Raw genomic sequence first — 57,307 nt, forward strand, 5'->3', positions numbered from 1 at the left:
TTCAGCTATGAAGACTTCGCGCGCTCCGTGCGAGAAGGCGTGTCGCCAGGCAATAAGCGCCTCTATCCCGCGATGCCGTATGCGTCGTTCGCGAAAATGTCCGACGACGACATGCGCGCGCTTTACGCGTATTTCATGCATGGCGTGAAGCCAGTCCCCGAACCCGCGCCGCCGACGAAAGTCCCGTTCCCCTTCAATCAGCGCTGGGTGCTGTACTTCTGGCAACAGCTTTTCGCTCCGAAAGAGCCGTATCGGCCGAAGCCGGGACGCGACGCGCAATGGAATCGCGGCGCGTTTCTCGTGCAAGGCCCTGGCCATTGCGGCGCATGTCACACGCCTCGCGGCCTGGGCTTCCAGGAACGCGGCTATGACGAAACCTCGCCTAGCTATTTGACCGGTGGTATCAACGACAACTGGTTTGCGCCGAATCTCACTGGCGATCCCGGCTCGGGGCTCGGGCGCATCGGCGAAAAAGATCTCGCCGCGTTTCTGAAGACGGGCCACGGTGCGGGCCTCGCGGCATTCGGCTCGATGGTCGAGCAGGTCGAAGACAGCACGCAGTATCTGACGGACGACGACGCGCTCGCGATGGCGCACTATCTGAAATCGCTGCCCGCGCAAAAACCTTCCGGACGCTACGATCCGCATGCTCAGCCCGACTTGCCGACGCGCAACGGCAATCGCGTCGATGCGCCGCAATCGGTGGGCGCACGCGTCTATGTTTCGTTCTGCGCACAATGTCACGGCGCGGAAGGCACCGGCGTGCCGAATGTGTTTCCGCGCCTCGCGGGCAATCCGTCGGTGATCACCGAAGACACGACCTCGCTGATCCGCTTGATGGTGGAAGGCGGCAACAGTCCCGCGACGATCGGCGGGCCGCCGCGCCAGGCCATGCCCGGCTTCGCTCAAACGCTCACGAACGCACAAATGGCAAGCGTGCTTTCATGGATTCGCAGTTCATGGGGCAACGACGCGCGGCCCGTCACCGCGAACGACATTCAATCGCTACGCAAAAAATTGCATAAGTAGCGCGGCGTGTGTCGTGCCGCGCGATGCCGTCGAGTTTCTGACGCGTCACGCGTCGCGCATCGTTTCCTTGCGCTGATTGTCGGGCGCCTGCCCGCCGAGGCGCTTTTCGTAGCAGCATGCGTCGGCCTTGCCCACATACGGTCCATACGGCGCAATGCGCTGGAAACCATGCTTTTCGTAGAAGTCGATCGCGCGGCGATTGTTCAGGTGCGTGCCGAGCCACAGCGCCTGATAACCGAGTTGCGCCGCTTCTTTCTCGAGTCGCGCGAGGATTGCACTGCCCACGCCATCGGCGCCCGGACGCGCATACAGGCGCTTGATTTCGGCGATATGCTCGCCCAGCGGACGAAATGCGCCGCAGCCGAGCGGAGTCGCCGAATCACTTCGCGCCACCAGAAAGCGCGAGCAATCGAGCGTGACGTCGCGAATGGAAAAGCGGTTCTGTCCGCTGTCGCCGGTGAACACGGCGAGCGTCGCACTCAGTTCGTCGAGCAGCGTCTGTGCGTCCATCGAGGCGGGGTCCTCGCGATTGATAACGATTGTGGGAAACATCATGGGCGTCGCCTCCTTTACCGTCGCGTGTGGTTGCGCCCAACAGAAACAGCAATCGCTGTACCGATCTGCGAAGCGACGCGCCGATGCTTCGGCGGCCTCGGCAAAAAAATGGCCCGCCAACCGGCGGGCCGAACCGAACAAACAACCATGGCGTCCCGGTGAAGGGACCATCGTGTGGAGCAATCCGCGTGCCGCTTCGAGTACCTGCACGCGCAACGGGTATCGCACTTGCTTGCACAGAAGTGATCGGTCCATGCCCTGAATGAGAGAGGAAAAAAATGAATATTCCCCGCAGCGTGGTTGGATTTCTGTCGTCGCGCGGTCTCGTGATCGCGACCGCCGAATCGTGTACCGGCGGTCTGATTGCATCGCTGATCGCAGACGTGCCGGGCAGCGGCGCGTGCCTCGACATGGGATTCGTCGTCTATTCGCCATCGGGCAAATGCGGTGTGCTCAACGTGCAGGCGCAAACGATCGAAGAGCACGGCCTGACGAGCGAGGAAGTCGCCCGCGAGATGGCCACCGGCGTGCTTGCGCTCGAAGCGTGCTCGGCGCATATTGCCGTTGCCAATACGGGAATTGCAGGCCCGCCGCCGAAAGGCACGGATCTCGCGCCGGGCACGCAATGCTTCGCGTGGCGCTACAAGCGCCGCGACGGCGAATACATGTTCAGCGAGACTCGCGTGTTCGACGGCGACCGTACGACCATCAGGCAGAACGCCGCGCTTTATGCACTGTCGCGGATCGAGCATTATTTCAATCAGTTGCCGAACGCGAGGCGCCGCGCACCATGACGCGATCATTTTTCAATCTTTACAGTCACGATTTCGCGCGTGTCGCGGTCGCGGTTCCAGTGTGCCGCGTCGCCGACCCGCAATTCAACGCCCAGGAAACGCTGCGGCTCGCGCGGGAAGCCGCGCAAAAGGGTGCGTTGCTCGTGGTGTTTCCCGAGTTGGGCATCTCCGCTTATACATGCGACGACCTCTTCCATCAGCGCGCGTTGCTCGATGCATGCGAAGCGGCAATTGGCGACATCGTTGCGGCGTCCACCAACATTCCCGCGGTACTCGTGATCGGCGCACCGCTGAAGATCGAGCATAAGCTCTTTAATTGCGCACTGGTCATTTCAAGCGGGAAGCTATGCGGCGTCGTGCCGAAGAGTTATTTGCCGAACTATGGCGAGTTTTACGAGGCAAGGCAGTTCAGCGCGGCGGAGAATGCATCGTCTACCGAAGTAACGCTGTGCGGACATCAGGCGCCGTTTAGCGCATCGCTGCTATTCGACGTTCCCGGCGCGCCGCTCTTTCGCTTTCACATTGAAATATGCGAGGACGTGTGGGTTCCCGTGCCGCCTTCGTCGTTTGCCGCGCTGGCGGGCGCGACCGTGCTCGTGAACCTGTCTGCGTCGAACATCGTGATCGGCAAGTCGGGCTATCGTCATCAACTGGTTGGGCAGCAATCCGCGCGATGCCTGTCCGCGTATCTGTATTCGTCGGCGGGGCGCGGCGAATCCACCACCGACCTTGCATGGGACGGCCAGGCGCTGATCTACGAAAACGGCGAACTGCTGGCGGAGTCCGATCGTTTTCTCGATACGTCGCACATCATTTTCGGCGACGTCGATCTCGAACGGCTGTCGCGCGAACGAATGCGGCAGACGACCTTCGGCCAATCGACGCGCCGCCATGCAGACGAAGTCCGCAAATTCCAGGTGGTCAGCGTGCCGGCTTCGCTGCCGGACGCAGAGCATCTTCCGCTCATGCGCGCGATCAACCGCTTCCCTTATGTGCCGTCCAATCCCGCGACGCGCGATGAACGCTGCGCCGAGGTGTACAACATACAGGTGCAGGGACTGCTTCAGCGGCTCGGCGCGGCCAACATTTCGAAAGTCGTGATCGGCGTTTCGGGCGGGCTCGATTCGACTCAGGCACTGCTCGTCTGCGCGAAAGCGATGGACAGGTTGAAACTGCCGCGTTCGCATATCCTCGGCTATACGATGCCGGGCTTTGCGACCAGCAGCCGCACGCTCCAGCAGGCGAAAGATTTGATGCAGGCCGTGGGCTGCTCGATGCAGGAAATCGACATACGTCCAAGCTGCATGCAAATGCTGAAGGACCTGAATCATCCATTCGCGACCGGCGAAGAACAGTACGACGTCACATTCGAAAACGTTCAGGCCGGCGAGCGCACGAGCCATCTTTTCAGGCTCGCCAATTTTCATCACGCCATTGTGATCGGCACCGGCGATCTCAGCGAACTGGCGCTCGGATGGTGTACATATGGCGTCGGCGATCACATGTCGCACTACAGCGTGAATGCGAGCGTGCCGAAGACGCTCATCACACATCTTGTCCGTTGGGTCGCGGAATCGGGTCAGGTAGGCGACGCGGGTTCGCGCGTGCTCGAACAGATTCTCGCGACAGAGATCAGCCCGGAACTGGTGCCCGGCAAAGTCGAGAAAGTTATCGATCAAAAAACCGAAAGCATCATCGGTCCATACGAATTGCAGGACTTCAACTTGTACTACTTGCTGCGTTTCGGCTTTGCTCCGTCGAAAGTGGCGTTTCTCTCGCATAGCGCGTGGGCCGACCGGGAGCATGGCGTCTGGCCTGCGGGCCGGAATGTTGCGCGCAATCAGTACACGCTGGCCGACATTAAACGCAATCTGGCGATTTTCGCCGAGCGCTTTTTTCACACGAGTCAGTTCAAGCGCTCGTGCATTCCCAATGCACCCAAAGTCGGCTCCGGCGGTTCACTGTCGCCGCGCGGCGATTGGCGCGCGCCGAGCGATAGCGAGGCAACCGTCTGGCTGCGCGACATAGAAAAAATTCCTGACTGACGTAAGTAACGTGACTATTGCAGCGTTGCAGGTACGGAGAATGCGGTATGTCGCGCATCCGCGAGCGCCCGCATGCCGATGTTGCGCATGCCGACAATCCCCAATACCGACGCCTGGCGCCGCGTCATTCTGGAGAACTGCCATGCCCGATAGCAATTCGTCGGTGTCGCCCACCATCACCTCAATGATCCGGCTGGATCATATGCATGTACTCACCGCGTTCCATCGCTATCATCCGGACACCGCGTGGTGGCGTAAGCGCGCAATTGTGAATTCAGTGTGTGCCGCGCTTGAAATTCACGCGCAGTTGGAAGAAGAGATTTTTTACCCGGCGCTGGGCGGCGTACTCAGCGAAGATCAGACGCTCGAAAAGAGCCGCCCCGAACACGACGAAATGCGCGCGACGATTGCGAAGCTGCGCGCGACCGGTCCCGAGGACGCAGCCTACGACGGCCTCTTTCAGCAACTGATGCGCGAAGTCATGCACCATGTGGCCGATGAGGAAACGGTACTGCTGCCCACCGCCGAACGCGCGTTGAAGGACGAGCTGCGTTCGCTTGGCGCGAAGATGACGCGGCGCAGACTCCAGCTTCTCGGCGAACGTCCGCGCGAAATCGCGGTGAATACGGCGGGCACGTTCCCGGTCGCCACGTTTCTGCTCGGCTCTCTGCTTGTGATCGGCGCGACGCATTGCCTGCCGAAATCGCGCAGAACTCGGTACGCGGATTAAGTGCCAATTAAGCGCTGATTACGCACTTACGATCAGCCGGACTGTAGGAAGCCCGGCTGATTTGTCACGCCGAAGCCTGCGCGCCCGGTTTATCCACAATCCTCACCGGAATAGACTTCGCCCCTGGCACCTTGCTCTCCTCCGCGTAATGCCACAGCGGTAATAGCGGATTGCACTCGGGGTAATAGCCGGCGATACAGCCGCGCGGAATGTCATACGCCTTCACGGTAAAGCCGCTCACACGCCGGTCAAAGCCGTCATCGGCGATGGTCTGCAAGCCGATCTTGTCGCCTTCGGAAAGACCGCTCGCCGCCATATCGTCCGGATTCATCAGCACAACCATGCGGCTGCCTTGCACGCCGCGAAAGCGGTCGTCGAGACCGTAGATCGTCGTATTGAACTGGCTGTCGGAGCGCAGCGTCATGAGCCGCAGCGCGTCCGGTTCACGCTCGGGCATGTCGGGGTCTTCGCCCAGCGCCTTGGGCACGAGGAACTCCGCCTTGCCGCTCTTCGTTTTCCATTGCCGCTGGCTGGCCGGCAAAGGTTTGTGAAATCCGCCGGGCGTCCACATGCGCTGATTGAAATCGTGGAAAATCTCCGGGTACGTCTTCGCTATTTCGTCGCGCACTACGGAGTAATCGTCTCGCCACGCATCCCAATCGACGTTAAAGCGCGTGCCCAGCGTCGCTTTTGCGATGCCGGCGACAATGTACGGCTCCGAGCGAATGTTCTCACTTGCTGGCTCGGCCACGCCATGCGAGCCATGCATGCAGGCGGTGCTGTCTTCCATCGAAACAGCTTGCTCGCCGCTCGCCTGGCGGTCGATTTCAATGCGGCTCAGGCACGGCAGAATGTACGAAATCTCGCCGTGCACGAGATGGCTGCGGTTGAGCTTCGTCGCAACGTTCACGTTCAGCCGCAAACCGCGCCATGCGGGTTCAATGCGCAAACGGTCGGGTACTGAACGCACGAGATTGCCGCCGAGATTGAACACGCCTTTAACCTCGCCTTTAAGCATTGCCTCGAATGCCTCGACGGTATTCAAGCCTTTTTTGCGCGGCGGTTCGAACGAGAACTGACTGGCCAGTTTGTCGAGCGGCGCGAGTTCCGGTTTCTCCGTGATGCCAACGGTGCGCTGCCCCTGCACGTTCGAATGCCCGCGCACCGGAGAAGGCCCGGCTCCCGGCTTGCCGATATTGCCGCGCAGAAAGAGCAGGTTGCATACCATGCGCACGTTCTGCACGCCGAGTCGGTGTTGCGTGAGTCCCATGCCGTAGTGAATCATCACGGCGTTGGCTTTCATGTATTCGTTCGCCGCAGCTTCTATCGCCTCGCGCGGCAAGCCGCTCACTTTCTCGATGTCCGCCCACGACGCCTCGCGCGCATAGTTCGCGAATGCTTCATAGCCGGTTGTGTGCTCGCGAATGAAATCGACGTCGATGACGCGCGGTCGCGCCTGTTCGATGGCGAGATCGTCGGCGGCAATCACCGCCTTGCAGATGCCGAGAATCGCCGCGGTATCGCCGCCCGTCTTAAGCTGATGATATTGCGTGCTGATCTGCGTGTTGTCGGGCGTCAGCATCTGCACCGGCGATTGCGGATTGGCAAAGCGCACGAGGCCCGGCTCACGAAGCGGATTGAACGTGATGATAGGCACGCCGCGTTTGCGCGCGTCCTGCAACTGGTGAAGCATGCGCGGACTATTGGTGCCGACATTCTGGCCGAAGAAGAACATCAGATCGGTCTTCTCGAAGTCCTCGAGCGTAATCGTGCCGACGCCCACGCCGATCGCTTCCTTCAAGCCGACGCTGGTGCTCTCGTGACACATGTTCGAGCTGTCCGGCAGATTGTTAGTGCCATACATGCGCGCGAAAAGCTGGTACATGTATGAGGTTTCGAGCGATGCACGGCCCGACGCGTAAAAGACCACGCTGTCCGGATCGAGCTGATTCAGTTCGCGGCCAATTTCGTCGAATGCCTGTTGCCATTCGACCTGCACGTACTTGTCGGTGGCCGGATCGTAGCGCAACGGCGCGGTGAGGCGCCCTGCTTCTTCCAGATCATGATCGTGCCATGACAACAGTTCAGTTACGGTGTGAAGCTGAAAGAACTCGGGCGTCATCCGCTTCGATGTGAGGTCCCACGCCGTCGCCTTTGCACCGCTTTCGCAAAACTCAAACACGTGCGGGTCGGCCGGTTTCGCCCACGAACAGCTTACGCACATGAAGCCGTCCGGTTTGTTCTGCTTGCGCAGCGCTGCGCTGTCTTTGACGCTCACATGCTCCTGCGCCAGGATCGTCGTGACCGCTTTCAACGACCCCCAGCCGCCGGATGCATACGGGTAGTCTCGTGTGGTATCGCTCTCTTTCATCATCGTCTCCGCGCGATCGTCAATGTACAGGCGGTGAGCAAAGCATGTACCCGTGCCGCGCAATGAGCACTGCTGCTGACAATAGGGTTACAAGGCGGGTTACAAGGCGGGTTACACGGCGAGTTACAAGGCACTACCGCGTGCCCGTTCGCACTGCCGCATCCATTCAAGCAATCGGGTCACGTATTTGCTACCCTGCATGAGCGCTTGCCGGGCGATTGCCCGTTCGTCGATGTCCGCTCACGTCCCTTACTCGAGGTTCCGCGATGCCACCCTCGGTTGACGCTCTCTTTCTCGCCCGCGCGCAATTCGGCTTCACCATCGCCTTTCACATCATTTTTCCGGCGATGTCCATTGGGCTCGCCAGCTATCTCGCGGTTCTCGAAGGTGCGTGGCTCGTCACCGGCAAGCCGGTCTATCTGGCCGTATTTCGCTACTGGCTGACGATTTTCGCCGTGGTGTTCGGCGTGGGTGTGGTGTCGGGCCTCGTCATGTCGTATGAGTTCGGCACCAATTGGGCGGGCTTTGCGTACCGTGCCGGTCCTGTAGTAGGCCCGCTGATGGGCTACGAAGTACTCACCGCATTCTTTCTCGAATCGGGCTTTCTCGGCGTGATGCTGTTCGGCATGAAGCGCGTCGGACCCAGACTGCATTTTCTCGCCACGGCGCTCGTGGCGATCGGCACGTTGATGAGCGCGTTCTGGATTCTGGCCGTCAATTCATGGATGCAAACGCCGCAGGGCTTCACGATGGTGGACGGCCGCTTTTTTCCCGCGGACTGGCTCAGCATCATCTTTAATCCGTCGTTCCCCTATCGGCTCGTGCATATGGTGCTTGCCGCGTATTTGAGCGTGGCATTCATCGTGGGCGCGGTGGGTGCGTGGCACCTGCTGCGCGATTCGAGCAACGAGCCGGCGCGGCTGATGGCTTCGATGGCGTTGTGGATGGCGTGCATCGTCGCGCCGATCCAGATCCTTGCCGGCGACCAGCACGGCGTCAATACGCTCAAGCATCAACCCGCGAAGATCGCCGCACTCGAAGGCGACTGGGAATCGAAACCGGGCCAGCCGCTCATATTGTTCGGCATGCCAAACATGAAGACGGAAACGACCGATTACGCCGTCGAGATTCCGCACCTCGGCGCACTGATTCTTACGCATACATGGAACGGCTCGATTAAGGGGCTGAAGGAATTCCCGCCGGCCGATCGTCCGTTTTCACCTCTTATTTTCTGGACCTTTCGCATCATGGTCGGACTTGGCGTGCTGATGGCGCTGACCGGCTTTGCGAGCCTCGCATTGCGGGCGCGGCATTCGCTTTATCGCGCGCGCTGGCTGCACCGGCTCATGGTCGCGATGGGACCTTCCGGGCTGATCGCGCTGCTGTGCGGCTGGACTGTGACCGAAGTCGGCCGTCAGCCTTACACCGTGTATGGCCACTTGCGTACCGTCGACAGCGTATCGCCCATCGCCGCGCCCGGCGTTGCAACATCGCTCGCGGCTTTCGGCGTGGTCTATCTGATCGTATTCGGCGCGGCAATGGTGTTCCTGTTGCGGCTCATGGCGAGGCCGCCGTCGCTCGCCACCGAAGGGCCCGCGAAGGACAAGCCGCATCGCAGCGCGGGCATCACGCCGGGCCCCGCGCAACGGCAACCAGCATCGGCCTCTAGCGATAACGCTCTTTCACAGGACCCACGCCATGACAGCCGCCACGATTGATCTGCCGCTCATATGGGCCGCGATTCTCGCGTTTGCCGTGCTTGCGTACGTGCTGCTCGACGGCTTCGATCTGGGCGTGGGCATTCTGTTCGCCGTTGAGCGCAATCGGGAAGACCGCGACCTGATGGTCAATTCCATTGCGCCGGTATGGGACGGCAACGAGACATGGCTCGTACTCGGCGGCGGCGGACTCTTTGCCGTTTTTCCGCTCGCCTATTCGATCATTCTGCCCGCGCTCTATCCGCCGATCATCGCAATGCTGCTCGCACTCGTCTTTCGCGGCGTGGCTTTCGAATTCCGTTTTCGCGCGACAGGCCCGGGGCGCATGTGGTGGGACGTCGCCTTCTTTTCCGGCTCCGTCATGGCTGCTTTATGCCAGGGCCTCGTGCTCGGCGGATTGCTTCAGGGCATCCACGTCGAAGGGGTTTCGTATTCCGGCGGCTGGTGGGACTGGCTCACGGGCTTCACCGTGTTGTGCGGACTCGCGGTGATCGTCGGCTATGCGTTGCTGGGTTCTTGCTGGCTCATTTGGCGCACCGAAGGTCCACTGCATGAACGCTGCCGGCGCTACGCGCGCAGCATGGCCGTGGCGGTACTCGCGCTCATCGTGGTGGTCACGCTATGGACGCCGATGCTGCAAGGCTCACTCGCCGAGCGCTGGTTCCGCTGGCCCGCGATTGCATTCACGGCGCCAGTGCCGATCTTGCTGGTTCTTCTCGCGGCCGGCTTCTGGCGCAGTCTGTCGGCGCGCAGGCATGTACTGCCCTTGCTGTTTGCCTATGGCATTTTCATTCTTTGCTATGCGGGACTTCTCATCAGCCTCTATCCGAACCTGGTGCCGCCCGCCATTTCTTTCCGCGATGCCGCTGCGCCGCACTCGAGCCTGCTATTTCTTCTGGTAGGCGCTGCGATTACCGTACCGATGATTCTCGGCTATACCGTCTACGCGTATTCCGTCTTCAAAGGCAAAATGCGCCCCGGCGAGGGATACCACTGACATGTGGCGACGATTCGCATGGTTCGTCGGTTTATGGATGCTGGGCGTGGCCACGGTAGGCCTAATAGCAGGCGTATTGAAAGTTATATTACGCGCGGCTGCGCATTAACTCTTTTGTGGAACGGGTTCTTCAATTGTGCCCGGTGAAATGTTTGCTCGCCGACGCGTAACGTTTTCAAGTTTTTGTCGATAGTCGCGCGTTGCGAATGCGTATTGCGTACTGCGTATTGCGCCGGCGAATACGAGGGAGTTCTTCCTCGTACTCGCCGGCGCTCTGGTCTTCAATGCAAACCCTTGATTACGGCAGCGTGTACGCGATCACATAGTCGCCCTGCTTCGTGCCGAGCGAGCCGTGGCCGCCCGCCGTGACGAGTACATACTGCTTGCCATTGCTGTCCGCGTAGGTCATCGGCGTAGCCTGGCCGCCTGCGGGCAAGCGCGCCTCCCACAAGCGCTCGCCGTTACGCACGTCATACGCGCGCAAATAGTAGTCGAGCGTACCCGAGAGGAACGCGACGCCGCCGGCGGTCGTCACCATGCCGCCGAGACTCGGCACGCCGAGCGGCATCGGAATCGGCAAAGGCGCGCTATCGCGGATCGTACCGTTCTTGTGCTCCCACACAATGTTGTTGGTGCGCAGATCGACGCCCGCGACATAACCCCACGGCGGCGCCTGGCACGGAATGCCGAGCGGCGAAAGAAATGCGTTGATCTCGAATCCATACGGCGTGCCGCGAGCGAGCTTGATGCCGCTCGTTTCGCTGCCCTTCTTCTCGCCGTTGTCCGACGGAATCTGCGAACGCGGTATCAGCTTCGAAGTAAAGGCCATGTAACTCGGATTCGCGATGAGTATTTGCCGCACCGGGTCCACCGCGACACCGCCCCAATCGAATACACCGAAATTGCCCGGAAATACGAGCGATCCCTGTTCCGAAGGCGGCGTAAACATGCCGTCGTAACGCAACGATTTGAATTTGACGCGGCACCACAACTGATCGAAAGGATTAGTGCCCCACATGTCGCGTTCGCGCACTTTCGGCGGCTTGAAGTTAAGTGCGGAGAACGGCTGCGTCGGCGATGTGTGGTCGCCCGACGCGGCGCCTTGCGGCACGGGTTCTTCTGTAATAGGCACGATAGGCTTGCCGGTCTCGCGGTTCAGCACATAAATGCTGCCCTGTTTCGTCGATGCAATTAGCGCAGGCTGCACGCCGCCTGCCGTCTGCAAATCGATTAGCGAAGGTTGGCCGCCGACGTCCATATCCCACAGATCGTGATGCGTGAATTGATAATTCCAGCGCATCTTGCCGGTTGCGAGGTCGAGTGCAACCACGCCTGCTGCCACTTTCTCGGAAGCCGGCGTGCGCAATCCGCCCCATTGGTCCGGCGTCTGATTGCCGAGCGGCAGATAGACCATGCCGAGCTTCTCGTCGACGCTGAACACCGACCACATATTCGGCGAATTGCGAACATATGTCTGGTTGGGGCCAACGGGCTGCGTCGCGTCCGGATTGCCCGCGTCCCAGTTCCACACGAGATGGCCGTCATGCACGTCGAATGCACGCGTGACGCCGGAGGGTTCGTTGGTCGATTCGTTATCGGTGACGTGACCGCTGATAATCACGAGATCGCGCGTGACCGCCGGCGGCGATGTCGAGTAATAACCGCCCGGTGTGAACGGGCCGATGTTCGTGCGCAGGTCGATCTGACCGTTATTGCCGAAGTGCGTGCACGGTTGTCCCGTGTCCGCATTGAGCGCGATGAGGCGCGCGTCGGCGGTCGGCAGGAAGATGCGGCGCGGGCATTCGGCGCTGGCTGCAGCGTTGGTGCTGGCGTTGGCTGTCTGCTGCGTGGCGGCGGCAGTATCGCTCGCAGTAGTCGCAGCCGATGCGGATTGCGTAGTGTCAGCCGCCGCGGAAGCCGCGTTCGCCGATTCGGTGCTTGCCGATGCGGCGTCGGCCGCAGGCGTCGATGCAGCCGCGCCGGAAGATGCATCCGCAGTCACGCTTGCAGTCGCGCCCGAAGCCGCAGCCGCATTCGAGGCCGCATTTGAAGCCACATTCTCACCAGTGCTCGTGCCCGGCGCAGAAGCCCCCGCTGCATTTTCCGCGGCCCCGGTCGTCGCATTCGCCGAATACATCGCGTCGTCGTGATACGACACGCCGCGGCATGTCATATGTTCCCAGTGCTTGAAACCGACGGGACTCTGGATATGCGGATCGTAGCGCCACAGTTCTTTGCCCGACGCGGGATCGAGTGCAATCACGATACTGTGCGGCGTGCAGAGGAACAATTTGTTGCCTACCTTGATGGGTGTATTTTCATCGGTCGTTTCAGTCGGGTCGCCCGGACCCGGCTTGTCGCCGGTCTGGAATTGCCAGGCGACCTTCAATTGCCGCGCATTTTCAGGGGTGATCTGCGTAAGCGGCGAATAGCGCTGACCGAACGGCGAGCCGCCATAGTCGGTCCAGTCGCCGGCCTGGCGGTTCGCATCGCCGGCAAGCGTCGCGCTCGGCGCCGCGGCGGTGGAAGCCAGCGTGCCGGGGCGATCGTACGGATGATTGAATGCGGTGCCGATGCCAAGCAGCACCGTCACGATCACGGCCGCAGCCAACGGCACCACGCCCTCGCGATGCGCGGCCGGCGGCCCGAACACCAGTTTGCCCGCGACGGGCGGCAACAGCAGCCACAATGCGAGCACCAGCCACACCCACAAACGCGGCAGCAATTGCCAGAAATCGAAGCGTGCTTCCGTGACCGCCCAAATGGTCGAACCGAATAGAACGAGCGCGAACAACCAGAGCGCCGACCGCCGGCGAATGAACAGCAGCACACCGGTCAGCGCGATCGCAATGCCCGTTATGACGTAATACCAGGAGCCGCCAAGCGTGACCAGCGGGACTCCGCCCGCGGCTAACGCCAAACCGATAATGATAAATACGATACCAGGGACCGCGAGCGCGGGGGGAAACCGATGCGGCTTCGACATGTTCGCCACCTCTACAGACAATGATTCAAATTGAATTGCAACAATAGCCCACCCATGCAGGCTCGGAAGACGCTGCCCTGCGAGTAGCATTTGTGGTTCCCGGACGCTTGCCGGGAAGGCATAGTGCATGCTTTGTAAGGTCGCCCTTTCTTGCCCGATATCCGATGAAGCAGCGAGCCACCATACTCTGTCTACGCGCCAATAGCATCCTCCTCGTCGCGAGATCGAATGGAAGATGGGCGCTGCCCGGCGGCCGATGCAAGCCTGGCGAATCGGTCGCGGCAGCGGCCATTCGCGAACTTCTGGAAGAAACGCAATTGACCGATCTCGCGCTTCACTACATCTTCGAATTCTGGGGCGCGCGCACTCGCCACTATGTATTCGCCGCGCGTATTCCCGATGACATCGAGCCTGTTCCGGGCCGAGAGATCAGCCGGTGCCGCTGGGTTCGCGCGAAAGACATCCATTCCGCATGGGTCAGCGTATCGACGCGCGGAATCGTTCAGGTACTGCTTGGCGAAGGCAGTCCTGTGGGCCCCGCGCGAAGGTCGAGCCCGTTGCGTGTTTTCTGAGCGCCGCATTTGACGCGCGTGGCACAAGCGTTGCATCGCGAAGCTTGTCGCCTACTCACTCACGGAGTTTCAAATGGCAGGAGATAACTCGTTCAAGCCCGGCGAAATCGTCAAGACGTCCGGCATCTATGCAGTCGTTCATGACGACGGCAAGGAAACATTCGAAGTGACCTGCGTAGAAGGAGAACATTTTCCGCCGACGCGCAGCGGCAAAGGCGCCCACTTCGAACTCAAATACGCGGCCACTCATGCGCATCGTCATGGCGAGCTGAAAGGCAGCGAAGCGCGACAGGCTGTTTAAAGAACTCAAGCCACTGAACTCGCGCGCGCTCTATCGGCCAGGAGGCGAGACCGGTGCCCAAAGCTTCCGCCACACCATTCGCTCTCGCCGAGCGCGCGATCATCAGTCTGTATGACGGCGGCGTACTGTCGCCCGCCGTCCTCGAACGGCTTATCGCATCGTTCGCCACGGCGAATCCCGACTGGGACACCGAGCCGACAGAGCGCTCCGTCGACGGACGCTCGCTTCACGAAGTCGTCGCTCTGACCATGCTGCCGGGCGAATCGCTGCGGGCGGAGCGCAAGTCGTTCATGTCCATCGTTGAACATATTGCGGGCGCGCCGAAAACGAAAAAGACAAGCCGTGCAGCGAGCAAAGTCAAAGAAGAAGTCGAGGAAGAAGAGCCGGCAGAAGAAGACGACGAAGACAGCGCCGAACTCGCGAGGCAATTATCCGGCGGCACACGCGGTACGCGCGGTACATCGTCTAACGGGCGACGCGGCTCCGCGAAGAGCGAAGACGCCGACACGTCCGCACGCAAGCCTGCTGGAAGGGCCGCATTCAATCCGCTCGTGAATGCCGCGGCGCCGCGCAAGAGCAAAAGCTGACTGTTGGCAGAGAGCCGCCCGCCAACGGGCACAATGCTTGCGATGCTTCGCTCAGACATGCCGCCACGCGGCGGCGTCCAACATGGAGAGCGACATGCCGGAACAACAACCAACCCCCAACACCGACGACGCACTGGAATTACTGATCGCGGACCATCGCGCGGTCGAAAAGCTTTTCACCGCATTCAAGCAGGCCAAAGAGGACGATCTCGAAGCGAAAGCCACCCTCGCCCAACGCGCGTGTGAAGAACTGACTATTCACACCATCATCGAGGAAGAACTTCTTTATCCGGCCGCGGGTAAAGCGCTTCCGTCAAGCGATGTCGTCGATGTCGAGGAAGCCTACGTCGAGCACTTCCTCGTGAAGACGCTAATCAGCAAATTCGAAACGCTGAAGGCGGGCGATAAGGGCTTCGACGCGACTTTCAAGGTGATGAGCGAAATGGTGCAACATCACGTCGAGGAAGAAGAGAACGAGCTATTCCCCGAATTGCGCAAGGCCAATCTCGACGTCAAAGGGCTCGGCCAGAAGATCGCGAAGCGCAAGACGGAGTTGCAAGGCAAACTCGACCAGGTAGGAAGCCGCGCTGTGGGCGATAAAACCTGATACAGGTTCCGCGCCGCGCGGTGCGTCGCCGCGTATTGCCATAAAAAATCCCGCCCTGAAACGGGCGGGATTTCGCTCGTCATTCGACGGGAACCGCGCTGCTTACCGCTGCTTACTTCTGCTGCTTTGCCTTCTCGTTGCCGGCGCGCTCCGCGAATTCGGTGAGCTTCAGATCCGTAGCCTTTTCTTCTTCCAACGTTTCCTTCAGCAGATTAACCGCCTCGGTAAAGCCCAACTGCTTGCCGATCGCGCAGAGACTGCCGTACGACGCGATTTCGTAGTGCTCCACCTTCTGCGCGGCCGCGACGAGACCCGCGTCGAGCACCGGTCCTCTTTCGATTTCGTCGATGAGTTCCTGGCCTTCTTCGATCAGCCCTTCCATCGCGACGCACTTCATTCTTTTCAACTTCACGCCACAACTTTCTACAACCTTGTCGATTCTTTCCACCTGTCCCTGCGTTTCCTCCAGGTGAACCTTGAATGCCTCGCTCAATTGCGGATCGGACGCAGCGCGCGAGAGCTTCGCCAGTGCTTTGGTCAGTTGCTTCTCGGCGCTGTAGATATCCGACAGCATGTGAACGAACAGATCATCGACAGTCTTTCGCTGTGTCATATGCAACTCCCAAGGTAGTGGTTAGGAGCCCTGCATCGCGCAACGGGTGTGCCTGGCGAAGCGGACGGGCATGTGATTGACCGTAGCGCGTCGCATTCGCACCAGGTACGGCGCATGCGCAGGCAAGCGTGCAGTCCAACGTTTCCCAACCATACTCAACGGAGAAGCCAATGTTCGTTCACAACAAGCGACTTCAATACACCGTGCGTGTCGCCGCCCCTAATCCGGGCCTCGCCAACCTGATGCTCGAGCAATTCGGCGGGCCCCAGGGCGAGTTGGCAGCCGCGTGCCGGTACTTCACCCAGGCCGTCGCTGAAGACGATCCGGGCCGCAAGGATTTGCTGTTCGACATCGCCACGGAAGAGTTGAGCCACCTCGAAGTGATCGGCTCGATCGTCGCCATGTTGAACAAGGGTGCGAAAGGCCAACTGGCCGAAGGCGTCGAGCAGGAAGCGGAGTTGTATCGTTCGCTGACGGGCGGGGGCAACGACTCGCACACGACCGCGCTGCTGTACGGCGGCGGGCCTCCGCTGACGAACTCCGCGGGCGTGCCGTGGACGGCCGCGTATATCGACACGATCGGCGAGCCGACCGCCGATCTGCGCTCGAACATCGCCGCGGAAGCGCGCGCCAAGATCGTCTATGAGCGGCTGCTGAATATCACGGACGATCCGGGCATCAAGGACGCACTCGGCTTTCTGATGACGCGCGAAATCGCTCACCAGAAGTCGTTCGAAAAAGCGCTGCATTCTATCCAGCCGAACTTCCCGCAGGGCAAGCTGCCGGGCGTTCCAGAATTTACAAACGTGTACTACAACATGTCCTCGGGCGAAGGCGACGCACGCGGTCCATGGAACGAAGGGCCGGAATGGGAATTCGTGGAAGCGCCGCAACCGGCGGTGGACGGCGGCGACGGTTTGCCGTCGGTGAACGTGACGCAAGCGGACGTCGAAGTACTCGGCGCGCTGGCTTCGCGAACCGCTTCGAACACTGCGACCGATCCGGTGACGGGAGCAGATCTTGGATCGGGTAAGCAGCCGGGTTGAGTTCCGATCCGCTATTTGAGAAGTCGCTTGTAATAAGAAAATGCCGCGGAGCGAGTCGCGCTTCGCGGCATTTGAACGTCACTAACGAACCAACGCTTCGTTTCGCTAGCGCGCCGTCGCAACGTGCGTTTTCACCTTGATTGACGATGCGTTGTCGAATGGGGGCTGCGGAACGAAACTGCTGATCACGTCCCGCTCGAATACGAGGCAGCACGTCGAACCGCCGTACTGGAAAAAGCCTATTTCGTCGCCCTTTGAAACCCGCTGACCCGGCAGTGCTTCGATGATGCACGACGATACATCGGCCATACCGACAAATACGCAGCCCACCTGGCCAATGGCTGGATCGTCGCTTTCGATCACGATGATTGCCCGTGCCGCCAGCGCGGTAATGTACCCCTGCGAGTCGTTAAGACCGCCGGGATCGCGGCCTTCCGCATCGGCGTCCGAGTAATAGGTGCCGTCCAGTGCATAAGCTTTTTTAATGACGCCCGCGATCGGCGCATGCCAGCGGTGGTAATCGAATGCACTGAGAAAGCACTGGTAAATGGAACCGCCGACAAAACGCTGCGCAAGCTCCCGCTGGCCGGCCGAAAAGATGTCCAGCAGTGAATAAGGCTGCGCCTTGATCCAGAAACTGTCGGTGAGTTTGACGTCTCTCTGGATGTTATACGGAGCCGCCTCGCAGGGACTGACAATGATCTTGTCGTTATCCGGCTGATCCACTGGCCGCTCGCCCTCGCGAAAGCGGCGCGTGAAGAAGTCGTTCCATGAAGAGAAGCCCCAATACGGCTTGTCCGGATCACACACGAACTGCGAAAGGTTGATCTTCTCGTCGGCCTCGGGCGAGAACCATCCGTTCGGGGGCGACGTATTCAGATGCTCGCGCGAATGCGGTCCGCTCAGGAATCCGCACCAGCAATCAAGCACACGCTTGATCTGCTGATTGAACGCAGGGTCGCGAAACAGCGCATAACCGGAGGGCATGCACATCGGCCAATCGAGTACCGCATTCAACGGGCAGTGAATCAGGCTCTTTTCGCTGAACGGCGGCGCATAAGTCATCAGATAGTCGATGATGACCATCAACTCTTCTATCGACGAATAGCCGAGTACATAGCCCTTATCGCGCGCCTGATTGATAGCCCGCGTCATATCCATGCGAAGAACCGGATCGCCGTCGAGGAGCGCGGCGAGCTGTTCGACCGCTGCCGTGCGCGGCGCATGCGCCGCACGGGCGCGAGCTTTTTCCGCGAGGTCGGTGCGGTATTGCGCGAGTTGCTCCTCATTGCTCGGCAGCCACCCACCGAGCCGGCGCCGTTCGTCCGCTTCCTTGTCTGTCATGCTTACCCTTCCCTATTGCGTTAAACGTTGATGAAACACTGCGACGACGGGCGCCTATTTCGCGCGCGGCGTTTGCAACGCGTCGTCGGGCTGCTTATATCCGTTGCGAATCTGCTCGACGCGCTCGGCGACCGCCTGCGCCACATTCACGACTTCCTGCTGCATAGCCTCGTCGCGATCGAGGGCCGCGTGGCTCGTCGCATAAGGCTCGTAATAGCCGATAAAGCGGTCGAGCCGCGACTTCGGACCGGCTTCTATCAGTCCCATCCAGTCGAGCCAATCGCTCAGCGCACGGCGCGATCCTTCGATACCGGCAACATCGCCATGTACTACGAGGCCATAAGCCCTGCCCGCCAGATGCTTGGGATAGTCCCAGCCGGCAAGCTCGATTTTCTTCGCCTCCTCGGGCGTCTTGCCGTGCGTCGAGGTGGGATCGGGATTGCCGCCGTCCGCGCAAACGAGGCGATCCATTAGCAGCTTGAGCGGGCTCGCGACCTGATACCAATAGACAGGGGTGACGAAAATCACACCATGCGCGGCCGCAAAGCGCTCGTAAATCTCGTTCATCCAGTCGTTCACGAGACCGAGCGAGTGATTCGGATAGCAACTGCATGGCCAGTGGCAAAGCGGCATCGCCGTCGAGACACAGCCTTTGCAGGGATGAATATGCAGATCGCGATCGGAATTCAGGCGCGACAGATCGAGGAAGTCGACGTCGAACGCTCGCCGCTCGAGCGCGCCTTGCGCGATTTTCCCGAGGCGGAAGCTCTTCGACATTTCGCTGGGGCACGTATAGTCGTTTCGCGACGAGGCATTCACGATGAGCACGCGCGAACGGCCAGCCGGGTCGCGCTGCCGGACTTGCGCGGCCTTGATGCGCTCGCTCGCCGCGCGCCATTCGACGGACAGTTCGTAGTCGGGATCGGCATAGCCCGCGCCGGCCTTCGCCGTTATCGGCGATTTACGCGCGTGCGAATAGGCGTCCCACGCTATCGCTTCGAGCCGCGCGAGCGCCTCGTCTTCCGCGCGGAATGCGGGGTCGTAGAAGCGCGCCATAAAACGTTCGCGAAAGACTTCGCGCGGCAGCTTCTCCGTGATCTGCCCGCGGCGGACTTCGACGGGCACCACCGCTATCGACGGGTTCTTTGCTTCGCTCACGTGGTCTCATGCAAAAAACGGTACGACGACCAAGCGAGCAACTAGCATTCCCGGATGCGATCGCGGCCACGACGTAGCGGAGCCAGGCCTGGCATTTGCTTCGGAATGCGCTGCCCCGCTCCTGACAACTTACATCAAAGAATGATGCAATCACGCGCCCGCCTACTCGTCGTTTCTCCGCATCTGGACGATGCCGTATTGAGCTGTGGACTGCTGCTGACAGCGAGCCCGTCCGCCATTGTCTGCACCGTTTTCACTGCGCCGCCAGGCGAGAACATGTCGACCGACTGGGATCGGCAATCGGGATTCAAAGACGCGTTCGAAGCAATGCAAGCGCGCAAACAGGAAGACGCCCATGCTCTGGAAATGCTGGGCGCCCGGCCCGTCCATCTTCCGTTTTGCGACGCGCAATACCTTCACACTCCGTCGCGCGATGAATTGGCCGAAGCACTGCGCCACACGCTCCATGCGTATCAACCCGAAAACGTCATGGTCCCGCTCGGCCTCTTTCACTCCGATCACACACTGGTATCGGATGCCTGTCTTTCGTTAATCGCCGGGATGGGCGACGCGGTACTCCACGCCTACGAAGAGATTCCGTATCGACGAATGGAACACGCGGTTCCCGATCGCATTGAAGAACTGACGAAGCGCGGTTACCTGCTGAGTCCCGCCGACGACCTCGCCGCGGCCGCGCGCCAATCCGTTTCGCATGAACAGATGAAGCGCGAAGCGATTGCTGCTTATGCGAGCCAACTACGCGCATTCGGCCCTGATGCCGAAACCACGCTCTGTTGCGAGGAAAAGTACTGGCGGCTACAACGAGCGTGAAGAAAAACCGCAGGCCAAACCTGAAGCCAGTTGAAAGCGAACGGCACATCGTTTGCTTGAAGCGGGAATCGCCCCGTCAAGAACAAAGAACAGCATGGATAAAAAACCGCTTTCCCGGCGCATTTCGGTAGTCGTTCTGACACACAACCGCGCCGCCGAGCTTGTGGCCACCCTCGAGCGCTTACTCGCCCTTCCAGAAAATCCGCCCATCTTTGTGGCGGATAACGGCTCGAATGACAATACCGTCGCGCTGGTGAGGACGCTCTTTCCGACCGTATGCATCATTGAATGCGGAGGAAATCTCGGCGCAGCCGGGCGTAATCGCGCCGCCGAGTGCGTCGGCACCGACTATGTCGCGTTCTGCGACGACGACACCTGGTGGGAGTCGGGCTCGCTCGAACGCGCGGTGCAACTGCTCGACGCGTGGCCCAACGTGGGTGTTTTGAGCGGGCGCGTCGTGGTGGGCGAAGACAGGATCACGGACCCCATGTGCTCGGTGATGCGCGCGAGTCCGCTCGGCAGCGAGGGACTGCCGGGGCCCGCGTTAATCGGCTACATGGCGGGCGCGTGCGTATTTCGCACGTCGCTTTTCCGCGAGTTGGGCGGCTACGAGCCGCGTCTTTTCATCGGCGGAGAAGAAGAACTTGTCGCGCTCGATGTGCTCGCGTCCGGGCACGCGATTGTCTATTGCGATCAGCTGACGGTGCATCATCATCCGTCGCCGGCGCGCGATAGTACTTTGCGGCGGCGCACACTCGCGCGTAATGCTGCATGGGTCGCGTGGCTGCGCCTGCCGTGGCCGGAAGCGTGCCGCGCAACAGCGCAGGCGCTCGCCACGTTCTCGCGCGAAGGCACGCTTGCGCGCGATGGCCTCGCACTGCTGCGCGGTCTCGCGTGGGCATTGAAAAACCGCAGGCCCGTACCGCCTCAAGTACTCAACCTGCGCGAACGCGTGCACATCGGCGAACGCCAGATGGCCGCGCCTGCGCCAAGCACTCGCGCGAAGGCTACGGTTGGCAAAGCCGACGCAAGCACGTGATCTGAATCGCTTGATCCAAGCGAGCGCACCGAAAAGTTGCTACGCGCCAGTGCGCGCGGTCGCCATCGCAAGGTTGCGAATCTCGCCGATCAACTTTTGCGGTGCGACGGGTTTCGTCAAATGTGCCTGAAAACCAGCCATTTTCGCGCGCATGCGGTCTTCGGCCTGCGCGTAGCCGGTCAGTGCGATGGCCGGCACGCGGTCCTGCAACGGCAACTGGCGATCCGCTTCCAGCCGCCGCAAACGGCGCAGCACGTCATAGCCGTCTTCATCGGCGAGCACGATGTCGCATAGCAACGCATGCGGCCATTGCGTGGTCGCGGTCTGCGCGAACCAGTCCAATGCCTCCTTGCCCGACGACGCCGTGCGCACGCGTGCGCCGCTCGCCGTGAGCACCGCTTCGAGCGCGTCGAGCGCATCTTCCTGATCGTCGATCGCCATCACGAAGAGACCTTCGAGCGGCGCTGCGCCGTCGGCATCGGCAATGGGCGCCGCCGCTTGAGTGCCCGCACTCGCATCGGCCACGGGACGCAGCGGCAGCATCGCCACATACGCGAGCCGCCCGTTGAGCGGCATCAGCGTGAAGCTGCCGCCGGCAGCGGACAGCGCTTCTTCCATATGACGCGCCGCTGCCTGCGACAATTCGGCGGGCTTCTCGCTCATGCCGAGCACCGTCACCCAGACCTGATTGTTATGCCGCTCGACGCGCAACTCGATGCGCTGCCCGGGCCTCGCGTGCTCGATCTCGTTGCGGCACAAGTCGGCGATCAGCGGTTGCAGCACGCTCGGGTCGCCCGTCACGCGCAGATCGTTGTCGCTGATCTGCGGGTACAAGGTCACACGCCGCGCCGCGATTTCGTCGTGCAGCGCATCGATCACGCCGGCCATCAGCGCGGCGAGACTGACCGATTGCGCGGTGAGCTTGCGCTGCGCGTGCTCGAGTTCGCCCTGCTGCCATTGCAGCGACCACATCTTCGCGTAGACGCCGTCGCGCGCGAGCAGTTCGCGATGCGTGCCCTGCTCGACCACGCGGCCATGCTCCATCACGAGAATCCAGTCGGCGTCGACCACGGTCGAGAGCCGGTGCGCGATCACAATCGACGTGCGGCCTTGCGCGAGCCGCGTCAACTCGGTTTGTATCGCGCGCTCCGAACGCGTGTCGAGCGCTGACGTCGCTTCATCGAACACGATGATGCGCGGGTCCTTCAGAATCGCGCGCGCAATCGCAATGCGCTGCCGCTCGCCGCCGGAGAGCCGCACACCGCGCTCGCCGACGCGCGTGTCGTAATGATCCGGCAATCGTTCGATGAATTCGTCGAGTTGCGCCGCGCGCGCCGCCCGCACCACGTCCGCACGCGTGGCGGAAGGCCGCCCATACGCGATGTTGTATGCGATCGTCTCGTTGAACAGCACCGTGTCCTGGGGCACGATGCCGATCGCCTCGCGCAGACTCTTCTGCGTGACCTGGCCGATGTCCTGTCCGTCGATGCGTATCGTGCCGCTCGTCGGCTGATAAAGGCGAAACAGCAGCTTCACGAGCGTCGATTTTCCGGAGCCGCTTCCGCCCACTATCGCGAGCGTCTTGCCAGGATACGCATGAAAGTCGACGTCGCGCAGAATCTGCCGCGCCGCGTCGTAGCCAAAGTCCACATGCTCGAACGAGATCTGTCCGGCGCTCACGATCAGCGGTTTCGCGGCCGGCTCGTCAATATCCTCGCCGACACGCCCACGCGCGGCGAGTATCTCGAACATGCGCTCGACATTCACCATCGCGTCGTTGGTCTCGCGAAACACGAAGCCGAGCGTGTTGAGCGGCATGCAGATCTGGATGATGTACGCATTCACCAGAATCAGATCGCCGACGCTCATGCTCCCCGCCACCACATGCTGCGCCGCGAGCAGCATGATCGCGCCGATACCGAACGCGATCACCGCGCTCTGACCGACATGCAACGCGGTCAGCGCACGCTGATTCGCGGTTCTCGCGTGCACCCACTTGTCGAGCACGGCGGAAAGGCGCTGCGTTTCGGTGTCTTCGGTGGCGAAATATTTGACGGTGTCGTAATTGAGCAGACTGTCCACAAGCCGGCCATCGGACTGCGCCTCGAGCGCATTCACCGCGCGCTGGAACGCGACGCGCCGCCGCGTGAAGATGAATGTATAGACCGCATAGCAGACGAAGGTCGCGGCAATCGCGATCATGAACTCGCGCGCGTAGTTGTGAACCATGATCGCGACAATCGTGACGATTTCGAACGCGGTCGGCACGATCGTAAAGAGCGCTACGCCAAGCAGAAAACCGATGCCGTCAGCGCCCTTCTGCACATCGCGCACGATTGCGCCCGTCTCGCGCTTCGTGTGAAAACGCGCACTCATGCGGTGCAGATGCGCGAAGGTGCGCTCGGTGAATGCGGCGACCGTGCGCTGCGTCACGATGCTGAACACCACGTCGCGCGCTTCGTTCAACGCGTCGCCGAGAAAACGCAGCAACGCATACGTCAATACGAGAAACACCGGAAAGAACGCCTGCGCGACCGGGTGCCCCAATTCGTCGACGACATGCTTGAGCACGAGCGGTATCAGCACGGTCGCGAGCTTTGCCGAGATCATCAGCAGCAACGCGGCGAGCGTCTGGTTGCGGTAGCGCCAGACCGCGCGCGTCAGGTCGGCGGCAATACGGCGGGTCAACTGGGAACGGGGCAGCGTGGCGGGGTTCGGCATGAGGTCCCTGAGAGAGCCGCCGCAGCAATGACGCTGCAACGGGCATTAGATTCCACTATGCGGATTCACAAAGCGGCGCGACGAAAAACGCGGCATGTCGAGTCGCGCGCCGAGGCCAGTGACGAGCAAACGATGCGCCCGCCGTCGGACAAAACTTAGCACACGCGAGACCGCGACGACAGGCGCGATTCTTCTCGCATCGCAGAGAAAAAAATTCGCGCTTCTCCAGGAAGTACTACTCGAAATTACATGACGGGTTGTAGAAAAAGGGAACGCCACACCGCTTCTCTCCCGCGAAAAAGGGAACGCTACAGCGCTTCTCCGCACCCACTGTCGGATCAACGTTTCTTGCGCGCCTTGCCGCGCATAGGCACACCACATGCTGTGGCCGGGTAACAGCGTCGTATCGGCGGAAATTGCATAAGAGTGCTCAGCAAACCGCGCGATGCCCGCCCTGCTAATGCCTATCTCGCGAAGGAATGTCAATGAAGATCGCCCTCATCAGTGAACACGCCTCGCCCCTCGCCGTCGCCGGAGGCGTCGACAGCGGAGGACAAAACATTTACGTCGCGAACGTCGCGCGTGAACTCACGGAGATGGGCCATCAAGTGGATGTGTTCACGCGGCGCGACCGCGCGCTGCTGCCGCTCATCTCCGACATGGACGGCGTGCGCGTGCTCCATGTGCCGGCAGGGCCGCCGATGCAGTTGCCGAAAGAACGGCTGCTGCCTTTCATGGACGAGTTCGCCGCGTTTCTGATCGAGTTCTTCCGCGGAGAGAAGACGCCGTATGACGTGATGCACGCGAACTTCTTCATGTCGGGCCTCGCGGCATTGAAAGTGAAAGCGGCGCTCGGCGTGCCGCTCGTTACGACGTTCCACGCACTCGGCCGCGTGCGCCGGATACATCAGGGCGCGAACGACGGCTTTCCCGATGAGCGCTTCGCGATCGAAGACGACCTTGTCGCGCAGTCCGACGTGGTGATCGCCGAATGTCCACAAGACGAGGCCGATCTGATCGAGCATTACCGGGCCGACCCCGCGCGCATTCAGACCGTGCCGTGCGGCTTCGACGCCGACGAGTTTCATCCGATGGACCGCGCCACTGCCCGCGAAGCACTCGGCTGGCAGCAGGATCAGTTCACCGTGCTGCAACTCGGACGCCTCGTGGAACGCAAGGGCATCGACAACGTCGTGCGTGGCGTCGGCGTGCTGAAGCAAGCCTTCAGCGCGTCGGCCGAGCTGTACATCGTGGGCGGCAATTCGGATGCGCCGAATGAAAAGGCCACGCCGGAAATCGCGCGCTTGCGCGGCATCGCGCGCGACTGCGGCGTCACCGGCCAGACTCACTTCGTCGGGCGGCGCGGGCGCGCGCAATTGCGCTACTTCTATAGCGCCGCCGACGTCTTCGTGACGACGCCGTGGTACGAGCCGTTCGGTATCACGCCGGTCGAAGCAATGGCGTGCGGCACGCCGGTGATCGGCGCGGACGTCGGCGGAATCCGCTATTCGGTGGCGGACGGCATCACCGGGTTCCTCGTGCCGCCGCGCGATCCGGCTGCGCTGGCCGCGCGTCTCGACCAGTTGCGGCGCGACCCCGCGCTCGCTCGCCGGATGGGCGAAGCGGGCCTTGAACGCGCACGCAAGGAGTTCACGTGGCGCGGCGTGGGCGAAGCGCTCGCGCAAATCTATATGCGCACGGCGCGGCTCGTGCCGGCAAAGACCGCGGAAGAAGAACGCGTGGAGGTTCGCGTGCGCGCGGCGGCCGGCGCGTCGTTCCGCTAGAACGCCGCGTCGTCGCAGCGCTATCAGCGCAGCCTGTTTCGTCGAGCCGGGGCGGACGCACTGTCCGTTTCCGGCGAATCGCTTACGTTTTCGGCACCGCCATCATCATGCTGCAACCCGCTGTGTTTCTCGACAAGGACGGCACGCTGCTCGACGACGTGCCGTACAACATCGACCCTTCGCTGATGCGCCTCGCACCCGGCGCTCGCGAAGCGTTGACGCTGCTCGCGAGCCAGCCGTTCGCGCTGTTCGTGATCAGCAATCAGTCGGGCGTCGCGCTCGGCAAGTTTCAGCGCGCGGCGTTAAAGGAGGTGGAAGCCGAACTCGCGCGCATGTTCAGCGAATGCGGCGCGACGCTCGCCGGCGCTTACTGGTGCCCGCATCATCCGGACGGCACGGTCGCGCCCTACGCGACCGCCTGCGATTGCCGCAAGCCTGCGCCCGGACTGCTGCTGCGCGCGGCGCGCGAGCATCGGCTGGATCTCGCGCGAAGCTGGTTCATCGGCGACATTCTCGACGACGTGGAAGCGGGCAATCGCGCCGGATGCCGCACGATTCTGCTCGACAACGGCCACGAGACCGAGTGGATAGAAGGCCCGCAGCGCGTGCCCGGCGCGCGCGCCGCTGATTTGTATGAGGCTGCGCAGATCGTCGCGCGCAGTGTCGAAGCGGTATCGCGGCCCGCGCCCGCCGGCGAGGAAACCGCTCGATGAACGCGCCGCTCCTCATCGCCCAGCCGACACTCGCGCACGCTCGCGTGCCCGACAGTCCGCAGCTCGCGCATTGGGGCGAGGACATCAAGCGGATTCTGTGCGTGCGGCTCGACAACCTCGGCGACGTGCTGATGACCACGCCCGCGCTGCACGCGTTGCGCGAGTCGGGCCCCGGCCGTCATATCACGTTGCTCGGCTCGCGCAGCGGCGCCGCGCTCGCGCCGTATCTGGACGATGTCGACGACGTGATCGAATACGAAGCGCCGTGGGTCGCGAATCCAGCCGCGAGTTCGCGCTCGCTCGCCGACGATCAGCGCATGCAGGAGCGCTTGCGGCACGGCGGCTTCGACGCGGCCGTGATCTTCACCGTCTACAGTCAGAGCCCGTTGCCCGCTGCGATGCTGTGTTATCTCGCGGGCATTCCGCGGCGGCTCGCGCATTGCCGCGAGAATCCCTATGCGTTGCTCAGCGACTGGCTGCGCGAACCGGAGCCGCAGCAGCGCACGCGTCATGAGGTGGAGCGGCAACTCGATCTCGTGCGCCAGGTCGGCGCACAAGCGCCCGATACGCGGATGCGCTTCGCTGTGCGGGATTCGGATAGGCGCGCGCTTGCGAAGCAGCTTGCGGCACGCGGCGTGCATAGTGACGCGAAAAGCCGCGCAAATGGCAGCACCCAACACCGCGCCCCGTGGATCGTATTGCACCCAGGCGCAACGGCCGCATCGCGCCGCTATCCGCCGGAGCGCTTCGGCCAGGTGGCCACGCGCCTCGCCACGGAAACCGGCGCACCTATCCTGATCACCGGCAGCGCGAGCGAGCGTCCGTTGGTCGATGCAGTGATCGCGGCGGCCGCGCCTCGCGTTCGCGCGCAACTGCACGATATGAGCGGGGCGCTGTCGCTCGGCGAACTCGCGGCGCTGATCGAGCGCGCCAGCGTGCTGGTGTCGAATAACAGCGGACCGGTCCATCTTGCGTCCGCGCTTGCCACGCCCGTCGTCGATCTTTACGCGCTGACGAATCCGCAGCACACGCCGTGGCAGACGCCGCATCGCGTGCTGTTTCGCGATGTCGAATGCCGCTGGTGCTATCGCAGCGAGTGTCCGCAACATCATCACGCGTGTCTGCTCGGCGTGACGCCCGGCGAAGTCGTGACAGCCGCGCTGGAGTTGCGCGCCGAAGCGCAGTCACACGCGCCGTCTGCGCGCCGTGCTTCCGACAACCCACCCAATGCCCACCACGAAAGCGACGCGGCACAGCCGCTCGCCAAACAACCGGTGGCGCCCTGACAACCCACTTCTACTGCGAACGCCCATGTATACACTCGGAATCAATGCCGTCTATCACGACAGCGCCGCAGCCATCCTGCGTGACGGCGTGGTGCTCGCCGCCGCCGAAGACGAACGCTTCACGCACGTCAAACATGCGAAGCGTCCCGTGCCGTTCTCGACCTGGCAACTGCCCTTCGATGCCATCGACTACTGCCTGAAAGCCGCCGGCATCACGCTTGCCGACGTCGATCACGTTGCGTATTCGTACGACCCGAGCCTGTTCGGCGGCATGCCGAAGCAGCCGGGCGCGACCATCGAACTGCCCTTCGATCCGGCCAACACGCGCCTCACGGACCCGTCCGCATCGCCGTGGGACCCGCTCTTTCTCAGCTATATCGCGAACGCCAAAGGTCAGTTGCTCGACGGTGCGCCGCATCATCTGCGCAAGCGTTTTCAGGGCGTGGACCGCAACAACGGCTTCAAGTGGCATTTTGTCGAGCATCACCTCGCACACGAAGCGAGCGCGTTTCTCGCGGCGCCTTACGACGACACCGCCGTGCTCACGATGGACGGCCGCGGCGAAGGCGTGACGACCAGCATGGGCCAATTCGTCGACGGCGAATATACGCGGTTGAAACAGGTCGAGTTGCCGCACTCGCTCGGCCTGCTCTATGAAGCCGTGACCGACTGGCTCGGCTTTCTGCATTCGTCGGACGAGTACAAGGTGATGGCGCTCGCGTCGTACGGCAAGCCGGAATATGTCGATGTGTTCCGCGACATCGTGCGCTATCGCGGCGACGGCAGCTATACGGTCGACGCGCCGCGCCTCGTCAAGCGCTTTGGACCGGCGCGCGAACGCGGCGGCCCGCTTGAGCAGCGCCACTTCGACATCGCGCATTCGTTGCAGCGCGTGCTCGAGGAAACCGTGCTGCAACTCGCCGGCTGGCTGCATGAGAAGACTGGCTTGAGCAAGCTCAGCATGGCGGGCGGCGTGGCGCTGAACTGCGTGATGAATTCGAAGCTGCGCGACGCTGGCCCGTTCGACGACGTATGGGTGCAACCCGCCGCGGGCGATGCGGGCACCGCGCTCGGCGCGGCGCTGTGGATCGACTATCGCGAACGCAGCGAGCGCGGCGACCGCAAGCGTCACTGGACGATGGACCATGCGTACCTCGGCCCCGAGTATCCGGAAGAGGAAATCGAACAGTTCCTGAAATGGTCGAAGGTTCCCTATCGGCGGCTTGACGACATTGCCGGCGAAACCGCCGACCTGCTCGCGAGCGGCAAGGTGATCGGCTGGTATCAGGGCCGCACGGAATTCGGTCCGCGCGCGCTCGGCGCACGGTCGATTCTCGCGTCGCCCGTCGATCCGCACATGCAGGCGAAGCTCAACGAGATCAAGGACCGCGAGGACTTTCGGCCAGTCGCGCCGGTCGTCATGGAAGAGCATGCAAGCGAATGGTTCGTGAACGGCAAGGTCGCGCCGTTCATGCTGTTCGTGTTCGACGTGCACGCCGACAAGGCCGCGCGCATTCCGGCCGTGCGCCATGTCGACGGCACCGCGCGCGTGCAGACCGTGAACCGTTCGCAGCATCCGCTCTATTACGATCTGCTCGCCGCATTCAACCAACGCACCGGCGTGCCGATTCTCGTCAACACGTCGTTCAATACGCGCGGTGAGCCGATGGTGAATTCGCCGCGCGACGCGGTCGAATCGTTCTGGACCTCGCCGCTCGACGCGCTCGTGATCGGCCCGTTTCTCGTCGAGAAAGCGAGGGATAGCGCATGAGTCCATCCGCTACGGGACCGATGGACGTAACAGGCGGCTTCAGTCGTTCGCATGACGAGGCGGAGCCGATCGCCGCGGGCTATCCGGGTGCGCTGCTCGCGCACCTCGATGTGTCCGTGGTGGTGCCGACTTACCGGCGGCCCGACATGCTGGCGGCGTGCCTTCGCGCGTTGACCGAGCAGGACTTTCCTGTCGACCGCTATGAAATCGTGGTCTGCGACGACGGCCCCGACGAAGCGACGCGCGCCTGCGTCGCTCACATTGCGGCCGAGCAGGCGAAGCGCGGGCTCACGGTGCGCTATGTGCCGGTCACTCGCACGCAAGGTCCGGCCGGCGCGCGCAATGCGGGCTGGCAGCAGGCGCGCTCGCCGGTGATCGCCTTCACCGACGACGACACGCTGCCCGATCCGCACTGGCTGCAAGAAGGGCTCACGGCGATTCGCCAGGGCGCGGCGGCCGCCGCGGGCAGAATCGTCGTGCCGCTGCCCGCCGTGCCGACCGACTACGAAGCTGATGCAAGCGGACTCGAACGCGCCGAATTCGCAACCGCCAATGTATTCGTCGCCCGGAGCTTTCTGACGATGACGGGCGGCTTCGACGAACGGTTTACATCAGCGTGGCGCGAGGACTCCGACCTGCAGTTCGCGCTGCTGCAAGCGGGCGGCAAGATCGTGCGCGCGAACGAGGCGGTCGTCGTGCATCCCGTGCGGCCGGCGCGTTGGGGAGTCAGCATTTCGCAGCAAAAGAAAAGCCAGTTCGACGCGCTGCTGTACAAGAAGCACCCCGAACTGTTCAAGGCGCGGATTCGCTCGTCGCCTCCTTTTCTCTATTACCTGATTCTGTGCGCCGCATTGGCCGCGCTGATCGGCGTCGTGCTCGGAGACACGACCACCATGACGCTCGGCTTTGTCGCATGGCTCGCGCTGACGGCCTACTTCTGCGCGATACGCCTGCGCGGACGGGACCGCGGTTTGCGGCACATCGCCGAAATGGCGTGGACGTCGATTCCGATTCCGTTCCTTTCGATCTACTGGCGGCTTTACGGCGCCGTACGTTACAAGGTGCTCTTTCTATGAATGCAGGCCCGTTCATCGCGTCACTCGCACCGCGGCGCATCGCCGTTTTTCGTGCGCTGCAACTCGGCGACATGCTCTGCGCGGTGCCGGCTTTGCGGGCGCTGCGCGCGGCTGCGCCGCACGCGCATATCGCGCTGATCGGTCTGCCGTGGGCGCAATCGTTTGTCGAACGTTACGCGGATCTGGTCGATGAGCTGATCGTTTTTCCGGGCGCCGAAGGCTTTCCCGAGCAGCGCGAATCGAACGACGGCCTGCCCGCGTTTTATGAACGGATGCGCGCGCAACGTTTCGATCTCGCGATCCAGTTGCACGGCAGCGGCGGCATTGCGAACGATCTGCTGCTTCAGTTCGGCGCGCGCGCTTATGCAGGCTTCGTGCAGCCGGACGAGCCGCCGCGCGATGGCGTGTTCATCGGCTGGCCCGACGATTTGCCGGAGCCCGAGCGCTATCTTGCGTTGATGAGCGCGCTTGGCGCCGACACCACCGAGCGGCACTTGTCGTTTCCGCTGAGCGATCGCGATGGCGACGAATATGCGTCGCTCGTCGCCGCACACGGTATCGAAGCACAGCGTCTCGTGCTCGTTCATCCTGGTGCGCAATTGCCCTCGCGCCGCTGGCCCGCTGCGCGTTTCGCCGAAGTCGCGGACCGCCTCGCCGCCGACGGCTGGCAAATCGCGATCACGGGAACCGCGGCTGAAGCGTCGCTCACCGGCGCGGTGCTCGGCGCCATGACCGCGCCCGCGTTGCACCTGGCCGGCGCGACGTCGCTCGGCGGATTGGCGGCGCTCGTCGCGCATGCGCGGCTCGTGGTCTGCAACGACACGGGCATTTCGCATATCGCCGCGGCTGTGGCGACCGCGTCGGTGGTGATTGCATCGGGCAGCGACACACGGCGCTGGGCGCCGCTCGACCACGCGCGGCATCGCGTGCTCGCCGACTATCCGCCGTGCCGTCCGTGCATGTTCCGCGAGTGCCCGTACGGCCATCCTTGCGCGCTGAATATCGGCGTCGAGCGCGTGGTCGAGACGGCACGCGCGCAACTGGCCGAGGTTCACGGCGCCCGTCCCGCCGGTCCGTACGCGTTGCATACACAGACCGGAAGCGGGCCCTTCGAGGAGTTGCATCATGCTGCGTAACTGCCGCCGTCTGCGTGTGCTGACATGGCACGTCCACGGCAACTATCTGTACTACCTGACTCAGGCGCCGCACGACTTCTATCTGGTCACGAAGCCGGGCCATCCGCCCGGCTATGCAGGCAAGGTCGGCGTGCTGCCGTGGGGCGACAACGTCCACGAAATCAATGCGGACGACGTGCCCGATCAGGAATTCGACGTGATCCTGTATCAGCACAAAACGCACTGGGAATACGACCGCGAGCATGTGTTGAGCGAGGCGCAACGGCGCCTGCCGCGCGTCTATATCGAGCACGATCCGCCGCAGGAAAACCCGTTCCAGCAATGGCATTGGGTGGACGACCCGGACACGCTGCTGGTCCACGTCACCCACTTCAACCGGCTGATGTGGGATTGCGGCGTGACCCCGACGCGCGTGATCGAACACGGCGTGGTGGTGCCGGAAGGCGTGCGCTACAGCGGCGAACTCGAACGCGGCATTGTCGTCGTCAATCATCTGGCGCAGCGCGGAAGGCGGCTTGGCGCCGACGTGTTCGCCGATCTGCGCACGCGTGTGCCGCTCGATCTCGTCGGCATGGATGCCGAGCGGCTGGATGGTATCGGCGAAGTCGGCAATCTGGATCTCGCCGCGTTCAGCGCGCGCTATCGCTTCTTCTTCAATCCGATTCGCTGGACGAGCCTCGGTCTCGCGATTGTCGAGGCAATGACGATCGGCATGCCGATCATCGGCCTCGCGACCACCGAACTCGCGACGGTGATTCGCAACGGCGAAAACGGCTTCGTGCATACGGATGTGAATGCGCTCGAAGACGCGATGCACGAGTTGCTGCGCGACCCGGCGGAAGCACGGCGTCTGGGCGAAGGCGCGCGGCGCACCGCGCTCGAGCGCTTCCACATAGACCGTTTCGCGCAGGACTGGCACGAAGCGTTGCTGCACGTTACCGCATGAGCGGCGCGTCTTGACACTTTCGCCGAATCATCATAAGGACGACGCAACATGAAAGAACTTACCCGCAAGCGGATTCTCGTCACAGGCGGCGCCGGCTTTCTCGGCTCGCACCTGTGCGAGCGGCTCGTGACGCAGGGCCATGACGTGCTGTGCGTGGATAACTTCTACACCGGCACGAAGGACAACATCGCGCATCTGCTGGACTGCCCGAACTTCGAGCTGATGCGTCACGACGTGACATTTCCGCTTTATGTCGAAGTCGACCAGATCTACAACCTCGCGTGTCCCGCATCGCCGATTCATTATCAGCACGATCCGGTGCAAACAACCAAGACGAGCGTGCACGGCGCGATCAACATGCTCGGCCTCGCGAAGCGCGTGAAGGCGAGGATTTTTCAGGCGTCGACGAGCGAAGTGTATGGCGATGCCCTCGTGCATCCGCAGAAAGAAGACTACTGGGGCCATGTAAATCCGATCGGCCCGCGCTCGTGCTACGACGAAGGCAAGCGCTGCGCCGAAACGCTTTTCATGGACTACCGGCGCCAGCATGGCCTGTCGATCCGCATCGCGCGAATCTTCAATACGTATGGGCCGCGCATGCATCCCGCCGATGGCCGTGTGGTGTCGAACTTCATGATGCAGGCGCTGCGCGGCGAGCCGATCACGCTCTATGGCGACGGCTCGCAAACGCGTTCGTTCTGTTACGTGGACGACATGATCGACGCGTTTATCCGCCTGATGAATTCCGCCGACGACCCAGGCGGTCCGGTCAATCTCGGCAATCCGCACGAAGTCAGCATGCGCGAGATCGCGCAACGGATCGTCGCGATCACGGGCTCCAATTCGCCGCTCGAATTGCATCCGTTGCCGACCGACGATCCGTGGCATCGGCAGCCGGATATTTCGCGCGCGCGCGAGTTGCTCGGCTGGCAACCGCAAACCTCGCTCGACGACGGTCTGCAGCACACCGCGCGTTACTTCCGCGCGCGAATCCAGGCGAGTTCGGAGGCGGGTTCAGAAGCGGGTTCAGAAGCGGGCGCGCCAAGCGCGCCCGCGGCTCAGCGTCCGGCCCTCACATAGCTCGCGAGAAAGGTGCGCGTGCTGCCGTCGGGGAACTGCACGGCCACCTGTTCGCCGCTCGCGAGCGCGACCTCGCCTGCGCCGTAACGCGGCACGCGTACTGCATCGCCCGGCGCCCAGACGCGCGGTTTGACTGGGTCGCTTCTCTTACGCGGCGCTTCCTTGTCCGCTGACGTTGCGCCAGCAACGATCGCGTCGGGCGCGACGTCGATTTGCGGCGGACGCACGCAGTTATCACACACGCCGCAGCGCTCGACGGCGGGCGTATCGCCGTAATAGTCGAGGATTGCGCGCCAGCGGCACTGGCCGGTTTGCGCATAGTCGATCATTGCCTGCAGCGTTTCCCTGTCATGCGCGCTCATCTGCTCGAATTGCGCCGCGGCTTTCGCGATGGTGTCACGCGTGGATTCACGGGCCGATTCGCGCGTGGCTTCGTGCGCGTCATGCGTTCGCAGACGATAACGGCGCTGCCGGTCGCGGCCGGCTACGCGTGCGTCGACCAGCATGTTCAGCGCGACTTCGAGCTTGCCTGCGCCGACATCGGGCAACGCATCCTTCAGCGCCTTGAGCGTCACACCCTTCGGTTCTTCGCCCACACGCGCCGCCAGCGTGTCATACACGCGTTGCGCCAGTTCGACGCTCGGGTAGCGTCCCGCAAGAAAGAACTGCTGGATGCGCTTGTCGTTCAGATCGAATAGCAGCACGCAATCGGCGGGCTCGCCATCGCGGCCCGCGCGGCCTGTCTCCTGATAGTAGGCATCGAGGCTGCCAGGTATCTGGTAATGAATCACGAAGCGTATGTCCGCTTTGTCGATGCCCATGCCGAACGCGTTCGTCGCGATCATCAAGCGGGTCGCGCCCGACATAAACTGCTCCTGCGCCTCTTCGCGCGCGGCAGCCGACATTCGGCCGTGATAGCGCGACACCGATTCGCCGGCTTCCGTCAGCCAGCCGTGAATGCGGTCGACGTCGCGCACGGTGGCCGCATACACGATGCCGGCGCCGCCGAGCGATCCGATCAGCTTCGACAGTTGCTCGCGTTTCGCGGCCATCGCGCGCGCGGCGCCGTCCTTGCCGCCTGCCGCGCTCACCTGCACGACGCGATAATGCAAATTCTCGCGATACGTCCCAGTGCGAACCACAAGCGGGTCGCGCAGCGCGAGCGAATGCACGATGTCGTCGATCACGCGCTGCGTCGCCGTTGCGGTCAACGCGAGCACGGGCGGTTGCCCGAGCGCCTTCACCGCCGCGGCGATCTCCAGAAACGCGGGACGGAAATCGTGTCCCCAATGCGACACGCAATGCGCCTCGTCGACGACCACGAGGCCGACGCGATTTTCCGGGCGCGCACGCAACGTCTCGATGAACGCCGGCTGCGCGAGACGCTCGGGCGTCACGAACACAATGCCGCTGTCACCCGCTGCAATGCGTTGCAGCGCCTCGCGCTCGGCGCGGCTTTTCAACGTGCTGTTCACCAGCGTGCAGTCGATGCCGGCCGCGAGCAGCTTGTCCGCCTGGTCCTTCATCAACGCGATCAGCGGCGACACGACGAGCGTCGTGCCTTCAAGATGCAGCGCGGGTAACTGGTAGCACAGCGATTTGCCCGCGCCGGTGGGCATCGTCGCAAGCGTGTCGCGATGTTGCAATACGCTGCGGATGATGTCCTCCTGCCCCGTGCGCAAACGCGCGATGCCGAACATGTCGCGCATGGTCTTGCGCATGCTGCGAAGCCGTTGGTCGACTGTCATGGTTATGAAGAAGCGTCCTTGCAGGCGTTGCCGCCCGCGGTGAGGTGAAGGATGAATTGCCGCTCGTTTTCGGCGACCTGCGGTGCACGGTTGCAGTGCCTTTTAGCCGCCGAGCAATTAGCGTGCAGCACCCTTTCTTCTATGCGTTGCGGCGAGCGCGCCGCGGGTATCGCGTTTGCTCGATTCCCGATGTGCATCGACGAATGCGTGAACCCAACCGAAAGGAGAAAGCGATGAATCAGGAACCGTCCGATCCCGTCGAACGCGCGGACCAGCGGCGTGAAGAACTCGGCGATGGCGATGTGAAAGTGAATCCCGACGGCAAAGTCGAACAGCGTCCGCATGGAAGCATGGACGCCACGCTACTTGCGAAGGACAAGGATCATCCGTCGGAAGGGCCGTACACGCCCGAGCACGATCACGTCGATCCGGATCTCGAACCCGGCGGCGCGAAAGGGCATCCGACCAGTAAGGATGATTTGTCCGCGTGAATTCGCGCGAGTTGCGTTGGGTTGCGTTGGGTTGCGGGCGAAAGTACGCCCGCAATTAGCGCGGCAGTAAGCAACAAATAGAGTCAGGCGGCCAGCATCACGCCGCCGGACAGCCGGCCGGGCGAAGCGTACCGCCGCACTGCCGGTACGCTTCCCGCACTCACTTACTCATGCGCCGTTCGTCGCGCTACCCGTGCGTCCAACATTCGCCTGCGCCGCTGACTGCCCGCTGCGCGTGTACGGCGCCAGCGCATCGGGCGCGCGCATATCGCGTGGCGTTTCGAAGTCCGCGAGCGCGGCGCCGCGCATTTCCTCCGCCGACTTCGCAAAGCCCGTGCGATCGCTGTAGTCGACCGAAGGCAGACGCGGCGCGGCGGCCGCGCTTTTCGCCGCATACACATCGAGCGCGGTGACGCATGCGACGTTGACGGCCGCGACGGTCGCGCGTTGCCGGTCGCGCGCGCTCCACTTGTTCGACGACAGCGCCAGCGTGCCGAGATCGAGTGCATCGCCGCCGACACGCGCCCACAAGAACGGCCGCGGATTGCGCGACGCAAGAATGCCGACGCCGCACGCAAGCTCGCGCAATCCATAGAAACGCACTGCCCCCGGTCCCGCATTCACACCGGCGGCGCGCGCCATCATGCGCGGCGCAACCAGTTCCGCGATGCCCAGCGCAATGCTGAACCACGCCAGACCGCGCGCGACGGAATCCGGCTGCGGCAGCTTTTCCTTCAGCGCGCGAACGCCCTCCTGCTTCGACTCGTTACGTGAATCCATTTGCATCACCTTCGTGTGTTGGGCCGCGATCGATCGACGCGGCTCAGGTAGTCAAAAAGTGCAGCACGCTTTGCATGGTCAATAGAAAAACAACGGCATGAACATCAAGGCTTCAGCACGACCTTGATGCAGCCGTCTTCCTTGTCGCGAAACGTCTTGTACATGCGCGGGCCTTCATCGAGCGAGACCGTATGCGTGATTACGAACGACGGATCGATCTGGCCTTGCTGAATTCGCCGCAACAGGTCGTCGGTCCAGCGGTTGACGTGCGTTTGTCCCATGCGCCACGTGAGGCCCTTGTTCATCGACGCACCGAACGGAATCTTGTCGAGCAGCCCGCCGTACACGCCGGGCACCGACAACGTGCCGGCAGGACGGCAAACGTAGATCATTTCGCGCAGCACATGCGGTCGATCGGTTTCGAGCATCACGGCCTGCTTCGCGCGGTCGTACATGGAGTCGAGCGAGCGCGTGGCGTGCGATTCCATGCCGACGGCGTCGATACATTTTTCTGGGCCCTTGCCGCCCGTCAGTTCCTTCAATCGCTCGAGCACGCTCTCGGCCTTGAAGTCGATCGTGACCGCGCCGCCCGCGCGCGCCATCGAAAGACGCTCGGGCACGCAGTCGATCGCGATCACCTGTTTGGCGCCAAGCAGCACGGCGCTGCGGATCGCCATTTGCCCGACCGGACCCGCGCCCCAGATCGCAACGGTGTCCGTCGGTTCAATATCGCATTGCACTGCCGCTTGCCAGCCGGTCGGAAAGATGTCGCCGAGAAAAAGCACCTGCTCGTCGGTGAGGCCGTCCGGAATCTTGACGTGCGTTTTGTCCGCGAAGGGCACGCGCACGAACTCCGCCTGGCCGCCGGGATAACCGCCCGTCAGATGCGTGTAGCCGAAGAGGCCCGCTGTGGTGTGGCCGAACATCTTGTCGGCGATGTCCTTGTTGCGGTTCGTGCGCTCGCACACCGAGAAGTTGCCGCGCCGGCACTGATCGCATTCGCCGCAAATGATCGTGAACGGTACGACGATGCGGTCGCCGACCTTCAGCGCCGTGTTTTCCTTGCCGACTTCGACGACCTCGCCCATGAATTCGTGGCCCATGATGTCGCCGGATTCCATGCCGGGCATGAAGCCGTCGTACAGATGCAGATCGGAGCCGCATATCGCGCAACTCGACACCTTGATGATCGCGTCGCGCGGATGTTCGATCTTCGGATCGGGCACGGTGTCGCACCGGATGTCTTTCTTGCCATGCCAGCTAAGCGCCTTCATAAAGTCCTCCACACTGTAGGGTTCATCGGCTCGCGGCTGCATTGCCCACATGGGCGCCTTGCGAACATTGCGACATTGCGCATGAAACGCGCCGCGCGCTGCGTCACGCGATAGTTGCTACATCGCGCGTGTAAATTCGCGGCGCGGACATCGCAGCGCCGCACGGTGCGCTAGTGTTGAAACACGCTTCGCGCAGACCTGGTGAGCCATGCCATCACGCTCGTTCGCGCGAGCGTTCCGATCGCCTTGCGCGGTCCGAGCAGCGCCGCGGCGACACCGGCCGCGAGCAGGAGCGCCACGTACGGCGTGTCGGCGAGCGAGCTCATGACGTTGACGGCCGGCAAGCCGCCCTTGATTGGATGACGCGACGGTGTGCGCAGCGCGAGATTCGCGGACAGCAACTGCGCGCGCGACATGGCCATGCGCTCGAGAATGATCACGCGATGTTGCTGATGCCGAAGCGGATCGTGTTTCATTTCAGGGCATCCTTCAGGGCTTCGAGGTCGCTCGACATTTCGTCGCGCAGAACGTGCAACGGCTCGGCGGGCTTTTGCGTCTTCATCATCGCGAAGGTCGCAATGGAGATGAGGAGCCACGCCGCCGCGACGCCCCACGCGACTGCAACCACGTACGGCGTATTCCACGCCGAGACGATGATGGCCACGCATAGAAACGAGAGGGTGAACATGGCGGCGACTGCCAGCACGACCATCGCGATGACCTCGCGTACGAGCCGCGCTTTGGCCTCGTCGAGCTCCAGCGCCAGAAGCTCGGCGTAGTCGACTGCCCGACTGGAACAGAAGCGCGCCACGTTGCGCCACTGGCTGACTCTGCTATGTATCGACATCGTGTATCTCCCGCCGCAATGCCGTCACGCGCGCTCGCCGCCGGATGTGCCGGGCGGCGAGCGCTTCATCGCAACGATGCAATCGACTCTGTGCCAACCGTGTCTTACGACCGTTTCTAACGGTAATCCCTGTCGTCGCGGTAATCGCGTGCGGTCGACGAACGCAGCGCGCCGAGTATGAAGCCCGCCGCCACCGCAATCGCGAGTGCGGTGAACGGCCGCTCGGTGGTCGTCTCGCGCACGACGTCGGTGAGATCGGCCCATACCTGTTGAGCCTTGCCGCTCAACTCGCGCGCGGTGCCGGCCATTTGCGTGCCGGTGTCGCCGAGCATGTCGCCCGCCGTCTGCTCGAGCTTGCCGCCGATTTCCTTTACCGTGCCTTCCACTTTTCCTGTTTCCATGTCTGCTCTCCGTGGTTTGTGCGCACAAGCGCGCACTGCGCTGCCGCGCTGCCGGAGCTCCGGCATGCGTTGCCGTCACGCCGCAAGAAGCAGGCCGCGTGAACGGATCTTCGACACTCGACGGATAGCGGCGCGCTCGCGCGGCGAATCGCATCGGCGCGCGACGGAGAACAATGGAGAAGAGAGCGAGGAATGAAGAAGTAAAAAGCGGAGAAGCAGAAGCGGACAAGCAAAAGCTGAGAAGCAGAAGCGAAGAAGTAGAAGCGAAGAAGTAGAAGCGGCGCAGTCAGCGCGAGCATGACAGACGCATTGAACGCGCGCCGTCACGCGAACGCGCTGGCGCATCGTGGAGAAAATCGTGGACAAAAGCCTCACGAACTCGCTGCTACATTAATGTATGCACTCGCGCAACCAGGGCAGTTCACGAGGCGCGACTATGCATGCGAGCCGCGCGGGTTGAAACCGCGCGTGAATAAACCGCTAACGACAGGGTTAACCCGGCGGCAACGCGCCGTTGAGTATGCGCTGCAAGGTGTCGATCTTGCGAAGATGCACGCCCCATAGCTGGCCGGCGTCCTTGATACGGCGCAGCCGATCGTGCCAGTAGCTGAGTGGAAATGCCGAGTTCTCGCGCGCACTCGCATGCGAGCGCAGCAGAACGTGTTCGATATGGGCGAGATCGCGTTCGATCATCGCCTGTCGCATGGAGCCGAGCGCTCCGTTGGAGAAGGTCTGTCGCATGGAAGTAGCAGGCGGCGGTAAAAGCACCCAACTAGCAAAGCGCGTGCCGCGGGACCGCGATTAACCGGTCCAATCCCGCCGAAATCCATGCGGGGCGCGCTATTCCTCTTTAGCAAGCAGGCGCCGCGACCTCGCTTTCTTGCGTCAACGAGTCGTAGAAAAACGCCTTCGTCCATGCCCCTTTTTACAATCGACGCCTGCGCGAAAGAACACCGCGCGCGCCGCAATTCGCCCCGTCGCAAGCCGCCTTCTGATTCAAGCTTCCCCGCCGCGAGCCGATAACAAAAAGGTGACGATCCATTTTTGAGGAGCGTTCTCCAGATCAATTCGGCTGTCATGGCTCCCATTACGCGCGCTTCCTATTCCGCTTGCTATTCCCTCACGCACCGCCTGGTCGTTTATTCGGTCGCCGGGCTGGCGACGCTTTGTTCGCCGGCCGCTTTCGCCGACAACGAGCCGGCCGCGAGCGGAACGTCGGTGTCGGACACGGCCGAGCTGGCTGCGATGCCACTGGAGGCGCTGATGCAGGTCACGGTCAACACCGCGTCGCGTTTCGATCAGTCCGTCACCGACGCGCCGGCTGCGGTCGTCGTGCTCACCGCCGAGGACATCCGTGAGTTCGGCTGGCGCACGCTCGCCGATGCGCTCGCGTCGCTGCCAGGTCTCTATGTGACGAACGATCGCTCGTACCAATACCTCGGTGCGCGCGGCTTCCAGCGCCCCGGCGATTACAACAGCCGGTTCCTGCTGCTGATCGACGGCATTCGCACGAACGACGGCGTGTACGGTCAGGCGCCGATCGGCTCGGACTTTCCGCTCGACATGGATCTCGTCAAGCGCATCGAGTACGTGCCGGGTCCAGGTTCGTCGATGTACGGCGCGAACGCGCTGTTCGGCGTCATCAACGTCATCACGAAGAGCGGCAGCGATCTGGCCGGCGCGGAAGCCGCGGTCGCGGCGGGCAGCTTCGGCGAAAAGAAGGCGCGTGCGTCATACGGCTGGCATGGCGCGCATGGGGCCGACATTCTGCTGTCGGCAACCGCATATGGACGAAACGGAGAGGACTTGTATTACCCGGAATTCGACACGCCGGATCAGAACCACGGCGTTGCGCACCGGCTCGACTACGACCGCGCGCAGGACTTTCTCGCGCGCGCCGCTTATGGCGATTTCCGGTTCAGCTTCATCTACGGAAATCGCACCAAGGGTATTCCCGATGCGCCATACGGCGCCGTGTTCAACGCGCCGTTCAGCGTGTCGGACACGCATAGCTATGCGGATCTCACGTATCAGCATGCGTTGTCCGATGGCGTGATGCTGGCATCGCAGCTTTACTGGGGCCGCTACGATTACCGGATGCCGGCGATCGACGGTCCCGCGCCGTACGTGGTGAACATCGATGGAAGCCATGCGCTGTGGTACGGCGCCGACGTGCACGCGACCATCTCGTCGCTTGCGAAACATCGCATCGTGGTCGGCGCCGACTTCGCGAGAGACGCGCGCCTTAACCAGTACAACTACAACGTCGACCCGTACTCGCAAATGCTCGACGACCATCACAGCGGCAATCGCGCCGGCGTCTATGTCGAAGACGAAATCACGCTGCCCTGGAACTTCACGCTGAACGCGGGCTTGCGTTACGACCAGCAGACGTCCGCGGGCGGCAACCTGAGCCCGCGTATCGGACTCATCTACAAGCTGACTCCACGCGATACGTTCAAGCTGCTATACGGTCAGGCCTATCGCGCGCCGAACGCGTATGAAATGTACTACGCGATAAGCGGCCCGGATGGCCAGTTGGGAAACCGGTCATTGAAGGCGGAGCACATCGCGACCACCGAACTCGTCTATGAAAGAGCGCTGTTCACGACGGCGCGCGCAACGCTTTCGCTGTTCCAGTACGACGCGCGCGATCTGATCAGCCAGACGCTCGATGAATCGTCCGGGCTCTTCATTTTTCGCAACGTAAGCCGCGCGAGCGCGCGCGGCGCCGAACTCGCCTATGAACAGCGCGTCGCGGGCGCGCGCGTGCGCGCGAGCTATTCCTACCAGATAGCTCACGACTCGAACACCGGCGCTTCGCTGCAAAACTCGCCGCGCCATCTCGGCAAGCTCAATCTCGCCGTGCCGTTCTTCGCCAACGCATTGATGACCGGACTCGAGGTGCAATGCACGTCGTCCCGTCTCGCCGCGGCCGGCGACGCCGGCGGCTTCTGCCTTGCGAACCTGACGCTCAGTTCGCGCCGCCTGGTTCGCGGGGCCGATCTGTCGTTCTCCATTTATAACCTGACCGATAAACGATACGCCGACCCAGTGGGCCCCGGCTTTACACAGGAGACAGTTGCGCAGCAAGGCCGGACTTTCCTCTTCAAGGCCGTCTACGGGTTCTGACATGGATCGCGTTCGCATCCAGATCATTGCGGCGTCCCTGATATTTGCGTCGCCGGTCATCGTGCAGACCTCCGTCGACGCGCAAGTGGACTTGCCGGCGCTCGAGGCCGCCTACATCTTCAACTTCGCGCAGTTTACGGACTGGCCCGCGGGCCGTCCCGCCGACAACGTACTGTCGATCTGCGTGGACCCGGAGAGCCCGCTCGGCCAGGCGCTCGCGCGACTCGACGGCAAGCACGGCGGCAAACAGGCGTGGCGGGTTCGTCCGTTGCCGCGCGGGGAGAAGGTTGGCGATTGCCAGCTCGCGGTACTGACGGCGAGCACGGCATTGAGCGCGGCAGTCAAGGCGCTGCTCGCTTCGGACGCACCCGTGGTGATCGTCAGCGAAGCGGACACGGCCGACCAGGGATGGGTGATCCGCCTCGTGCGCGAAGGCGATCACCTGAAGTTCGACATCAACGTTACCGAGGCTTCACGCCGGCGCATCACGCTCAGTTCGAAACTCATGCGGCTTGCAAGGACAGTGCTATGAAAAGTTTCCCGGTCTTGCGCCGGTTTGCATGGCCTCGCGAACACGTCAACCTCGTCGGCGTGATGATTGCGCTGCTGATTTCCAGCGTCGTGCTGCTGGTCTATCAGGCGCTTTCGCTGCGCACGTCGTTGACCAACGACGTCAGCATGCAGGCGTCCGTGCTCGCGGAAAATCTGACTGCATCCGCGATGTTCGGCGACCGCGACGCCACCGCCGAAGTGCTCGGCTCGCTGCGCAAGGTGCCGCATGTGGAAAGCGCGACCGTCTATACGCCCGACGGCGAACTGTTCGTGCGCTATACGCGCCCCGGCCTGAGCCGCAGCGAATCGGAAGAAGGCACGCTCGCCAATGTCGGCAGTTCGCCGCGTCTTTCGCTGGAAGATATTTTCGTCGCGGCGCCGATTATTCATAACGGTCAACTGCTCGGCAGCATCGTGATCGTCGCGACCACCGAAGCGATAAAAATGCAGCTTGCGCAATACGGCTGCTTTCTCGTCGGCGCTTCGCTGTGTTCGGTGTGGATCGCCTCGCTCGTGATGCGGCGCATGCGCGAGCGCGTGTCGCGCGCGGAAAAGGACCTGGAATATCTTGCATCGACGGACCCGCTCACGGACCTGCCCAACCGCCGCGCGTTCTACGACGAACTGAAAGCGCGCCTGCATAAAGCGCACGCGGCGGACAAACGCGTCGCGCTGATGATGGTCGATCTCGACAACTTCAAGATCGTCAACGACACGCTGGGTCATGGCGCCGGCGACGAACTGCTCAAGCAGGTCGCCGACGCGTTGCGCAACGTCGTGCGGCCCAACGATCTGGTGAGCCGAATCGGCGGCGACGAATTCGCCGTGGTCATCGGACCGGACGCGAGCCGCGTTCGCGCACGCGCGACCGCGGGCCGCATCGCGCGCAACCTGTCGCGTCCGTTCATTCTGCACGGCAGCGACTCGGTGGTGACGGCAAGCGTGGGCTTCAGCGTCTATCCGGAAGATACCGGCGAAATGGCGGAACTGGTGAGCAATGCCGACATCGCGCTTTATTCCGCGAAAAGCAGGGGCAAGAGCATTGCCGTCGAGTTTCAGAGCGAGATGACAGCGGAGGCGCAGCGGCGCGCGCGCATCGAGGCGGAACTGCGCAAGGCCGTCGATCAGGACGGCTTGCAGATCGTCTATCAGCCGCAGTTCGACTGCCTGTCGGGACGGCTGCTCGGTGCGGAAGCGCTGGTGCGTTGGACCCATCCTTCGGAAGGCCCTATTTCGCCGGCTGAATTCGTGCCGATCGCGGAGAACAGCGATCTGATCGTGTCGCTGGGCCGCTGGGTGTTGTGGCGCGCATGCCGCGACGCGGCGAACTGGAATGCCGGCCGCAATGCGGGCGTGCATGTGGCCGTGAACATTTCGGCGCGCCAATTGCGGGCCGAGGGCTTCACCAACGAAGTGTGCAACGCGCTCGAAAAAAGCGGCCTGCCCGCTTCGCTGCTCGAACTCGAACTCACCGAAAGTCAATTGATGTCCAATATGTCGGTGGGCATTCAGGCGATGCAGGAACTGCGCGCGGCCGGTGTGCGCCTCTCGCTCGACGATTTCGGCACCGGTTACTCGTCGCTGTCGTATCTGCAATCGTTTCCGGTGCACAGCATCAAGATCGACCGCAGCTTTATCTGCCCATTGCCGAATGGCGGTCAGCCTATCGTCACTGCAATCATTTCGATGGCGCATAGTTTCGGGCTGCTGGTCGTCGCGGAAGGCGTCGAATATCCGGCGCAACTCGAATGGCTGTGCGATGCGCATTGCGATGTCGTTCAAGGCTTTTTGACCGGCCACCCGATGTCGCTCGAACAACTGCTCGCCATCATTCGCATGGAAGAAGACAGAGGGGAACATAAGCGCGTCGGCCGCCGCTCGCCGCTGCGGCCGCGAGCGCAACGGGCGCCTACCGCCTGAAGGTCCGCTTCAAAGCCCGCTTGACCCTCGCGATATATGAAGGTAACCTGCACAGGTAACCTTCATATATTGTTCCGGCACGCATGGCCAAAAACGATCCGCCGCTCGACACCGACTCGCTTCACGTATTGGCCGAAGACCTGCGCGTGCTGACCGGCAAGCTGCGCCGCCGTCTGCGCGAAGAAGCACACCTCGGCGACTTCACGCCTTCGCAAATACAGGTACTCGGCTTGCTCGAACGCGAGGGCCCGGCAACGGTTACCGAACTCGCGCGCGCGCACGGCATGCGTCCGCAATCCATGGGCGAGACGCTTTCGGTTCTGAAAGCCGCGGGCCTCGTGAGCGGCGCGCCCGATCCGAACGACGGCCGGCAAACCGTGCTCACTCTCACGCCGGCCTTTCGCAAGAAGATCAAGGCAAGCCGCGCCGCGCGCGAAGACTGGCTCTTTCGCACGATCCAGACGCGCTTTTCAGCGGCCGAGCAAAAGCAGCTTGCCACCGGCGTCGAATTGCTCAAACGCCTGATCGACTCGTAATCCGTCAACCTCACCGCAAGAGGAATACGTATGGCACTGACTACACTCGATGCAAAAACCGCGCTCGTCGTGATCGATTTGCAGCAAGGCATCGTGGCGATGCCCACGGCACATCCCGCCGCGGAAGTCGTCACGCACGCGGCCGCTTTGGCCGAAGCATTTCGCCGTCACGGCCTGCCGGTCGTGCTCGTCAACGTGGCGGGCGGCGCACCTGGGCGCGCGGAGCAGGCACGCCCCACCGGCAACTTTCCGCCGGGATTCACCGACCTCATGCCCGAACTGAACCGGCAAGCGTCGGATCATCTGGTCACGAAACAGACGTGGGGCGCGTTCACGAATACCGATCTCGAAGCGTATCTGCGCGAGCAAGGTGTGACGCAGATCGTGCTGGCGGGCATCTCCACCAGCATCGGCATCGAATCCACCGCGCGCTTCGCGCACGAGCTGGGGTTCAACATCGCCTTTGCCGTCGACGCGATGACCGACCTGCATCTCGACGCCCACACGAATAGCCTGACGCGAATCTTTCCGCGGCTCGGCGAAACCGGCACGACGCAGCAGGTACTCGCCATGCTGGAACAAAAGCGCGCATGAGCATGAGCTTGAGCATGCGTCGCAAGCCCAACCTCAGCCACGCGCTTACGCGCAAGGAGCCGCAGTGAGCAGCACATTCCGTTCGCTGCGCAACTTCAATTACCGGATGTGGGCGAGCGGCGCGATCGTCTCGAATGTCGGCACATGGATGCAGCGCACCGCGCAGGACTGGCTCGTGCTCACGGAACTCACGCAGCACAATGCGACGTCCGTGGGTATCGTGATGTCGCTGCAGTTCGGGCCGCAAATGCTGCTGTTGCCGCTCACCGGCTACGCGGCGGATCACTTCGACCGCCGCAAGCTGCTGTTCTTCACGCAGGCAGCGATGGGCAGCCTCGCGCTCGGCCTCGGCCTGCTCACCATCACGGGCCTCGTGCAACTGTGGCAGGTCTACGTTTTCGCGGGACTGCTCGGCTGCGTGACCGCGTTCGATTCGCCCGCGCGCCAAACCTTCGTGTCCGATCTCGTCGGCGAAAGCGATCTGTCGAATGCGGTCGCGCTCAATTCGACCTCGTTCAATGCGGCGCGAATGATCGGGCCGGCAGTGGCCGGCTTGCTGATTGCATCGGTCGGAACGGGTTGGGTGTTTCTGATCAACTCGCTCTCTTTCATTGCCGTGCTCGGCGCATTGCGCATGCTGCGCGTACGCGAACTTCACGCGAAGCCGCTCGCGGTTCGCTCGCGCGGCAGCTTCGTGGAAGGCTTCAAATATGTGTGGAAGCGCCCCGATCTGAAGGCCGCGCTTTTAATGCAGTTCCTGATCGGCACGTTCGGACTCAACTTCCCGATCTTCATTTCGACGATGTCGGTCAGCGCATTTCATGCAGGCGCCGGCGAATACGGCGTGCTCAGTTCGACGATGGCGGTGGGTTCCGTCACCGGCGCGCTGCTGGCCGCGCGCCGCGCGCAACCGCGCATGGCGTTGCTGCTGGGCGCGGCCGCGATCTTCGGCGTGGGCTGCACGGTTGCTTCGTTGATGCCGAACTATGTGCTGTTCGGCATTGCGCTCGCGTTCATCGGCGTGTCGACGCAAACCTTCAATACGTCCACCAACAGCCTCGTGCAACTCTCCACGGAACCTGCGATGCGCGGCCGCGTGATCGCGATTCTGCTCGCTATCGCGCTGGGCGGCACGCCGCTTGGCGCGCCCGTCGTCGGCTGGGTCGCGGATCGTTTCGGCCCGCGCTGGGCGCTCGGCGTCGGCGCAGCGTCGGGCTTCGCGGCCGCGCTAGTGGGCCTCATGTATCTCGTCCGATACCGCAGTCTGCGCGTGTTTTTCGACGCGGGGCGCCTTCGCTACAGCATCGACGAGCCGCGCCAGGCGCCGCCTTATGTGAGTCCCGCCATCGCCGTGCAAAATGCGGTGCTCGATGAGGCGGAAGAAGAGTCGTCGTCGGGTGTGTGAAGTGTGAAGTGTGAAATGTGAAAAGGCCATGAAAAAAGCCGCGGCTCGAGTTTGAGCCGCGGCTTTGTTATTAGGCTTGTTGCGCTTGTTTCGCTTGTTTCGCTTGTTGCGCTTGTTTCGCTTGTCGCGCTTCGTGCTTCTACCGCGAACTACTTCGCAACAGGCATCGTGAATTCCGCGCCCTTCGCGATGCTGTCGGGCCAACGCTGCATGATGCTCTTGTAGCGCGTATAGAAGCGCACGCCCTCTTCGCCGTACGCATGGTGATCGCCGAACAGCGACCGCTTCCAGCCGCCAAACGAATGCCATGCCATCGGCACCGGAATGGGCACATTGATGCCGACCATGCCGACCTGAATCTGCCGGCCGAACGCGCGCGCGACGCCGCCGTCGGACGTGAAGAGCGACACGCCGTTGCCGAATTCATGTGCGTTGATCAGTTCGACCGCACTCGCGAAATCGGGCACACGTACTACCGCCAGCACCGGGCCGAAGATCTCTTCCTTATAGATCTTCATTTGCGTGCCGACGTTGTCGAACAACGTTCCGCCGATGAAGAAGCCCTCTTCTTTCGCGACCACATGCGTGCGGCCATCGACGATCAGCGTAGCGCCCTCTTCCACGCCGGATGCGATATAGCCCGCCACTTTCGCCTTGTGCTCGGCGGTCACGAGCGGGCCCATTTCGGCGTCGAGGTTCTCACCGTTCTTGATGACGAGCGACTTCACGCGCGGCACGAGCTTTTCGATCAGCCTGTCGGCGACATTGCCCACGGCCACCGCCACCGAGATCGCCATGCAGCGTTCGCCGGCCGAGCCATAGGCCGCGCCGATGAGCGCATCCACGGCCTGATCGAGATCGGCGTCGGGCATCACGACGAGGTGATTCTTCGCGCCGCCGAGAGCCTGCACGCGCTTGCCGCGCTTCGATGCTTCGCCGTGAATGTATTCCGCGATCGGCGTCGAGCCCACAAAAGACAGCGCCGCCACATCGGGATGCTCGATCAATGCGTCGACGGCCACCTTGTCGCCGTTCACCACATTGAATACGCCATCGGGCAAGCCGGCTTCCTTCAACAACTCGGCAATGCGCAACGACGCCGACGGATCGCGCTCGGACGGCTTCAGCACGAACGTGTTGCCGCAAGCGAGCGCGACCGGGAACATCCACATCGGCACCATCACAGGAAAATTGAACGGCGTGATGCCGGCCACGACGCCGAGCGGCTGACGCAAATTCCAGTTGTCGATACCGCCGCCGATCTGATCGGTGAAATCGGTCTTCAACAGATTCGGAATGCCGCACGCGAATTCGACGACTTCGATGCCGCGCACCACTTCGCCTTGCGCGTCCGTGAACACCTTGCCGTGCTCGCGCGTGATGAGCATCGCGAGTTCGTCGTGATGTCTGTTGAGCAGTTCCTTGAACCTGAACAGAATGCGTGCGCGCTTGAGCGGCGCGGTTTCGCTCCATGCCGCAAACGCCGCCTTGGCCGATTTGACCGCGGCATCCACTTCCTCGACCGATGCAAGCGCGACCGAGCCCGTCACCTTGCCGGTCGCGGGATTGAATACGTCCTTGAAACGGCCGCTGCCGGGCGCAACCAGCGCGCCGCCGATGTAATGACCGATCTGCTGCACTGACAGCCGGTCTTGCTCGTTTACTGCGTTCATGTCGTACCTCACGTTCGGAAATGGGCCGCGGTGTGTGAACCGGGCAGGCAGGCGGATTCGAGACCCGCCAACTGTATCGACGTGAAGCGGGTAATTCCCTATACAGCAAAACAGAACCGCGCCTCACTGTATTGTTTTTTGCGCCGCAACTGTATTGGATAGACGGGACTATGCAGGGGATGTGCGGACGTGTGACGCGTTGCAGCATCCCGCTACATACGCGCTGCATCGCCGTGTAAGTCCTGGCTTGCATAGTTCGTGAGCCGGACGCCAAATCACAAAACCGCACGACAGGTCACGCATTTCGGTGAGGAGGCGCGACATGGCAACGAACGCATCGGCGAGTGGCCGCAAGCATCGCGGACAGGCTGGCAAGGCAACGGCCAGTGGCTGGATCGGCTCGGCACTCGAGTACTACGATTTCTTCATCTACGCGCAGGCAGCGGCGCTCATCTTCCCGCAGTTGTTCTTTCCATCCGGTAATCCAAAGATCGCGATCGTCGCGTCGCTCGCGACGTATGGCGTCGGTTACGTCGCGCGGCCAATCGGCGCATTCGTACTCGGCCATTGGGGCGACACGCACGGCCGCAAGAACGTGCTGCTGCTCTGCATGTTCCTGATGGGCTTTTCGACGATGGCAGTCGGCCTGCTGCCTACTTATCACCATGTCGGGCTGCTCGCGCCGACGCTGCTCGTCGTGCTTCGTTTGATTCAAGGCTTCGCGGTGGCCGGAGAAATCTCGGGCGCGAGTTCGATGATTCTCGAACATGCGCCATTCGGACGACGCGGCTATTACGCGAGCTTCACGCTGCAAGGCGTGCAGGCCGGACAGATTCTTGCGGCCGCCGTGTTCCTGCCGCTCGCCTATTACATGGAAGAAAGCTCGTTCAATTCGTGGGGCTGGCGCATTCCGTTTCTGCTTAGCGCACTCGTGCTGGTGGCCGGCTACATCATCCGCCGCGAGGTCGAAGAAACACCCGCTTTCGCGAAAGAAGACGCGAGCGGCGGCGTGCCGAAGTCGCCGATTGCGGAAGCGTTCCGCTATAACTGGCAGGACATGCTGCGCGTGGTCGGCTGCTCGCTGATGAATGTGATTCCCGTCGTCGCGACGATCTTCGGCGCGGCGTATGCGGTGCAGGCCGCGTACGGCATCGGCTTTTCGAAGAGCGTGTACCTGTGGATACCCGTGATCGGCAACATTGTCGCCGTGCTCGTGATTCCATTTGTGGGCAATCTGTCGGACCGGATCGGCCGGCGTCTGCCGATCATCGTCGGCGCGCTCGGCGCGGGGCTGCTCTCGTTCGGCTACCTGTACGCGATCAGCATTCATAACGTCGCGCTCGCGATGGTGATGTCGATCCTCATGTGGGGCGTGGTTTACCAGGGCTATAACGCGACTTTCCCGAGCTTCTATCCCGAGCTTTTTCCGACGCGCTCGCGCGTCTCCGCGATGGCGATCGGACAGAACATCGGCACCACGATTACCGCATTGCTGCCCGCGTTGTTCGCTTATGTCGCGCCGCCGGGATCGCACAACGTTCCGGTCACGATCGGCGCGATCACCTTCGGCATAACGATCATCGCGGCAGTGACCGCGTGGAGCGCGCGCGAGAACTACCGCGTCAGATTGAGCGATCTCGGCCAACCCGGCGCAGTGCCGCTCGACAAGACGAGCTATGACCAGTTGAGAGCCGAAACATTGGCTGAGTCGAAAAAGGCGGTTGCTTCATAGTGCTCCCGCAGCATCGTGTATTGCGGCTCAGCGCCACTGCGCAGTGAGTTCGTTCGCGAGGACCATCTTCTCGCGGACGCGTTCGATAAACGCTGCGTCGATGCCGCTTTGCGCCTTCAGGAATTTGAGCGCCGCCGAATGAACCACGCGCATCGCGCCGCCATCTATTCCGCCGATACGCGCTGCGCTGCGGCGCGTTTCTTCGACGAGATCGCGCGCGCTGCTGAAGTCCGGTGACAGGCCGCTTTGCGCTTCAAAGCCGGCTTGCAAACCGGCCGCATGATCGCGCGACTGCCCGAGAAGATCCATGTCGACGAGCAGGTCGACGCCTTGTCCCATTCGGCACGCGCAAAGCACCCACAGCGCGACAAACGCGCGATACGCGTTATTGCCTTCCGCGCTGCGTGCATAGTGTTCGCACGCGATTGCGTAGGCGTCGTCGGAAGCGGGCACAGCGGGCGGCAATTTAACGTCGCACAAGTCGATGATCTGTTTGACCAACGGTTCTGTGCGATTCAATCCAAGCACGCGAAACGGCGCGACCACAAAAAACGGATTGCGCCACTGCTGATTCAGCAGCCAGCCCGAAGCAAACTGCGACGCGGGATTGCGCAGCACGCCGACGTGCATCGCATCCGGAAACGCCTGTCTGAGCCACGGCAATCTTCCTGACGAACGACAGAACTTGAACACCGGCACACTGCTCTGCTTTTGCGCGTACTCGCAAAGGCTGCGCAAATACGCCGCCAGCGCGGGGAATTCTGCGTCCGGAACATCGCCGAAACGGTCGATGCCGAATGTTCTCCGGTATCGGCTCACACCGCGCACACTTTCCTGCAGGAACGGCCGGTATTCGTCGAAGTACGGCGCGTCGAGCGGCGGATGTCCCGACGTCAGCGTCGGGCGGCTTGCGGACACGTCGGCGAGACTCAGGTCGGCGAGCACGTTGCTAAGCGGCTCGTAATATCCCGTCGCGCCGTTGAGCGCGCGAAGACGGGACCACACCCAGGTGCCGCCGCTGCGCCAGCCGGTATGCAGAAATATGGCCTTCATTCGTCTTCTTCCTCGAGACCCGCAAGCAGATCGTCGACGGCGCGATAGACCCGTTCGACGATCTCCGGTCCCACCTTGCGCTCCAACTCGCGGTATTGCGCCTCCAGTTCCTTCGAGATCACACGCACGAGTTCGACGCTCGTATCGGTGAGCGAAACCAGCACGCGGCGCTGATCTTCCGCGAAACGCTCTTTCGTTATCAGCTCCATGCTCTCCATGCGCGCGAGTACGCCCGCCATGCTCGGACTCGAGATCGTGCAGATGTCGGAGATATGACGCGGCTCCATCGGGCCGTGCTCATTGAGCGCGCGAATCACGCGCCATTGCTGCTCGGTCAACCCGTGCGCCGTGATCAACGGACGAAAGCGCTCCATCATTTTTTCCCTGGCGCGCAGCAGCAGCATCGGCAGGTTGCGGTGCAAAACTCGTGTGGAAGCAGACGAAGACATAGTGGACGATGAATGAAAGCAGCCGTCGAAACTTAAGGGAAAACCCGCGATCAGCCGACTGGCTATTGACCCCGGATCATATCAAGCGCAATACTACTAACATGTTAGTGTTTATGTCGAGTCTCCATTCAGAGGCCTAGCCAGTTCATGTTTGCACTTGCCGATTATCTGTTGCACCCGGAAGGCGACGCGTTGCCTCGCGATGTCGATGCGCAAACCGCGGCGGCGCTGCTCGCGCGCGGCATGGCATGCCGGCCGCCTGTGAGCGGCGCAGTCTACGGCACTTTGCTCAACGACCGTGCCGCGCTCGACGCGCTCGGCGATGCGATGCATGCCGCGCCGTACGAGGCGCCGCCGAAAGCGCCGGTTCTTTATCTGAAGCCGCGCAATACGCACGCGGGGCATCGGGCGAAAGTCATCGTGCCGGACGATGAGTTGGGCGTCGCGCTGGGCGTCGAGTTAGGCGCTTCGCTTGGCATCGTGATCGGGCGCACTGCGACGCGCGTCAGCGCGGAGCGCGCGTTCGACTATATCGCGGGCTACACGCTCGTGGCCGATCTCAGCGTACCGCATGCGAGCGTATATCGGCCGTCGGTGCGATTCCGGGCGCGCGACGGTTTTTGCGTGATCGGACCGGCGCTCGTTGCAGCGCGGCACGTTGCGAATCCCGACGAACTCGCCATTACGGTTGCGCTCAACGGTGCGCATGTGTTCACGGCGAGCACGGCGTCGTCGGTGCGCTATGTGGCGCAATTGCTCGCGGATGTCACCGACTTCATGACGCTCGCGCCAGGCGACGTCATCACGACAGGTGTGCGGCACGGCTCGCCCGTCGCGCATCGCGGCGACGAGGCGATGCTGTCAATCGGCGCGCTGCCGCCGCTTCACGTCTCGTTTGTCGGCGCAACTCAACACGACGGAGAACAGTCATGATGCGCGGCCGCGTGGCCTATGCAGGCGCAATTCACGAAGCCTATCCGCACGCGAAAGGCGTGCAGCTTGCGGACGGACGTATATGCGGCGAAGAGCAGGTCGTCTGGCTCGCGCCTGTCGAAGTCGGCACGATCTTCGCACTCGGACTGAACTACGCCGAGCATGCGAAAGAATTGCAGTTCAACAAGCAGGAAGAGCCGCTGGTGTTCCTGAAGGGGCCGGGCACGGTGCTCGGTCATCGCGGCTTCACTCGCCGCCCTGCCGATGTGGCCTTCATGCACTACGAGTGCGAACTCGCTGTGGTGATCGGGCAAACCGCGCGCAACGTACAACGCGAACATGCGATGCAGCACGTGGCCGGCTACATGATCGCCAACGACTACGCGATCCGCGACTACCTCGAAAACTATTATCGCCCCAACCTGCGCGTAAAGAATCGCGACGGCGCGACAGTACTCGGCCCGTGGTTCGTCGACGCCGCCGATATCGACGACGTCACGCAACTGGAATTGCGCACGTTCGTCAACGGCACGCTGCAACAACGCGGCAACACGCGCGATCTCGTGACCGACATTCCCGCGCTGATCGAATACCTCAGCGGCTTCATGACGCTCGCGCCGGGCGACGTGATTCTGACCGGCACACCGGAAGGCATCGTCAATGTGAATGCCGGCGACGAAGTGGTGTGCGAGATCGACGGTCTGGGCCGCCTCGTCAACACGATTGCATCCGATGCCGATTTTGGCCGCGCGTGATCGGCAGCATAAAGAATAGGGACAACGCAATGCGAATCGAACATCTGATCGACGGCAAGACAGCCGGCGCGAAAGACTACTTTGAAACGGTCAACCCGGCGACGCAGGAAGTACTCGCCGAAGTGGCGCGCGGCGGCGAGGAAGAAGTGCATGCCGCCGTGCGGGCCGCGAAAGAAGCCTTTCCCGCATGGGCGAGCAAGCCCGCCGCCGAACGCGCGAAACTGATCCGCAAGCTCGGCGAGTTGATCGCGAAGAACGTACCGGATATTTCGGAAGCCGAAACAAACGATACAGGCCAGACGATTTCGCAAACGCGCAAGCAACTCGTGCCGCGCGCGGCGGACAACTTCAGCTATTTCGCCGAGATGTGCACGCGCGTCGACGGCCATACCTATCCGACCGACACGCATCTAAATTACACGCTGTTCCATCCGGTCGGTGTGTGCGCGCTGATTTCGCCGTGGAATGTGCCGTTCATGACAGCCACGTGGAAAGTCGCGCCCTGCCTTGCGTTCGGCAATACGGCGGTGCTCAAGATGAGCGAGTTGTCGCCGCTGACCGCGTCGATGCTCGGCAATCTCGCGCTGGAGGCCGGCATTCCGGCCGGCGTGCTGAACGTCGTGCACGGCTTCGGCAAGGAAACCGGCGAGCCGCTCGTCGCGCATCCGGACGTGCACGCAGTGTCGTTCACCGGATCGACCGCGACAGGTAACCGGATCGTGCAGACCGCGGGGCTCAAGAAGTTCTCGATGGAACTCGGCGGCAAATCGCCATTCGTTATTTTCGACGACGCCGATTTCGAACGCGCGCTCGACGCCGCTATTTTCATGATCTTCTCGAACAACGGCGAGCGCTGCACTGCCGGCTCGCGCATTCTGGTGCAGAAGTCGATCTACGTGAAGTTTGCGGAGCGCTTTATCGAGCGTGCAAAGCGCCTCACGGTAGGCGATCCGCTTGCCGACAGCACGATCATTGGGCCGATGATCAGCCAGGGGCATCTGGCCAAAGTGCGCAGCTATATCGAACTCGGCCCGAAAGAAGGTGCGACGCTGGCGTGCGGCGGCCTCGATACGCCTGATTTGCCCGAGGCCATGCGCAAAGGCAACTTCGTAATGCCCACGGTTTTCGTCGATGTCGACAATCGCATGCGTATCGCGCAGGAAGAGATCTTTGGCCCGGTCGCGTGCCTGATTCCATTCGACGACGAAGCCGACGCGATCCGGCTCGCCAACGACATCTCGTACGGTCTCTCGAGCTATATCTGGACCGAGAACACCGGGCGCGCGCATCGCGTCGCGGCTGCCGTCGAAGCCGGCATGTGCTTCGTCAACAGCCAGAACGTGCGCGATTTGCGGCAACCGTTCGGCGGCACCAAGGCGTCAGGTGTGGGACGCGAAGGCGGCACGTGGAGCTACGAAGTATTCCTCGAACCGAAGAACGTGTGCGTGTCGCTCGGCTCGCATCACATTCCGCGCTGGGGCGTCTGACACGCCGGACAATTTCACGCGAGGCCCGCAAGGTCTCGCGGCACAGAAGAGGAGACCGCGATGGGCAAGCTCGCGCTGGCAGCAAAAGTGACACACGTGCCGTCGTTATATCTGTCCGAACTCGACGGTCCGCATAAAGGTTGCCGTCAGCCCGCCATCGACGGCCATCATGAAATCGGCCGGCGTTGCCGCGAATTGGGCGTGGATACGATTGTCGTGTTCGACGTGCATTGGCTCGTCAATAGCGAGTACCACATCAATTGCGCGCCGAAATTCCAAGGCGTCTACACGAGCAACGAACTGCCGCATTTCATCAAGAACATGCCGTATGCGTATCCCGGCAATGTGGAACTCGGCAATCTGATCGCCGAAGCCGCGAATGAAATAGGCGTGAAAAGCCGCGCGCATAGCGAGACCACGCTTGAACTCGAATACGGCACGTTGGTGCCGATGCGCTACATGAACAGCGATCAGCATTTCAAAACCGTGTCGGTCGCCGGCTGGTGCATGTGGCATCAATTGGATACGAGTGCGCGCTTCGGGCTCGCGGTACGCAAGGCAATCGAAGAACGCTATGACGGCACGGTTGCGATTCTCGCGAGCGGGTCGCTGAGTCATCACTTTGCGGACAACGGCACCGCCGAGCAGTTCATGCACAAAGTGTGGAGTCCCTTTCTCGAACAGATGGACCGCCGGGTTGTCGAGCTCTGGCAAGCCGGTGACTGGAAAACCTTTTGCGACATGCTGCCGCTCTACAACGAAAAATGCTGGGGCGAAGGCGGCATGCACGACACGGCAATGCTGCTTGGCGCGCTAGGCTGGGACCGCTATGACGGCAAGGTGGAAGTGATTACGCCGTATTTCGGCAGTTCGGGAACCGGGCAGATCAATGCGATCTTTCCGGTCACGCCGCTGCCCGCCTGAATCGAAAACGGAGGAGTTATCGTGCCGCATCTGACACTGGAATACAGCGCTAATCTCGCCGATGGAGAAAGTATCGGCCGCTTGTGCAATACGCTCGCTGAATGTCTCGCCGCGCAGCGCGATCAGGAGAAGAGCGTTTATCCAATCGGCGGCATTCGCGTGCGCGCGCTGCCTTGCGAGCACTATTGCATTGCCGATGGACGCGCGGACGCAGCGTTTTTACACGCGAATCTGAAGATTGCCGCAGGCCGCTCCGACGCGATAAAGAAAGCAACCGGCGATGCGTTGTTCGAAACGATCAAGCAGCACTTCGCCAATGAGTTTGAAAAGAGCGGGCTCGCGTTGTCGCTGGAAATCAACGAGTTCAGCGAAGCCGGCACGTGGAAACACAACAACCTGCATGCGCGGCTCAAAGCGCAGTAGCGAGCCGGCACACACTCATAGCGGCTCAATAGAGAACCATCATGCTAGACCAACAAACTATTCGCGAACTCGCGGCGCAGCTCGATCATGCGGAGAAGACGCGCACGCAATTGCGCCACTTTTCCGCGGCGTATCCGCAGATGACGGTCGAAGACGGTTACGCGATTCAGCGCGAATGGGTGAAGCTCAAGCTCGCCGAAGGCCATGTAATCAAAGGACGCAAGATCGGCCTCACGTCGCGCGCAATGCAACGCTCTTCGCAGATCGACGAACCCGATTACGCGCCGCTGCTCGACAGCATGTTTATCGAAAACGGCCAGGACATTCGCGCGGATCGCTTCATTGCGCCGCGTGTCGAAGTG

The 57,307-nt window shown here is 62.2% G+C and carries 51 protein-coding genes and 3 pseudogenes (2 of these 54 only partly in view); 36 read left to right on the forward strand and 18 right to left on the reverse strand.

Annotation, left to right across the window (positions count from 1 at the left end; translation table 11 throughout):
• Positions 1 to 1,029, forward strand: the 3' portion of a protein-coding gene (locus C8K18_RS19075) for a cytochrome c (protein ID WP_107708845.1). The gene continues 285 nt to the left of window position 1, outside the view; only the last 1,029 of its 1,314 coding nucleotides appear in the window; its start codon lies beyond the left edge, outside the window; its stop codon occupies positions 1,027 to 1,029.
• A gap of 45 nt (positions 1,030 to 1,074) precedes the next feature.
• Here C8K18_RS19075 and C8K18_RS19080 read toward each other — a convergent pair whose 3' ends face one another.
• On the reverse strand, positions 1,075 to 1,584 hold the full coding sequence (locus C8K18_RS19080) for a GNAT family N-acetyltransferase (protein ID WP_006049363.1): 510 nt from the start codon (positions 1,582 to 1,584) through the stop codon (positions 1,075 to 1,077).
• Positions 1,585 to 1,862: 278 nt separating this feature from the next.
• Here C8K18_RS19080 and C8K18_RS19085 point away from each other — a divergent pair, with 278 nt between their 5' ends.
• The 3 genes from C8K18_RS19085 (at position 1,863) to C8K18_RS19095 (ending at position 5,153) form a co-directional block, all read left to right on the forward strand.
• The gene (locus C8K18_RS19085; RefSeq protein WP_107708847.1) at positions 1,863 to 2,378 is read left to right on the forward strand and encodes a CinA family protein; all 516 of its coding nucleotides are present in this window, start codon (positions 1,863 to 1,865) and stop codon (positions 2,376 to 2,378) included.
• Positions 2,375 to 4,423, forward strand: coding sequence for an NAD(+) synthase (locus tag C8K18_RS19090; RefSeq protein ID WP_107708849.1), 2,049 nt, complete (start codon positions 2,375 to 2,377; stop codon positions 4,421 to 4,423). The genes C8K18_RS19085 and C8K18_RS19090 overlap by 4 nt, the downstream gene beginning before the upstream one ends.
• Before the next feature lie 142 nt (positions 4,424 to 4,565).
• On the forward strand, positions 4,566 to 5,153 hold the full coding sequence (locus C8K18_RS19095; RefSeq protein WP_107708851.1) for a hemerythrin domain-containing protein: 588 nt from the start codon (positions 4,566 to 4,568) through the stop codon (positions 5,151 to 5,153).
• A 64-nt stretch (positions 5,154 to 5,217) separates the two neighbouring features.
• On the opposite strand, the gene C8K18_RS19100 is transcribed toward C8K18_RS19095, so the two are convergent.
• Complete coding sequence (locus C8K18_RS19100; protein WP_107709073.1) at positions 5,218 to 7,524, reverse strand: FdhF/YdeP family oxidoreductase; 2,307 nt, start codon at positions 7,522 to 7,524, stop codon at positions 5,218 to 5,220.
• Positions 7,525 to 7,790: 266 nt separating this feature from the next.
• Between C8K18_RS19100 and C8K18_RS19105 the strand changes: the two genes are divergently transcribed.
• On the forward strand, positions 7,791 to 9,242 hold the full coding sequence (locus tag C8K18_RS19105; protein ID WP_107708853.1) for a cytochrome ubiquinol oxidase subunit I: 1,452 nt from the start codon (positions 7,791 to 7,793) through the stop codon (positions 9,240 to 9,242).
• Positions 9,223 to 10,239: a cytochrome d ubiquinol oxidase subunit II gene (cydB, locus tag C8K18_RS19110; RefSeq protein WP_107708855.1), complete on the forward strand. Its 1,017-nt coding sequence runs from the start codon at positions 9,223 to 9,225 to the stop codon at positions 10,237 to 10,239. The genes C8K18_RS19105 and cydB overlap by 20 nt, the downstream gene beginning before the upstream one ends.
• Before the next feature lie 298 nt (positions 10,240 to 10,537).
• Here cydB and C8K18_RS19115 read toward each other — a convergent pair whose 3' ends face one another.
• A complete protein-coding gene (locus C8K18_RS19115) occupies positions 10,538 to 13,225 on the reverse strand; it encodes a glucose/quinate/shikimate family membrane-bound PQQ-dependent dehydrogenase (RefSeq protein WP_107708857.1) in 2,688 nt (895 codons plus the stop codon).
• Between the two features lie 164 nt (positions 13,226 to 13,389).
• Between C8K18_RS19115 and C8K18_RS19120 the strand changes: the two genes are divergently transcribed.
• From C8K18_RS19120 to C8K18_RS19135, 4 genes are all read left to right on the forward strand, one after another.
• Complete coding sequence (locus C8K18_RS19120) at positions 13,390 to 13,797, forward strand: NUDIX hydrolase (protein ID WP_044021019.1); 408 nt, start codon at positions 13,390 to 13,392, stop codon at positions 13,795 to 13,797.
• 73 nt (positions 13,798 to 13,870) lie between these two features.
• The gene (locus C8K18_RS19125) at positions 13,871 to 14,098 is read left to right on the forward strand and encodes a hypothetical protein (RefSeq protein ID WP_107708859.1); all 228 of its coding nucleotides are present in this window, start codon (positions 13,871 to 13,873) and stop codon (positions 14,096 to 14,098) included.
• A gap of 53 nt (positions 14,099 to 14,151) precedes the next feature.
• Positions 14,152 to 14,685: a hypothetical protein gene (locus C8K18_RS19130; protein ID WP_107708861.1), complete on the forward strand. Its 534-nt coding sequence runs from the start codon at positions 14,152 to 14,154 to the stop codon at positions 14,683 to 14,685.
• 94 nt (positions 14,686 to 14,779) lie between these two features.
• Entirely contained in the window at positions 14,780 to 15,292 is a 513-nt protein-coding gene (locus C8K18_RS19135) for a hemerythrin domain-containing protein (RefSeq protein ID WP_029966258.1), read from the forward strand.
• A 112-nt stretch (positions 15,293 to 15,404) separates the two neighbouring features.
• Here the strand turns inward: C8K18_RS19135 and C8K18_RS19140 are convergent, their stop codons facing one another.
• Entirely contained in the window at positions 15,405 to 15,905 is a 501-nt protein-coding gene (locus tag C8K18_RS19140) for a ferritin-like domain-containing protein (RefSeq protein ID WP_006049352.1), read from the reverse strand.
• A 170-nt stretch (positions 15,906 to 16,075) separates the two neighbouring features.
• Here C8K18_RS19140 and C8K18_RS19145 point away from each other — a divergent pair, with 170 nt between their 5' ends.
• Entirely contained in the window at positions 16,076 to 16,951 is an 876-nt protein-coding gene (locus C8K18_RS19145) for a manganese catalase family protein (RefSeq protein WP_053859466.1), read from the forward strand.
• A gap of 105 nt (positions 16,952 to 17,056) precedes the next feature.
• Here the strand turns inward: C8K18_RS19145 and C8K18_RS19150 are convergent, their stop codons facing one another.
• Positions 17,057 to 18,295, reverse strand: coding sequence for a phosphatidylserine decarboxylase family protein (locus C8K18_RS19150; RefSeq protein WP_107708863.1), 1,239 nt, complete (start codon positions 18,293 to 18,295; stop codon positions 17,057 to 17,059).
• 54 nt (positions 18,296 to 18,349) lie between these two features.
• Positions 18,350 to 19,381, reverse strand: coding sequence for a flavodoxin family protein (locus C8K18_RS19155; protein ID WP_107709075.1), 1,032 nt, complete (start codon positions 19,379 to 19,381; stop codon positions 18,350 to 18,352).
• 177 nt (positions 19,382 to 19,558) lie between these two features.
• Between C8K18_RS19155 and C8K18_RS19160 the strand changes: the two genes are divergently transcribed.
• Both C8K18_RS19160 and C8K18_RS19165 read left to right on the forward strand, forming a co-directional pair.
• A complete protein-coding gene (locus C8K18_RS19160; RefSeq protein WP_258196149.1) occupies positions 19,559 to 20,284 on the forward strand; it encodes a PIG-L deacetylase family protein in 726 nt (241 codons plus the stop codon).
• Between the two features lie 94 nt (positions 20,285 to 20,378).
• The gene (locus C8K18_RS19165) at positions 20,379 to 21,323 is read left to right on the forward strand and encodes a glycosyltransferase family 2 protein (RefSeq protein WP_107708867.1); all 945 of its coding nucleotides are present in this window, start codon (positions 20,379 to 20,381) and stop codon (positions 21,321 to 21,323) included.
• Between the two features lie 39 nt (positions 21,324 to 21,362).
• Here the strand turns inward: C8K18_RS19165 and C8K18_RS19170 are convergent, their stop codons facing one another.
• Positions 21,363 to 24,044: an ATP-binding cassette domain-containing protein gene (locus C8K18_RS19170; protein WP_107708869.1), complete on the reverse strand. Its 2,682-nt coding sequence runs from the start codon at positions 24,042 to 24,044 to the stop codon at positions 21,363 to 21,365.
• Positions 24,045 to 24,529: 485 nt separating this feature from the next.
• Here C8K18_RS19170 and C8K18_RS19175 point away from each other — a divergent pair, with 485 nt between their 5' ends.
• The 8 genes from C8K18_RS19175 (at position 24,530) to C8K18_RS19210 (ending at position 33,836) form a co-directional block, all read left to right on the forward strand.
• On the forward strand, positions 24,530 to 25,828 hold the full coding sequence (locus C8K18_RS19175) for a glycosyltransferase family 1 protein (RefSeq protein WP_107708871.1): 1,299 nt from the start codon (positions 24,530 to 24,532) through the stop codon (positions 25,826 to 25,828).
• Between the two features lie 107 nt (positions 25,829 to 25,935).
• Entirely contained in the window at positions 25,936 to 26,541 is a 606-nt protein-coding gene (locus tag C8K18_RS19180) for an HAD-IIIA family hydrolase (protein ID WP_053859471.1), read from the forward strand.
• Entirely contained in the window at positions 26,538 to 27,827 is a 1,290-nt protein-coding gene (gene waaF / locus C8K18_RS19185; protein ID WP_029966274.1) for a lipopolysaccharide heptosyltransferase II, read from the forward strand. Before C8K18_RS19180 ends, waaF begins: the two co-directional genes overlap by 4 nt.
• 25 nt (positions 27,828 to 27,852) lie before the next feature.
• Entirely contained in the window at positions 27,853 to 29,598 is a 1,746-nt protein-coding gene (locus tag C8K18_RS19190) for a carbamoyltransferase C-terminal domain-containing protein (protein ID WP_006049342.1), read from the forward strand.
• Positions 29,595 to 30,674, forward strand: a complete 1,080-nt coding sequence (locus C8K18_RS19195) for a glycosyltransferase family 2 protein (protein ID WP_107708873.1) — start codon at positions 29,595 to 29,597, stop codon at positions 30,672 to 30,674. Before C8K18_RS19190 ends, C8K18_RS19195 begins: the two co-directional genes overlap by 4 nt.
• Entirely contained in the window at positions 30,671 to 31,810 is a 1,140-nt protein-coding gene (locus tag C8K18_RS19200; RefSeq protein WP_107708875.1) for a glycosyltransferase family 9 protein, read from the forward strand. The genes C8K18_RS19195 and C8K18_RS19200 overlap by 4 nt, the downstream gene beginning before the upstream one ends.
• Entirely contained in the window at positions 31,800 to 32,756 is a 957-nt protein-coding gene (locus C8K18_RS19205; RefSeq protein WP_029966280.1) for a glycosyltransferase family 4 protein, read from the forward strand. Before C8K18_RS19200 ends, C8K18_RS19205 begins: the two co-directional genes overlap by 11 nt.
• Before the next feature lie 48 nt (positions 32,757 to 32,804).
• Positions 32,805 to 33,836, forward strand: a complete 1,032-nt coding sequence (locus C8K18_RS19210; protein ID WP_107708877.1) for a UDP-glucuronic acid decarboxylase family protein — start codon at positions 32,805 to 32,807, stop codon at positions 33,834 to 33,836.
• Here the strand turns inward: C8K18_RS19210 and C8K18_RS19215 are convergent.
• Positions 33,815 to 35,584: an ATP-dependent DNA helicase RecQ gene (locus C8K18_RS19215; RefSeq protein ID WP_107708879.1), complete on the reverse strand. Its 1,770-nt coding sequence runs from the start codon at positions 35,582 to 35,584 to the stop codon at positions 33,815 to 33,817. The two genes, C8K18_RS19210 and C8K18_RS19215, sit on opposite strands and share 22 nt — an antisense overlap.
• Before the next feature lie 233 nt (positions 35,585 to 35,817).
• Here C8K18_RS19215 and C8K18_RS19220 point away from each other — a divergent pair, with 233 nt between their 5' ends.
• Complete coding sequence (locus C8K18_RS19220) at positions 35,818 to 36,075, forward strand: hypothetical protein (protein WP_029966284.1); 258 nt, start codon at positions 35,818 to 35,820, stop codon at positions 36,073 to 36,075.
• A gap of 168 nt (positions 36,076 to 36,243) precedes the next feature.
• Here C8K18_RS19220 and C8K18_RS19225 read toward each other — a convergent pair whose 3' ends face one another.
• The 6 genes from C8K18_RS19225 to C8K18_RS19250 form a co-directional block, all read right to left on the reverse strand.
• On the reverse strand, positions 36,244 to 36,855 hold the full coding sequence (locus C8K18_RS19225) for a hypothetical protein (RefSeq protein WP_006049335.1): 612 nt from the start codon (positions 36,853 to 36,855) through the stop codon (positions 36,244 to 36,246).
• Between the two features lie 104 nt (positions 36,856 to 36,959).
• Positions 36,960 to 38,129, reverse strand: a complete 1,170-nt coding sequence (locus C8K18_RS19230) for a zinc-dependent alcohol dehydrogenase (protein ID WP_006049334.1) — start codon at positions 38,127 to 38,129, stop codon at positions 36,960 to 36,962.
• Positions 38,130 to 38,299: 170 nt separating this feature from the next.
• Entirely contained in the window at positions 38,300 to 38,605 is a 306-nt protein-coding gene (locus C8K18_RS19235; protein ID WP_006049333.1) for a hypothetical protein, read from the reverse strand.
• Positions 38,602 to 38,976: a phage holin family protein gene (locus C8K18_RS19240; RefSeq protein ID WP_006049332.1), complete on the reverse strand. Its 375-nt coding sequence runs from the start codon at positions 38,974 to 38,976 to the stop codon at positions 38,602 to 38,604. The genes C8K18_RS19235 and C8K18_RS19240 overlap by 4 nt, the downstream gene beginning before the upstream one ends.
• A gap of 116 nt (positions 38,977 to 39,092) precedes the next feature.
• Positions 39,093 to 39,377, reverse strand: coding sequence for a CsbD family protein (locus tag C8K18_RS19245; RefSeq protein ID WP_006049331.1), 285 nt, complete (start codon positions 39,375 to 39,377; stop codon positions 39,093 to 39,095).
• A gap of 492 nt (positions 39,378 to 39,869) precedes the next feature.
• The gene (locus C8K18_RS19250; protein ID WP_006049330.1) at positions 39,870 to 40,082 is read right to left on the reverse strand and encodes a hypothetical protein; all 213 of its coding nucleotides are present in this window, start codon (positions 40,080 to 40,082) and stop codon (positions 39,870 to 39,872) included.
• Positions 40,083 to 40,454: 372 nt separating this feature from the next.
• Between C8K18_RS19250 and C8K18_RS19255 the strand changes: the two genes are divergently transcribed.
• The 3 genes and pseudogenes from C8K18_RS19255 to C8K18_RS34140 all read left to right on the forward strand — a co-directional run.
• Entirely contained in the window at positions 40,455 to 42,509 is a 2,055-nt protein-coding gene (locus tag C8K18_RS19255; RefSeq protein ID WP_053859480.1) for a TonB-dependent siderophore receptor, read from the forward strand.
• A gap of 1 nt (position 42,510) precedes the next feature.
• Positions 42,511 to 43,041, forward strand: a complete 531-nt coding sequence (locus tag C8K18_RS19260; protein ID WP_107708881.1) for a YfiR family protein — start codon at positions 42,511 to 42,513, stop codon at positions 43,039 to 43,041.
• 62 nt (positions 43,042 to 43,103) lie between these two features.
• A pseudogene (locus C8K18_RS34140) lies at positions 43,104 to 44,093 on the forward strand (diguanylate cyclase domain-containing protein); the annotation flags it as partial.
• Here C8K18_RS34140 and C8K18_RS34145 read toward each other — a convergent pair.
• Positions 44,083 to 44,133: pseudogene (locus C8K18_RS34145) on the reverse strand (hypothetical protein); the annotation flags it as partial. The pseudogenes C8K18_RS34140 and C8K18_RS34145 overlap by 11 nt on opposite strands.
• Before the next feature lie 41 nt (positions 44,134 to 44,174).
• On the opposite strand from C8K18_RS34145, the pseudogene C8K18_RS34150 reads away from it, so the two are divergent.
• The 4 genes and pseudogenes from C8K18_RS34150 to C8K18_RS19280 form a co-directional block, all read left to right on the forward strand.
• A pseudogene (locus C8K18_RS34150) lies at positions 44,175 to 44,981 on the forward strand (putative bifunctional diguanylate cyclase/phosphodiesterase); the annotation flags it as partial.
• Positions 44,982 to 45,064: 83 nt separating this feature from the next.
• Positions 45,065 to 45,517, forward strand: coding sequence for a MarR family winged helix-turn-helix transcriptional regulator (locus C8K18_RS19270; protein WP_006049326.1), 453 nt, complete (start codon positions 45,065 to 45,067; stop codon positions 45,515 to 45,517).
• A gap of 30 nt (positions 45,518 to 45,547) precedes the next feature.
• Complete coding sequence (locus C8K18_RS19275) at positions 45,548 to 46,111, forward strand: isochorismatase family protein (protein ID WP_107708885.1); 564 nt, start codon at positions 45,548 to 45,550, stop codon at positions 46,109 to 46,111.
• A gap of 64 nt (positions 46,112 to 46,175) precedes the next feature.
• Positions 46,176 to 47,516, forward strand: coding sequence for an MFS transporter (locus C8K18_RS19280; protein WP_006049324.1), 1,341 nt, complete (start codon positions 46,176 to 46,178; stop codon positions 47,514 to 47,516).
• Positions 47,517 to 47,665: 149 nt separating this feature from the next.
• On the opposite strand, the gene C8K18_RS19285 is transcribed toward C8K18_RS19280, so the two are convergent.
• A complete protein-coding gene (locus tag C8K18_RS19285) occupies positions 47,666 to 49,189 on the reverse strand; it encodes a CoA-acylating methylmalonate-semialdehyde dehydrogenase (protein WP_107708887.1) in 1,524 nt (507 codons plus the stop codon).
• A 322-nt stretch (positions 49,190 to 49,511) separates the two neighbouring features.
• Between C8K18_RS19285 and C8K18_RS19290 the strand changes: the two genes are divergently transcribed.
• Positions 49,512 to 50,921 carry an MFS transporter gene (locus C8K18_RS19290; protein WP_006049322.1) on the forward strand — a complete coding sequence of 470 codons (1,410 nt, stop codon included), beginning with the start codon at positions 49,512 to 49,514 and terminating at the stop codon, positions 50,919 to 50,921.
• A gap of 27 nt (positions 50,922 to 50,948) precedes the next feature.
• On the opposite strand, the gene C8K18_RS19295 is transcribed toward C8K18_RS19290, so the two are convergent.
• Complete coding sequence (locus C8K18_RS19295) at positions 50,949 to 51,974, reverse strand: hypothetical protein (protein ID WP_107708889.1); 1,026 nt, start codon at positions 51,972 to 51,974, stop codon at positions 50,949 to 50,951.
• Positions 51,971 to 52,378, reverse strand: coding sequence for a homoprotocatechuate degradation operon regulator HpaR (gene hpaR / locus C8K18_RS19300; RefSeq protein ID WP_006049320.1), 408 nt, complete (start codon positions 52,376 to 52,378; stop codon positions 51,971 to 51,973). Before hpaR ends, C8K18_RS19295 begins: the two co-directional genes overlap by 4 nt.
• Positions 52,379 to 52,570: 192 nt before the next feature.
• On the opposite strand from hpaR, the gene C8K18_RS19305 reads away from it, so the two are divergent.
• The 6 genes in view from C8K18_RS19305 to hpaH are tightly spaced (at most 60 nt apart) and all read left to right on the forward strand, a layout consistent with a single transcriptional unit that may run on beyond the window.
• Positions 52,571 to 53,356: a fumarylacetoacetate hydrolase family protein gene (locus C8K18_RS19305; protein WP_107708891.1), complete on the forward strand. Its 786-nt coding sequence runs from the start codon at positions 52,571 to 52,573 to the stop codon at positions 53,354 to 53,356.
• Entirely contained in the window at positions 53,353 to 54,111 is a 759-nt protein-coding gene (locus C8K18_RS19310) for a fumarylacetoacetate hydrolase family protein (protein WP_107708893.1), read from the forward strand. The genes C8K18_RS19305 and C8K18_RS19310 overlap by 4 nt, the downstream gene beginning before the upstream one ends.
• A 29-nt stretch (positions 54,112 to 54,140) precedes the next feature.
• Complete coding sequence (gene hpaE, locus C8K18_RS19315) at positions 54,141 to 55,598, forward strand: 5-carboxymethyl-2-hydroxymuconate semialdehyde dehydrogenase (protein ID WP_107708895.1); 1,458 nt, start codon at positions 54,141 to 54,143, stop codon at positions 55,596 to 55,598.
• Between the two features lie 60 nt (positions 55,599 to 55,658).
• Entirely contained in the window at positions 55,659 to 56,522 is an 864-nt protein-coding gene (gene hpaD, locus C8K18_RS19320) for a 3,4-dihydroxyphenylacetate 2,3-dioxygenase (protein WP_053859488.1), read from the forward strand.
• Between the two features lie 21 nt (positions 56,523 to 56,543).
• Complete coding sequence (locus tag C8K18_RS19325) at positions 56,544 to 56,945, forward strand: 5-carboxymethyl-2-hydroxymuconate Delta-isomerase (RefSeq protein ID WP_107708897.1); 402 nt, start codon at positions 56,544 to 56,546, stop codon at positions 56,943 to 56,945.
• Positions 56,946 to 56,986: 41 nt separating this feature from the next.
• Positions 56,987 to 57,307, forward strand: partial view of a 2-oxo-hept-4-ene-1,7-dioate hydratase gene (hpaH, locus tag C8K18_RS19330; protein WP_107708899.1) — the beginning only. 483 nt of this gene lie beyond the right edge of the window; 321 of the gene's 804 nt are visible here — the first part of the coding sequence; the start codon lies at positions 56,987 to 56,989; its stop codon lies beyond the right edge, outside the window.

The organism is Paraburkholderia sp. GV068, from assembly GCF_003058125.1.
Lineage (GTDB): Bacteria > Pseudomonadota > Gammaproteobacteria > Burkholderiales > Burkholderiaceae > Paraburkholderia > Paraburkholderia graminis.

Coding starts and splice junctions, on each gene's coding strand:
- C8K18_RS19080 (WP_006049363.1), bottom strand. CDS start 1,584: ATGATGTTTCCCACAATCGTTATCAATCGCGAGGACCCCGCCTCGATG.
- C8K18_RS19085 (WP_107708847.1), top strand. CDS start 1,863: ATGAATATTCCCCGCAGCGTGGTTGGATTTCTGTCGTCGCGCGGTCTC.
- C8K18_RS19090 (WP_107708849.1), top strand. CDS start 2,375: ATGACGCGATCATTTTTCAATCTTTACAGTCACGATTTCGCGCGTGTC.
- C8K18_RS19095 (WP_107708851.1), top strand. CDS start 4,566: ATGCCCGATAGCAATTCGTCGGTGTCGCCCACCATCACCTCAATGATC.
- C8K18_RS19100 (WP_107709073.1), bottom strand. CDS start 7,524: ATGAAAGAGAGCGATACCACACGAGACTACCCGTATGCATCCGGCGGC.
- C8K18_RS19105 (WP_107708853.1), top strand. CDS start 7,791: ATGCCACCCTCGGTTGACGCTCTCTTTCTCGCCCGCGCGCAATTCGGC.
- cydB (WP_107708855.1), top strand. CDS start 9,223: ATGACAGCCGCCACGATTGATCTGCCGCTCATATGGGCCGCGATTCTC.
- C8K18_RS19115 (WP_107708857.1), bottom strand. CDS start 13,225: ATGTCGAAGCCGCATCGGTTTCCCCCCGCGCTCGCGGTCCCTGGTATC.
- C8K18_RS19120 (WP_044021019.1), top strand. CDS start 13,390: ATGAAGCAGCGAGCCACCATACTCTGTCTACGCGCCAATAGCATCCTC.
- C8K18_RS19125 (WP_107708859.1), top strand. CDS start 13,871: ATGGCAGGAGATAACTCGTTCAAGCCCGGCGAAATCGTCAAGACGTCC.
- C8K18_RS19135 (WP_029966258.1), top strand. CDS start 14,780: ATGCCGGAACAACAACCAACCCCCAACACCGACGACGCACTGGAATTA.
- C8K18_RS19140 (WP_006049352.1), bottom strand. CDS start 15,905: ATGACACAGCGAAAGACTGTCGATGATCTGTTCGTTCACATGCTGTCG.
- C8K18_RS19145 (WP_053859466.1), top strand. CDS start 16,076: ATGTTCGTTCACAACAAGCGACTTCAATACACCGTGCGTGTCGCCGCC.
- C8K18_RS19150 (WP_107708863.1), bottom strand. CDS start 18,295: ATGACAGACAAGGAAGCGGACGAACGGCGCCGGCTCGGTGGGTGGCTG.
- C8K18_RS19160 (WP_258196149.1), top strand. CDS start 19,559: ATGCGCTGCCCCGCTCCTGACAACTTACATCAAAGAATGATGCAATCA.
- C8K18_RS19165 (WP_107708867.1), top strand. CDS start 20,379: ATGGATAAAAAACCGCTTTCCCGGCGCATTTCGGTAGTCGTTCTGACA.
- C8K18_RS19170 (WP_107708869.1), bottom strand. CDS start 24,044: ATGCCGAACCCCGCCACGCTGCCCCGTTCCCAGTTGACCCGCCGTATT.
- C8K18_RS19175 (WP_107708871.1), top strand. CDS start 24,530: ATGAAGATCGCCCTCATCAGTGAACACGCCTCGCCCCTCGCCGTCGCC.
- C8K18_RS19180 (WP_053859471.1), top strand. CDS start 25,936: ATGCTGCAACCCGCTGTGTTTCTCGACAAGGACGGCACGCTGCTCGAC.
- waaF (WP_029966274.1), top strand. CDS start 26,538: ATGAACGCGCCGCTCCTCATCGCCCAGCCGACACTCGCGCACGCTCGC.
- C8K18_RS19190 (WP_006049342.1), top strand. CDS start 27,853: ATGTATACACTCGGAATCAATGCCGTCTATCACGACAGCGCCGCAGCC.
- C8K18_RS19195 (WP_107708873.1), top strand. CDS start 29,595: ATGAGTCCATCCGCTACGGGACCGATGGACGTAACAGGCGGCTTCAGT.
- C8K18_RS19200 (WP_107708875.1), top strand. CDS start 30,671: ATGAATGCAGGCCCGTTCATCGCGTCACTCGCACCGCGGCGCATCGCC.
- C8K18_RS19205 (WP_029966280.1), top strand. CDS start 31,800: ATGCTGCGTAACTGCCGCCGTCTGCGTGTGCTGACATGGCACGTCCAC.
- C8K18_RS19210 (WP_107708877.1), top strand. CDS start 32,805: ATGAAAGAACTTACCCGCAAGCGGATTCTCGTCACAGGCGGCGCCGGC.
- C8K18_RS19215 (WP_107708879.1), bottom strand. CDS start 35,584: ATGACAGTCGACCAACGGCTTCGCAGCATGCGCAAGACCATGCGCGAC.
- C8K18_RS19220 (WP_029966284.1), top strand. CDS start 35,818: ATGAATCAGGAACCGTCCGATCCCGTCGAACGCGCGGACCAGCGGCGT.
- C8K18_RS19225 (WP_006049335.1), bottom strand. CDS start 36,855: ATGGATTCACGTAACGAGTCGAAGCAGGAGGGCGTTCGCGCGCTGAAG.
- C8K18_RS19230 (WP_006049334.1), bottom strand. CDS start 38,129: ATGAAGGCGCTTAGCTGGCATGGCAAGAAAGACATCCGGTGCGACACC.
- C8K18_RS19235 (WP_006049333.1), bottom strand. CDS start 38,605: ATGAAACACGATCCGCTTCGGCATCAGCAACATCGCGTGATCATTCTC.
- C8K18_RS19240 (WP_006049332.1), bottom strand. CDS start 38,976: ATGTCGATACATAGCAGAGTCAGCCAGTGGCGCAACGTGGCGCGCTTC.
- C8K18_RS19245 (WP_006049331.1), bottom strand. CDS start 39,377: ATGGAAACAGGAAAAGTGGAAGGCACGGTAAAGGAAATCGGCGGCAAG.
- C8K18_RS19250 (WP_006049330.1), bottom strand. CDS start 40,082: ATGCGACAGGCGATGATCGAACGCGATCTCGCCCATATCGAACACGTT.
- C8K18_RS19255 (WP_053859480.1), top strand. CDS start 40,455: ATGGCTCCCATTACGCGCGCTTCCTATTCCGCTTGCTATTCCCTCACG.
- C8K18_RS19260 (WP_107708881.1), top strand. CDS start 42,511: ATGGATCGCGTTCGCATCCAGATCATTGCGGCGTCCCTGATATTTGCG.
- C8K18_RS19270 (WP_006049326.1), top strand. CDS start 45,065: ATGGCCAAAAACGATCCGCCGCTCGACACCGACTCGCTTCACGTATTG.
- C8K18_RS19275 (WP_107708885.1), top strand. CDS start 45,548: ATGGCACTGACTACACTCGATGCAAAAACCGCGCTCGTCGTGATCGAT.
- C8K18_RS19285 (WP_107708887.1), bottom strand. CDS start 49,189: ATGAACGCAGTAAACGAGCAAGACCGGCTGTCAGTGCAGCAGATCGGT.
- C8K18_RS19290 (WP_006049322.1), top strand. CDS start 49,512: ATGGCAACGAACGCATCGGCGAGTGGCCGCAAGCATCGCGGACAGGCT.
- C8K18_RS19295 (WP_107708889.1), bottom strand. CDS start 51,974: ATGAAGGCCATATTTCTGCATACCGGCTGGCGCAGCGGCGGCACCTGG.
- hpaR (WP_006049320.1), bottom strand. CDS start 52,378: ATGCTGCTGCTGCGCGCCAGGGAAAAAATGATGGAGCGCTTTCGTCCG.
- C8K18_RS19305 (WP_107708891.1), top strand. CDS start 52,571: ATGTTTGCACTTGCCGATTATCTGTTGCACCCGGAAGGCGACGCGTTG.
- C8K18_RS19310 (WP_107708893.1), top strand. CDS start 53,353: ATGATGCGCGGCCGCGTGGCCTATGCAGGCGCAATTCACGAAGCCTAT.
- hpaE (WP_107708895.1), top strand. CDS start 54,141: ATGCGAATCGAACATCTGATCGACGGCAAGACAGCCGGCGCGAAAGAC.
- hpaD (WP_053859488.1), top strand. CDS start 55,659: ATGGGCAAGCTCGCGCTGGCAGCAAAAGTGACACACGTGCCGTCGTTA.